The following is a 57,494-nucleotide window of genomic DNA, read 5'->3' as shown; positions in this document are numbered from 1 at the left end:
AGCTCGTCGGGCGTGATGTGGAACTGCTGGATGAAGGTCTCGATGCTTTGCATCGCGGCGGCGCGGTCGTCGCGGCGCTTCTGCGCGTGGGCGACGATGTCGCGCAGTTCGTCGGCTTCTTCGGCGGTGATCGTGAAGCTCGACTGCTTCTGCTGGAGTTCGGAAAAACGCTGGAATTCGGAATCGGTCAGAAGTTTGGCCATTGCTCAATCGATGCGCGCGCATGAGCCCGTCATGCGGCGTTATTTTGGAAGGGCCGCCATTCTAAACCATGTGTGCGTGCGCGCCGCTGCGCAACTTACCGCGCAACTTACCGATCACGCCGCCTGCTCGCGGAACATCGACAGCGCCTGCACCGTGTCGCGCAGCAGCGTGGTGGCCGCTTCGAGCGTCGGCGCGACGTATTCGTCGATCCGCCGCAGATACGGGCAGGTCAGCACCGCGCTCGCCTGTCCCGACGGCGCGAGTATCGGGAACGTCACGTCGGTGACGCCGAAGGTCTGCTGGCTGTCCTTCTGCCAGAAGCCCGCCGCGCGGATGCGCTCGCAGGCCTCCTCCAGCGCGTCGAGATCGAGCGTCACTTCGCCCTTCACCTTCGTGTGCTCCGCCAGCATCTGCTGGCGCTGCTCGACGCTCTGGAACGCGAGCATCACGCGCCCCGAACCGGTGTCGATCAGGCCGACCCGCGAACCGAGCCGCACTGACATGCCCCATGTGCCCGGTCCGTCGACTTGCGCAATCACCAGCAGGTTGCCGCGGTCGTAGACGACGAGGTGGCAAGACTGCTCGGCCGCGTCGGCGAAACGCTGCATCAGCGGCAGCGCTTCTGCGATCAGCCGGTTCATTGGCGGATGACGGTGCGCGAGCGCGAACAGCTTCAGGCTCAGCGAGTAGCGGTCGCCAGCCGCCGAGCGCACCACATATTGGCGCGCGACGAGGCGTTCGAGCATCCGGTACATCTCGCTCGCGTTGCGGCCCAACTGCCGCGTGATTTCGGCGCGCGTGAGTCCTTCCTTCTGCTCGGACAGTAGCTCGAGAATGTCGAGGCCTTTATCCAGCGCGGGGGCGCGATAGCGGTCGTCGTCCTTGTCTTCGGCGTCCATCGTGAGGGTCCGGGAATTCCGTGTGGAGTTCTGATTATCTGGTGTGCGCGGGCGAGTGCGTAGCATTTCGCGAACTGGATGGCCTATGTCCAGGGAAAACCCAGGCATCCGCGCCGCGTAGTTTTCTTGACTTGGAAAAATTCGAATATGAATAATACGTTTATTGGTGAATGAATGCACTTCCCAAGCGGTGCGCGGAGTGTGACCGCCGCACCTCGCCGCCGCATGGTAAAAAGACCACCAATCTGGAGACACGCTCATGTCGGCATCGATCGTATCGAAAATCGGGCAGCGGCGCCGTATCGGCCGCGGCTCGTTGCAGGTGAGCGGACTGGGGCTCGGCACGGCGCCGCTCGGCGGCCTGTACCGCGACCTGTCCGACGAGGAGGCCCAAGCGACGATCGCCGCCGCCTGGGACGCGGGTGTGCGCTACTTCGACACCGCGCCGCACTACGGCAACACCAAGGCCGAGCATCGGCTCGGCGCCGCGCTGCGCCACTATCCGCGCGGCGAGTATGTGCTGTCGACCAAGGTCGGCCGCCGCTTCGTGCCGCGCACGTCGCCATTCGACGACCGCGAAGGCTGGCAGAATCCGCTGCCGTTCGAAGCGATCTACGACTACACGCACGACGGCATTCTGCGTTCGTTCGAGGACAGCCAGCAGCGCCTCGGCATCATCGATATCGACGTCCTGCTCGTGCATGACATCGGTCGCGTCACGCACGGCGACCAGCATCCGCACTACTGGCGGCAACTGACCGAAGGGGGCGGCTTCCGTGCGCTCGAGCGCCTGCGCTCGACGGGCGCAATCAAGGCGCTCGGCCTCGGCGTCAACGAGGGCGCGGTGATCCTCGACGCGATGGCCGAGTGCGATATCGATTGCGCGTTGCTCGCGGGCCGTTATACGCTGCTCGAGCAGACCACCCTCGACGACCTGCTGCCCGCCTGCGAGGCGCGCGGCGTCAGCATCCTGCTCGGCGGCGCGTTCAATTCGGGCATTCTGGCGCGGGGCGTCGAAGGCGATCTGAAGTTCAATTACGGCGCCGCGCCGCCCGAGGTGATCGAGCGCGTCGCGCGTCTGGAGGCGGTATGCCGCGCGCATGACGTGCCGCTCGCCGCCGCCGCGTTGCAGTTTCCGTATGCGCACCCGGCGGTCGCCACCGTGCTGACCGGCGCGCGTAGCGCCGACGAATTGCGCGAGAACGTCGCGTCGTTCGAGCTGCCGATCCCCGCGGCCTTGTGGTCCGCATTGCGCGACGCGGGCCTGCTCGACCCCCGTGCGCCCGCGCCCGAGGACTGACCCGACCATGCCGATCGACGCTCACCAGCACTACTGGGACCCCGCGCGGGGTGACTACGAGTGGCTGACGCCGGAGCTGAAAATCCTCTACCGGCCGTTCGGGCCTGATGATCTGAAGCCGTTGCGCGAACAGGCCGGCATCGAGCGGACCATGGTCGTGCAGGCCGCGCCGACGCTCGACGAAACCCGCTACCTGCTCGACATCGCGCGGCACGAGCCGTCGATCGCGGGCGTGGTCGGCTGGGTGCCGCTGTTGTTGCCGAACGCGCCCGATCTGATCGAGGTGCTCGCGCGCGAGCCGAAGTTCAAGGGCGTGCGGCCGATGCTTCAGGATCTGCCCGACGACGGCTGGATCGCCAACCCCGATCTCGCGCCGGCGATCGAGGCGCTGATCGCGCACGATCTCGCGTTCGATGCGCTGATCTACGCGCGTCACGTGCAATACGTCGAGATCTTCGCGCAGCGTTTTCCGGCGCTGCGCATGGTGGTCGATCATGGCGCGAAGCCGCCGATCCGCTACGGCCAGGCGGGCTACAAGGTATGGCGCGACGCGATCACGCGGCTCGCCGCGCTGCCGCAGGTGCATTGCAAGCTGTCGGGTCTCGCGACCGAGGCCTCGCCCGGCTGGACCGAGGACACGCTGCGGCCCTACGTCGAGCATCTGCTGAACACTTTCGGTCCCGCGCGGCTGATGTGGGGCAGCGACTGGCCGGTGCTCGAATTGAACGGCGACTATCTGCTCTGGCATTCGGTGGCGACCACGCTCGTCGCGTCGTTGAGCGACGCCGAGCGCGACGCCGTGTTCGGCGAGAACGCCGCCGCGTTTTATCGGCTTTGATTTCGTTAGCAGCCCATTCAACTGGAGTCGTAGATGACACAAAGACTGGCCGGCAAAACGGCCCTGATCACCGCGGCGGGACAAGGTATCGGTCTCGCCACCGCCGAACTATTCGCGCGCGAAGGCGCGCGCGTGATCGCCACCGATATCCGCATCGACGGACTCGCCGGCAAGCCGCTCGAGGCGCGCCAGCTCGACGTGCTCGATGGCGCGGCGATCAAGGCGCTCGCCGCGGAAGTCGGCACGATCGACGTGCTGTTCAACTGCGCGGGCTTCGTACACTCGGGCAATATCCTCGAATGCAGCGAGGAGGACTGGGATTTCGCGTTCGACCTCAACGCGAAGGCCATGTACCGTATGATTCGCGCGTTCTTGCCGGCCATGCTGGAGAAGGGCGGCGGCTCGATCATCAACATGTCGTCGGCGGCGTCGAGCGTGAAGGGCGTGCCGAATCGCTTCGCGTACGGCGCGTCGAAGGCCGCGGTGGTCGGGCTGACGAAGTCCGTCGCTGCGGATTTCGTCACGCGTGGTGTACGCTGTAACGCGATTTGCCCGGGCACGGTGTCCTCGCCGTCGCTCGAACAGCGAATCGCCGCGCAGGCTCAGGCGCAGGGCGCGTCGCTCGATGCGGTGCAGGCCGCCTTCGTCGCGCGTCAGCCGATGGGCCGCATCGGCAAGCCGGAGGAGATCGCCGCGCTCGCGCTGTATCTCGCGTCCGACGAGTCGTCGTTCACGACGGGCCAACTCCATGTAATCGACGGCGGATGGTCGAACTGATTCTGATTGACTGACGAACCGAACACTACTGAACGTAAAGGGAAGTGCAACGATGAAACTGCTTCGTTATGGGCCGAAAGGCCAGGAAAAGCCGGGCCTGCTCGACGCGCAAGGCAAGATTCGCGATTTGTCGAAGGTGGTGGGCGATATCGACGGCGCTGGGCTCGGCGATGAAAGTCTCGCGAAACTGCGCGCGCTCGATCCGGCAACGCTCCCGGTCGTCGAAGGTAATCCGCGCGTTGGACCGTGCGTCGGCAAGATCGGCAAGTTCATCTGCATCGGCCTGAACTATGCGGATCACGCGGCGGAATCGAATCTGCCGGTAACCGGCGGAACCGGTCATCTTCAACAAGTGGACGAGCGCGATCAGCGGCCCGAACGACGACATCGAAATCCCGCGCGGTTCGAAGAAGACCGACTGGGAAGTGGAACTCGGCGTCGTGATCGGCAAGGCGGCGAAGTATGTCGACGAAGCAAACGCGCTCGAGCATGTGGCCGGCTACTGCGTCGTCAACGACGTGTCGGAGCGCGAATGGCAAATCGAGCGCGGCGGCACGTGGGACAAGGGCAAGGGCTTCGACACGTTCGGCCCGATCGGCCCGTGGGTCGTCACGCGCGACGAAGTCGCCGATCCCCAGAACCTGAGCCTGTGGCTCGAAGTGGACGGCCATCGCTACCAGAACGGCAGCACGAAGACGATGATCTTCAGTGTCGCGAAGCTGGTGTCGTATGTGTCGCAGTGCATGAGCCTGCAGCCGGGCGACGTTATCTCGACCGGCACGCCGCCCGGCGTGGGCATGGGTGTGAAGCCGAACCCGGTGTTTCTGAAGGCGGGGCAGACGGTGCGTCTGGGTATCGAAGGGCTGGGCGAGCAGACGCAGAAGACTTACGCGGCGGAGTAACGCGCTTTCTCTTTCCGTCATATCGCTGTGAAATGAAAGGCCGTTCCTGTTTTGCGCAGGAGCGGCTTTTTTCATGGCGTCCCGGCTTTAAGCCCCCGCCTCTTGCTCCCCGTCCTCTCCAATCCGATTCACGGTCCCCTGCGCAACCGCCACTAGCTTCTCGCGATTCCCCTCCATCACGAACACGCTGCACTGGCAGGTCGCCTGATGCCTGCCCGCATAGACCACACTGGCGCGCGCGATCAGCGTGCCCTTCACTGCCGGGCGCAGATAATTGATCTTGTACTCACCGGTCACGACTCTCGGACCCAGCGACAGCGCGCCAGCGAACGTCAACGCATTGTCGGCGAGATAGCTGATGACGCCGCCATGTACGAAGCCATGCTGCTGCCGCAGTTCATCCCGAATCGGCAGACATAGGGTGAGCTCGTCGCTGCCGGCGTGCATCAGCTCCGCGCCTAGCAGCATGCTGAACGGCTGGGCGTGCAGTGCGCCGCGCGCCCGGTCGAGTAGGTCGGTCATCGTGGTTCCTTCGTGCAGGGGTCTGGGTAGTGCATCGGTGCAACAAAACATCCGCGCGGCGCGTGCCATGCGGTCCCTACCCACTCTAGGAAGTGCCGCTGCGCTGCGCAAGGTGATTCCTCGCGATGAGCGGCGCATTGTTGCGCAAAACAACCGCAATCGCGACGATCGACGATGAAACCTGCACGTAGAGCGCTTTTTGCCGGAATTGGCCTCAAGCCGCCAATCGGCCTGCCGTTAACCCTGGTGTACCTCCGTTATCCTTTGTTCCCAGGTGTCCACGATGTTCAGCAAGATCAAGGTCGCATCCGGCCTGCTATGTGTTCTGGCCGCGTTCTGCGTCTTCCAGCTCGTCACGGTAGGGTTGGGCTTCTGGTCGCTGACACGCACGCACGACGACGTCGGCGATCTGTCGAACATCGCGCTGAAGCAGGTCGACGCGGTCAATCAGACGACGCAGCGCCTGATGGACGCGCGCATCAACCTGTCGCGTGCCGGCACGCGCATGGTGCGCGGGGGCACCGAGCCCACGGACATCGTGCAGCACGCTCGCGAACAGCTCGCCGCCGCCGATCAGTCTTTCGCGGCCTTCATGAGCGCGCAGAAGACCAGCGACGAAAACAGCGCGCGCGCCGCCGCGCTCGCCGAACGCTACAAGACGCTGCATGGCGCGCTCGCGGAGCTCGCGCAGTATCTCGACTCGAACAACATCCAGGCCTTCCTCGATCAGCCGACGCAGTCGTTTCAGGACGCCTATCTGGCGGAAGTGCACAACTTTGGGCAATTCGGCGACGCCGCGAGCCGCGCGTCGCTCGATTCGATCGATGCGCGCGTGGCGGCGTTTCGCATCGTCAGCGTGGCGATTTTGCTCGTGCTCGTCGCCGGCACGCTCGCCGTCTATACGGCGCTGCGCCGCGGCGTCGTGGCACCGCTCGAGGAAGCGGGCCGCCACTTCGAGCGCATCGCCCAAGGCCGTCTCGATCAACCGATCGCCGCACGCGGCAGCAACGAAATCGGCCGTCTGTTCTCGGGCCTCGCGACGATGCAGGCAAGCGTCGCACGCACCGTCAAGAGCGTGCGCGAGTCGGCCGACTCGATCCATCTTGGCGCCAACGAAATCGCGACCGGCAACGCCGATCTGTCGGCGCGCACCGAAAACCAGGCGGCATCGCTCGAGGAAACGGCATCGAGCATGGAGGAACTCACAGCGACCGTGCGCCAGAACGCCGATCATGCGCGCGAAGCCAATGCGCTCGCCGAGACCGCGCTTGACGCGACGTCGCGCGGCAGTGAAGTCGTCAATCAGGTGGTCGACAAGATGCGCGGCATCGCGCAGAGCTCGGACAAGATCGCCGAGATCATCTCGGTGATCGACGGCATCGCATTCCAAACCAACATCCTCGCGCTGAATGCCGCTGTCGAGGCGGCGCGCGCGGGCGAGCAGGGCCGCGGCTTCGCGGTCGTAGCCGGCGAAGTGCGCGGCCTCGCGCAACGCAGCGCGCAGTCGGCGAAGGAAATCAAGACGCTGATCAGCGAATCGGTCGCGGAGATTCAGGGCGGCTCGACGCTCGTCGAGCGCGCCGGCGAAGCGATGAGTCATGTGTCGGCGTCGATCTCGCGCGTCACGCAGATGATGGCCGAAATCAGCGCGTCGTCGCTCGAGCAGAGCACCGGCATCGAGCAGGTGAATCAGGCGGTCGTGCAGATGGACGAGATGACGCAGCAGAACGCGGCGCTCGTCGAGCAGGCCGCGGCGGCGGCGGCTTCGCTACATCAGCAAACCGAGCAATTGAAACAGGCGGTTTCCGTGTTCGAAATTTCTGAAAGTGTGTTGCGTACGCAACAGCGCGGAGCAATGTCCGTCGCAAACGCAGAATTCGCATTAACCGGAATGCATGCGCTTTAAAGCGGCGACGCTTGAAAACGGACGCAGAAATAGAAAATGGCCCGCGTAAAGCGAGCCATTTTGCATTAGACGCAAGCGCCTGTAGAGGCGCCTATCGTGACGTCCAAGTCTGTCTCAAAGTACCGGAAGGAACTTAGACCGGCTGGATGTTTGCAGCCTGCTTGCCCTTCGGGCCTTGCTTGACTTCGAACGACACTTTCTGGTTTTCCTGCAAGGACTTGAAGCCCGAAGACTGGATTTCCGAGAAGTGTGCAAACAGGTCTTCGCCGCCGTCGTCCGGGGTGATGAAGCCAAAGCCCTTTGCATCGTTAAACCACTTAACAGTACCTGTTGCCATTTTTGATCCAAATAAATGTTGTGTATTGCATCGCGACCGCAATCGCTCCAATGCGAGAGCGAGCGCGAGGGGAGAGTTGTATCACGTCTTTATGACAGACGCCAATCAACCTGCGTCCGGGTATTCCCCGGTTTTGATGTTTTTTCGCACTTTGAGAACGTCTGACGAGAACTTTTTTGCGCCAGGGTTTACCAGCAACATCAAATTTCTCTCGCGACCCGGCGGCGGACATTCGTCCGTGCGTGCCGCACTTTATTGAGGCGATCAAGCGTGGAACTTCATCTATCACTGGCCAAATTCGGCTAAGTTCCCGCTCGAAATTCGGCGTCCACAGGCAGCGCCGCGTAGGCGGTGGCCAGATGATAAGGCGTCGTTGACGGCATGTCCGTACGTGCAATTTCGCCGCTCGATGTCTTGCATTCGAACCAGCCGTGTTCATGCAAAAAGCATCGCTGAAAACGTGCGATCTGTTGCGGCAGCGCCGCGCGCACGGCCGGATCGTCGTGACTGGCGAGCGCGCGCAGATATTCCGTCTGCGCCCAGATCCGCTGGGTCGCGTCGCTGACCTTGCCAGCCTCGTCGAGCGATGCGCACACGCCGCCGTTGTCCGGGTTCACGCCATGCTGCTGCGCGAAGGTGAAGGCGCGCGCCAGCGCGTCGGTTAGCCCCGTGCCGTCGAACAGCGCGCCCGCCTGCCTGACCAGCCAGTACCACTCGAACTGATGTCCCGGCTCCAGACGGTTGCCGCTCGCGCCGATCGGCAATTCGGCGATACAGCCGCTCGGCGCATGCACGAAGTGTCGCGCGACCGCGCCAGCGAGGCGGCGCAACGCGGCGCCGAAGACGTTGTCGCGCGTCGCCTCGCAGGCGGCGAGCCACGCTTCGGTCAGGTGCATCAGCGGATTCTGCAACGGCGTGGCGGTGACCTTCGAAAAGTCGACGTTGAGCGCGGCGTTGAACAGATCGCCGTCGGCCGCGAAGTTCGACTGGATCAGCGCGGTCGTGTTGTGCACGAGCTTGAGCGCATCGAGGTTGTCGGAGCGCCGCGCGTATTCCGCGCACGCGAACACGACGAACGCGTGCGTGTAGAGGTCCTTGGTGGTGTCGAGCGGCAGGCCGAGCGCGTCGACGCTGTAGAACCATCCGCCGTGATCGGCGTCCCGAAAGGTGCGGGTCAGCGAATCGAACAGCACGCGCGCGTGTTCCATGTCGCCCGCTTGTGCAAACGTGAACAGCTGCCGCGCGCACGCCATCGCCCGATAGCGTTGCGCGGGTAGCGGCTCGCCTCCGGTGGCGTCGAGCGCTTCGTAGGGCAGCTGCAACGCGTGATTGAAGCCGGGCCCGCGCCACATCGGCAGCACCACGTTCGCGAAGTGCTCGCGCAGCGCGGTCACGGCGGTGGTCGTCGAAGCAGGGGGAGGGGGCATGCTTGGCATCGTCGGTTGGTTCGGGCGCGCAACGTGCGCAGTGTGTCGAGGCAGCGTTCAGGGCGGCGGTTCAGGATTCGGCTCGCCGAGACTGCTGCGGTGTGCGGCCTAGCATAAAGCAAACGCCTCGCGCTGACAGCTTGGGTCAAGCATCCGAAATGCTCGACGCCGACGCGGCGCGACAGACGCATCAGGCGCGACAGATGCACGAGCCGCATGGGATGGGCAACGCGAGGCGCACTGAGCTGCCGCCGCCGCTCATTTCGGATAAGGAGGAACAACGATGCCCGGTAATCTCGAACTCATCTCCCGTCTCGTGCTGGCCGCGATGCTCGGCAGCGTGATCGGCTACGAGCGGGAGCGGTTGTCGTGGGCGGCGGGCTTGCGCACGCACATGTTGGTCTGCGTGGGCTCGGCGCTCATGATGATCGTGTCCGCGTAATTCGTGATGCAGCAAAGCGACGATGTGAACGAGTGCGACGAAGTGATCATCACGCTGCATCGCGTGTCGAATGCGGAATGCGAGTCGACCTGCGCTCGGCTTCGGCAATGGCAGGGCGTGCGGGAATTCCAGGGCGACGACGCGAGGTCGTGAAAGGCGCGAGGCGCGCGAAAGGGCGCAAATCGACGGGGAATGGCTTCGGCACGGGCGGAGCGCCATGCGACAATGCTGGCTCTAAATATTCCAATGGCAATGACAAGCGGCATCCGGCGCCCCGTTCCTGGCGACGACCGCTTTTTCCTCTATGGCAGATTCCGCAGCATCCCCGCAGTCCATGCCTCCGCGCGTCGCTTCGAAGAAGCAGCGCCAGGGCGCCGTCTCCACCGAAACCGAAAACAAGCTGGCGCGCGCGGCGCGCTCGGCGCAACGCCTCGCGCAACTGAGCGGCGTCGCGCGCGACGACAGCACGCTCGACCTGTTCCCCGACGATCCGACCCGCGCGACGCTCGAGGCGATGAACATCGACGTCCGCCAAGGCACGCTGCACGGCTTCGAACTGCCGGACGTGGTGCTGCAGGCGGTCGGCGTATTCGATGAACCCGGGTCGCTCGACAAAACTGCGCGCCGCGCACCGCGTGCGGCGAAGCTGGATGCGCCGATGCCGGTGAACGGGCAGTTGAGCGGGTTTGACGTCGAGCCGGTGATGGCGGTTGCGGATGCGTCTGCAAACAAGCCCGCAAACGAGCCCGCAAACGAGCCCGCGAACGAGCCCGCGAACGGCGCCCCCGACGGCTCAGCGCCGAACGCCGCAGCAAACACCGACGACAAGCCCGCGGCAACGTCGCGTGAGCCATCCGCGCCGCTCAGCTCGGCGATGGCCGCCGCGACCGTCGCGCGCAGCGTGACCGCGTTGCGCCAGGCGGCCGAAGCGGAGTCGGCTGCGACGGCGGGCGCGGGCAAGCCACAGCAGCGTTTCGCCGCGACGTTCGCGAAAGCCGCGACGGCATCGCGCGATGCCGCAGTTGCTACCGCCCCGGCTTCGCTTGCAACGTCCGCTGCGACCGACGGCAGTAGCATGAGCCAGTCCGCCGACGAGCCCGCGACGCGTACGCAATCCGCCTCGCCAGAGGCCGTGACCACGAAACAGGACGACACGCTCTCCGCCACCGCGCAGTTGACGACACCCCGGTCCTCGTCCGCAGACAACCACGCCGGATTCGCCACTTCCTCGCGTGACGCGCGCCGCACCGACGCGGCCGCCGCCGCGCTACGCTCGGAGCCGGAACTCGACCGCGCGCGCGCCACCGCGTTCGCCGATACGGTCGATGCGCTCTATGGCGTGATCGCCGATCAACGCCGCGCCGCGACCGATCATTCGCGGCGCGTGAAATGGATGCTGTCGATCGTGGTCGGTGCGCTGCTGGTGACGGTGGCGATCGGCATCGCGCAGACGCTGCTGCTAATGCGCCTCACGCGCGAGACGACGGCGCAGCAACACCGCATCGAACAGATGATGCAGAACCAGCAAGCGGCGATGGTGAGCCTGCTCGACGCGCATGCGGCGACAGCGAACGCCGCATCGGCGCCCGCCGCCACGACCCCCACCGCAGCGCCCCTACAGCCCAGCGCGACGCCGACGCGCGCGAGGCACGCTCGCGCTTCGCACCGGCGGCCGCCGAGTCACTAAATCGGGGACGTTGTCGCGATGCAACGCTTCCCGGCCCAATGACATCGCGGCAACCCGCCGCAGCGAAAATTTGCTGCAGTGCACTAGCTTTTCTCTAGGGAAAACCCCTATAATCACAACTAAGGGAAAACCCTAGCAACGCAGTCACTAACCGGGAGTCGCCATGAGCTACATCTTTGCACTGTTCCAAAAGGTCAGCGACCTCTTTGCGTCGCCCCATCTGCCGCTGGATTCGGACTACTCGTACGCAGCGCGTGCCCGTGAAGCAGAGCGTCTGCGCCGCGCGCAGGCCACGCTGTTCGGCATCAAGCTGACGGACTAAAAACCAGCCGCACCTCCCGAGCGCGCGACAACGCGCCGGGGCGCGCACCTCGAGTGCGCTTCTCATTGAGCCACTATTCGCGAAATGCGGATCGTGGCTTTTTGTTTTTCGGGGCTCTCTTGTCGCGATGCACCATTGCGCGACGAGACAGACGTATCAGCGCCAGGCCTCCAGTGTCTGTCCGACTCCTTGCAAATTATTTCGGGGCCGAAATGAATGTAACCAGCTTTCACGCTGATTCAGCGAGTCGAATGAAAGCATTGCCCGTAAACCCTCGTTGAATGAAGCGCGAAAGCGACACCGCGCTTCCATCAACAGGCCACATCTATGAAATGCTCGCTTACAAGTGCTAACGTCTTCACGCGATTCGGGCCGCTAAAGTGAGTCTCAAGCGTACGGCGTCTGGTTCGGCTCACAAGCGAAGCGAACGAAGCGAATCGCACGATCCGAGCAAACACGGACGCTGGCCTGGAATAAAACTTTGACGGGAGGTCATTATGAAAAACTTTGGCAAGGCATCGCGCTCGCTGATCGCAACGCTGCTCGCGGGCGGCGCACTCGTCGCGGCTGGTAGCGCATTCGCGCAAGACCGCGTGATCGTCGAACACGGTCCGGCACCAGTCGTGTACGGCCAACCGCATATGATGCCGGTGGGCGTGTCGATCAACATCGGCTGGCACGGCGATCGTTACTGGGACGGCCACCGCTACTGGGAGCACGACGAGTGGATGCGCCATCATCCGCACGACTACGATCCGCACCACCGCGGCGACGATCACCGCACCCCGCCCCCGCGCTACTAAAGCGCGCCTGATCGCGTCGCAACAGGCGGCGTGAGTCCACGAAGCCGGTCTTCCCTCGAGGGGAAGGCCGGCTTCGTCGCATTTGGGCGTGCGAGTCCGACCGTGGTATTGCGCGTGCTGCGCTATGCTTCGGGGCTTTCATCGACGGCAGCGGGAGCGCGTGTGGACAAGACGACACAGGATGTAGCGATAGGGGTGGTGGGCACGGGACTGATGGGCGTCGGCATTGCGACGCAGGCCGCGTTGCATGGATACCGGACGATCGTTCACGACGTTGATCCGGCGCGACTCGCGAGCGTCGCGCCGAAAGCGCAAGCCGTGCTCGACGAACTGATCGACGCGGGCCGTATCGACGATGCTGCCAAACAGGCGGCGCTCGCGCGCATCGAAACCAATGCGCAACTCGATGCGATCGGGCAAGCGCGCTTCGTGATCGAGGCGATTCCCGAAGTGCTCGAACTCAAACACCGCCTCTACGCGACGCTGACCAGCCTGCTCGCCGATGATGCGATCCTCGCGAGCAACACCAGCGGCTTCCCGCCCGACCAGCTTGCCACCCCGCTGCGCGCGAAAGAACGCTTCGTGATCGCGCATTTCTGGAACCCGCCGCACATGATTCCGCTCGTCGAGGTCGTGCCGGGCACCGAGACCGCGCCCAAAGTCGTGCGGCAAACCGCCGGACTGATGAGCGCGATCGGCATGGAGCCGGTCGTTCTCGCGAAGGCGATTCCGGGCTTCGTCGGTAATCGGCTGCAGTTCGCGGTACTGCGCGAGGCGTTGCATATCGTGCGTTCGGGGGCAGCGACGCCCGAGGTCGTCGATCGCGTGATGAAAGCTTCGCTGGGACGTCGCTGGGGCATCGTCGGACCATTCGAGGGCGCGGACATGGGCGGACTCGACACGTTCGTCGACATCGCGTCGCATCTGATGCCGCAACTCGCGAAAGACGAGGACGTGATCGATCTGCTGCGCGCGCAGGTCGACGCGGGGCGTGTCGGCGTGCGCAGCGGCGCGGGGTTTCATGACTGGGATGAAGCGCGCATCGCGCGGGTAAAGGAAGGGCGCAAGCGCGTGATCGGGCGCGGCTAGTGCGGTATAAATAGCCGTTCCGTGCCTGGTACTCCGCCGCTTTTCGCGCTAACTGCCACACGCGTCGCAAGCGAACCTAAATCAACTCCAAGCCAACCCCAAGCCACTTCATGTCTCACTACTTCTACGACCCCGCCGCCGGTCACGGCCTCCCGCACGATCCTTTCAAGGCGATCGTCGCGCCGCGGCTGATCGGCTGGATTTCGTCGCGCGATGCCGAAGGCACGCTCAATCTCGCGCCATACAGCTTTTTCGGCGCGTTCGCGACCTTTCCGCCGATCATCGGTTTTAGCAGCGAGGGCCGCAAGGACAGCCTCGCCAACATCGAGGCGACCGGCGAATTCGTTTGGAATCTCGCCACCCGGCCGCTCGCGGAGCAGATGAACCGCTCGTCGGCGCCGGTCGCGCCGCACGTCGACGAGTTCGCATTGGCCGGGCTCACGCCGGCGCCGGGCCGCAACGTGGCGGTGCCACACGTAGCCGAATCGCCGGCGGCGCTCGAATGCAAGCTGCTGCAGATCGTGCGTCTGCATGATGTCGACGGCAAGCCGATGGACAACTATCTGTCGCTCGGCCAGGTGGTCGGCGTGCATATCGACGACGCGTATCTGAAGGACGGCTTGTTCGACACGCACGCCGCGCAGCCGATCATGCGCGCGGGTTATCGCGCCGACTATGCGCAGATCGGCGAGATGTTCCAGATGATCCGGCCAACGGCCTGAACTCGCCCTCAGCAGCTTCCACTGATTAGCGGATCGCTCAGGGTGTCACCGGCGGCGGCTTGCGTGGGGACTGCGCGGACGTTTTTGCCGCGGAGTCACTGTTGCCGCTCCCGCTCCCGCCCACGGGCGCATCCACTTCAACCTCGACGACCGCAGCCGCGACCGGCGCGGCCGCCGTGACTTCCGCCGCAATCGCCGCGGGCACCGGCTGGATCGGGCGCGCACGCGAGCTGACGAGCACCGCGCGCGGTTCATTGTCGTAAATCACGGCCCGCACGCGCGGATAAATCTCCCGCTCCCAGCGACGTCCGCTGAACACGCCGTAGTGGCCGACGCCCGTTTGCACGTGATGCGTCTTCAGATACGGCCGCAGACGATCGCACATGTCCTGCGCGGCGAGCGTCTGACCGACTGCGCAGATATCGTCCTTTTCACCTTCCACGGTCAGCAATGCGGTGCGGCGAATCTTCGACGGCTCCACCAGCCGCCCCTCGACTTCGAGCGCGCGTAACGGCAGCGCATGCTGCTGGAACACGGTGTCGACGGTCTCCAGATAGAAGTCGGCGGTCAGATCCATCGTCGCGAAGTACTCTTCGTAGAACGTGCGAATCGTGTCGGCTTTCTGCGGATCGCCCTTGCCGCGCTCGTAGTACATCGTTTCGAACGAGTCGGCGTGGCGGCTCGGATTCATCGCCATGAACGCGGCCAGCTGCACGAAACCCGGATACACGCGACGCTGCGCGCCGGCAAACCCGAACGGCACCGCGCTGATCAGATTACGCTCGAACCACTCGATCGGCCGGCTCCTGGCCAGTTCGTTGACGCGCGTCGGATTGATGCGCGTGTCGATTGGGCCGGCCATCAGCGTCATGCTGGCCGGCTGCGCGGGATGGTCCTCGGCGGCCATCAGCGCGACGGCGGCGAGCGCCGCGACGGTCGGTTGACAGACCGCGAGCAGATGCGTGCCGGACCCGATCGTCGCGGTGAAGTCGATCACGTGGCGCACGAATTCGTCGAAGCCGAAGCGGCCTTCGCCGAGCGGCACGTCGCGCGGGTTGTGCCAGTCGGTGATATAGACGTCGTGCTCGGTCAGCATCGTGCGCACGGTTGCGCGCAGCAGCGTCGCGAAGTGGCCCGACATTGGCGCGATCATCAGCACGCGCGGCTGCGGCGTTGAAAGCACGGCGTCCTTGCGAAAATGCAGCAGCGAGCAGAACGGCGTGCGCGCGACGACTTCCTCGACCACCGCGACCGGCTCGCCTTCGGTGACGACGCTATCGATGCCGAACGGCGGCCGTTTCGGCGTGAGTCCGCCGAGCATCAGAAGTTCGCACGTCGCGCGCAGCGAGCGTCCGTGCGGCGTAGCGGCGAATGCGGACCATGCATCGAGCGAACGGTTCGCCAGCGCCGCGCCGTGCCGCAGCGGTAGCAGCAGGTCGGCGCAGGCCTGATAGGCAGGATAGGCGAACAGATTCATACTTTCACTCGAATGCGCCAGAAAGACAGGAACTCGAATAAAAGCAAGTGGTGCGCCAGGCGCTGGCGCGCGTTGCCCCTGTGTCGCGTCATATCTGCGTGGGTCGGCATATCACTTGCGTGCATAGGCGAAATGGGCCGGCCTTGCCGCGCTTTGGTGCGCGCGCGCACCGCGGCGTGCATGGGTGCAGGCACGCGCGGCGCGATGCCCGATCTGGAGGACACACGTATGGGAAATACTACGCTCACGATAAGCAGCAGGAATTATTCGTCGTGGTCGCTGCGCGGCTGGCTGCTGACAAAGTTCAGCGGCTTGCCGTTCGAAGAAATCGTGGTGCCGATCGACGACCCCGCGACGCGCGCCGAACTACTGCTGCTGTCGCCGTCGATTCTGGTGCCATGCCTCGTGCACGACGGCGTCAAGGTCTGGGACACGCTGGCGATCGCCGAATATCTGCACGAGCTGAAGCCGCAAGCCGCGCTGTTGCCGCACGAGATCCGCGCCCGCGCGCATTGCCGCGCTATCTGCGGCGAGATGCATTCGGGGTTTGCGTCGTTGCGCTCGGCGCTGCCGATGAACCTGAAGGCGCATTTCCCGGGCTTCAAGGTATGGGCGCGCGCGCAATCGGATATCGAGCGGATCGTGACGATCTGGCGTGAATGTCTGAAGGAGTACGGCGGCCCGTTCCTGTTCGGCGAGCGGAGCGCCGCGGACGCGATGTACGCACCGGTGGTTACGCGTTTCGTGACCTATGACGTGCAACTCGATCCGGATATGGTCGAATACGGGCAGCGCATCATGGCGCTGCCCGAAATGCGCGAGTGGATCGCGCTCGCGCGTCAGGAGGTCGAGGAGATCGATGAACTGGACGTCGAGTTCTGAGCGCGGCGGCCGCCGTCCGCCGCCGTCCACATTAAGCAGATCCGTCAGCCGCGCTCGCCTTCGAGCTTGAACACGCTGACCAGCTGCGCGAGCCGCGCAGCCTGCTCGCGCAACTCGGCCGCCGCGGCTTCCGCATCGACGACGATCGTCGCATTCTGCTGCGTCGCCTCGCCGATCTGCGTGACCGCCAGGTTGACCTGCTCGATGCCGCCCGACTGCTCGCGCGACGCGACATTGATCTCGCTCATGATCGCGCGGACCTGACCGACCTGAGTGACGATTCCCTGCATCGTCGCGCTCGCTTCTTCGGCGATGCGAAAACCGCTGTCGACGTTCGCGCTCGACGCCGCGATCACCCCCTCGATCTCCTTCACCGCCGCCGCGCTGCGCTGCGCGAGCGCGCGCACTTCCGACGCGACGACCGCGAAGCCCTTGCCGTGCTCGCCCGCGCGCGCCGCCTCGACGGCCGCGTTCAACGCGAGGATGTTGGTCTGGAAGGCGATGCCCTCGATCACCGTCGTGATCTCGGCGATCTTCTGCGACGAGCGGCCGATCGCGTCCATCGTCGACACCACGCGCTCGACCGCGCGGCCGCCTTCGAGCGCGGCGTCGGCGGCGTGGGTGACGAGGGTGTTCGCTTCGGTCGCGTGATCGGCATTCTGCTGCACGGTCGACGTGATCTGCTCCATGCTCGCCGCGGTCTCTTCGAGGCTGCTCGCCTGGGTCGCGATGCGCATCGCGATGTTGCCGCTGCCGGTGGCGATCTTCTCGGTGCCCGCCGACATGTCGGCCGACGCGTTGCGCACCTGCGCGACGATGCGCGCGAGGCCTTCGCCGATGCCGTCGATCGCCAGCATCAGGCGGCCGATCTCGTCGGCGCGCGCGCGGCCGTGCTGCGCGACGCGCACGCTCAGATCGCCCGCGGCGAGACGCTCCGACGCACGCGCGGCTTCGTCGAGCGGACGGCTGACGAGCCGCCGCACCGCGACGAGGAACACGATCGCGAACAGGCCGACCAGCGCGAGGCCGAGCAGCAGGAAGGCGTTGCGGGTGCGCACGACCTCGGCCATCACTTCGTCGCGCGGCGCGACGCCGCCGACGAGCCACTGCCACTCCGGCACCGTGACGAACGACACGAACTTGTCGCCCGCGTCGCTCTCGCCGAGCGTCGCGTCGGCCGAGCGGTAGTCGAGCTCGCCCTGCTTCATGTCGAGCATGCGCTGATACGGCGCGTTGGCGTCGTCGGCTTTCTGGCCCGCGGCAGCCGGATGCACGAGCAGCTTGCCGCGCTCCGCGCCGCTCGACGCGTCGAGCACGAAGTAATAGCCGCTCGCGCCGATCTTCAGCGCGTGGATGCCGTCCTGGACCGACTGGATCTCCTTGTCCACGTCGACGCCGACGAACAGCGCGCCGATCGCGCGGCCGCTCGCGTCGGCGATCGGCCGGTACTGCGTGATCATGCGCTTGCCGAACAGCATGGCGAGGCCGGTGTACGAGCGGTTCGCGAGCAGCGGCGCATACGCTGGCCCGTTGCGGTCGAGCAGCGTGCCGACCGCTCGGGTGCCGTCCTGCTTCTTCAGCGAGGTGGTCACGCGCACGAAGTCGTCGCCGCTGCGCGCAAACACGGTCGCGACCGCGCCGCTGCGTTCGAGGAACTGGTCGGGAATCGTGAAGTCGAGATTCAGCACCTTGCCGCCGGCCTTGAAAGTCGGCGTCGCGGTGCTCCCGATATCGACTTTTTGCGTGTCGTCGAGCGAGAAGTCGGTGGGCAGGAAGCTCGCGAACAGCGCCATCGACCGATCGACTTCGGCCGACAGCGCCTTGTCGAACAGCTCGATCATCGCGGCGATCGAGCGGTCTTTTTCGGCGATGCGGGCGAGCACCTGGTCGCGTACCTGGTCGCCGACGGCGCGTGCGAGCGCCCACGCGAACGTGCTGAAAATCAACGCGACCAGCACGCACGAGAGCACGGCAAGCCGCGCGCCGACGCTGGCGCGGCGCAAGAAGAGAGAGTTCATGGGCAGGCGCGAAAAGGGGACAGGCGACGCGCGCGTCGGGCATGGCCGCGAACGGCATCGATTTACTGGTTTACGGCTCGGGAGACGGCGGCTTTAGGGCGACTGAAAGCCGCCCGTATGGGATGAAAGGGGCCACGACGGGCCCCGAAAGAAGGACGAGGCGGAATGCGGAAGGTGTTGCTGCGTTGCTCAGCGCACCCGATCGACGGTTCGGCCGGGCGCGCTTCGCCACGTCCGCAACAACAACGCATTGGTGACGACGCTGACGCTCGAAAACGCCATCGCCGCGCCCGCGAGCATCGGATTCAGCAAGCCGAACGCGGCCAGCGGAATGCCGATCAGGTTGTAGACGAATGCCCAGAACAGGTTCTGCTGGATCTTGCGCCAGGTTCTGCGGGAGATGTCGATCGCGTCGGCGACGAGCGCCGGGTCGCCGCGCATCAGCGTGATGCCGGCGGCGTGCATGGCGACGTCGGTGCCGCTCGCCATCGCGATGCCGATGTCGGCGGCGGCGAGCGCGGGCGCGTCGTTGATGCCGTCGCCCGCCATCGCGACGATGCCGGCGTGGCGCATCTTCAGGTCGCGGATCACGCGGGCCTTGTCGTCGGGCAGCACCTCGGCGTGGAATTCGTCGATGCCGAGCGCCCGCGCGACGCTCGCCGCACTGCCGCGGTTGTCGCCAGTCACGAGCACGCTGCGGATGCCCATCTGTGCGAGCCGCGCGACGGCCGCGCGCGCGGTCGGCTTCACCGTGTCGCCGAACGCGATCAGCGCGAGCGCTTCGGGGGCGTGAGGCGCGCGCGTCATCAGCCACGACACCGTGTTGCCGGCCGCTTCGAGTTCCCGCGCGCGCGCGGCAAGCGCGCTCGGCAGCGCGATGTCGAGCTCGCGCAGCCAGCGCGTGCTGCCGAGGGCGAGCGTGCGGCCGTCGACGTCGGCTTCGACGCCCCGGCCGGCGACGGCGCGAGCGGCGGTGGCGCTTGGCCCGCCCTCGTGTTCGCCGGCCATTTGCCCGAGTTGAGCCTCGTGCGCGCGCATCACCGCCCGCGCGAGCGGATGATCGCTATGCCGCTGCACCGCCGCCGCGAGCGCGAGCGCTTGGTCGCGGCTCAAGCCGCCGATCGGCTCGAACGCCGTTACCGATGGTTGGCCGAGCGTCAGCGTGCCGGTTTTGTCGAACGCGACAATCGACACGCGATGCGCGATTTCCAGCGCTTCCGCGTCCTTGATCAGCACGCCGTGGCGCGCGGCGATGCCGGTGCCGGCCATGATCGCGGCGGGCGTCGCGAGGCCGAGCGCGCACGGGCAGGCGATCACCAACACCGCGACCGCGTTCAGGATCGCGGTTTCCGCGCCCGCGGCGGCGAGCAGCCAGCCGATCAGCGTCAGCGCCGCGAGCGCGAGAATCGTCGGCACGAAGACTTCGCTGACGCGGTCGACGAGCCGCTGGATCGGCGCCTTCTCGGCCTGCGCGCTTTCGACGAGCCGGATGATGCGCGCCAGTGTCGTCTCCGCGCCGATCGCGGTGGTCGTCACCACGAGCGCGCCTTCGCCGTTGATCGAGCCGGCCGTGACGGCGTCGCCGGTCTGTTTCGGCACCGGCAGGCTTTCGCCGGTGATCAGCGCTTCGTCGATATGCGTGCGGCCTTCGAGCACCGCGCCGTCGACCGGTACGCGCTCGCCCGGCCGCACGATCACGACGGTGCCGACCCGCACCTGCGCGAGCGGCACCTCGCGTTCGCCGGCGCCGTCGCGGAGGCGCGCGCGCTCGGGGCGCAGCGCGTTGAGCGCGCGGATCGCGTCGGTGGTCTGGCGCTTGGCGCGCGCCTCGAGCCACTTGCCGAAGCGCACCAGCGTGATCACGACTGCCGATGCCTCGAAGTACAGATGCATCGTGTCGGCCGGATGCATCGCGAGTTCGTAGACGCTGATGCCGTACGCCGCCGATGTGCCGAGCGCGACCAGCAGGTCCATGTTGCCCGCGCCGGCGCGCACCGCGCGCCAGGCTGCGCGATAGAAGCGCGCGCCGAATACGACCTGCACGATCGACGCGAGCACGAATTGCAGCCAGGCTGGCAGCATCGCGTGGAGGCCGAACCATTCGCCGAACATCGGTGCGACGAGCGGCAGCGTCAGCAGCGCGGACGCAACGACGCTCGCGAGGTCGCGGCGGGTTTGAATCCGCTTGCGGTCGACGCCGGGGGCGTGGGTCGTGTCGAGGATGTCGCTTTCGTCGCCGGACGCGGCGATAGTGGCCGTTGTCTCGGCTGGAGCGGCAGCAGCGGGCGGCGCGCTCAGCGTCGCTTCGTAGCCAGCTTTCCTCACAGCGGCGATCAGCGCGCCGGTATCGGCGGATGCGGTGCCTTGCGGATGAGCGGTGGCGGTTTCGGTCGCCAGATTGACCGACGCGCGCGCAACCCCAGGCACCTTCGCGAGCGCTTTTTCGACGCGCAACGCGCAGGCTGCGCAGGTCATGCCGCCAATCTCCAGTTCAATGGTTCCCGGCGTCGCGGCGGCTGTCGCGGTTTGCGTCGCGCTTGGCGCGGCAAGCTCGGCGTTCGCGACCGGCGTCGCTTCGTATCCGGCCTTGCGCACGGCATCGGCCAGTTGCTGAGGCCCGAGCGTCGCGTCGCTTTCCACGCGGGCGCGCTCGGTCGCGAGATTCACCGACGCGCGCGCCACTCCCGGCAGCCTGGTCAGTGCTTTCTCGACGCGGCTCGCGCACGACGCGCAAGTCATCCCGCCGATATCGAGTTCGACGACGCGCGTGGGCGAAGAAGAAGCGGCAGCGTCGGCGGGGCGCTGCGGGTTGGCAAGTGCGGTCATGGCAGGCGAGGCTCGTGGCGGCATTGGGCCGCATCGTGAATCCAGTATCGACCTTCCCATGACGGGAAGGTCAAGGCCGGATTATGCGGCCGCCGTCAGAACGCCGGCGGCGCATCGAGCATCGCCTGTCCCACCGCCTTCTGTTGATCGCCGTCGCGCGCGAGCAGCGTTTGCGCGGCGCCGCGCCGGTCTTCGGCCGCCTTGTTCTGCCCGAGCTTCCATTTGCCGACGAGCCGCGTTACCTCGATCTCCATACCGACGATCGCGCCGAGCATCTGCGCGATGTAGTCGGCGGGCGCGTCGCCCATCTTCCATGGCACCGGCTCGCCGGCTTCCATCTCGCGCGTGAGTCGCGCGACGAGACCGCGCACGAACGATTCATCGTCATGCACCACGATCCTGCCATGTGCATGCACGACCATATAGTTGTAGGTCGGCACCTGCTTGTGCGTTTCGTGTTTGCTCGGATACCAACTCGGGGAAATATAGGCGGTCGGCCCCTGGAAGATCACGAGCGCTTCGGGATGGGTCGCGGCTTCCTGCCAGACGGGGTTCGCCCGCGCGACGTGCGCGCGCAGCACCAGACGTGACGAATCCGCCGCATCCGCCTGCGCCTCGAACGGCAGATGATTCGCATCGAGCCCGTTGGGGCCGTGCGTAATCAGCGCGCCGAACGGGTGCTCGGCGATCAGGCGATGAAGAACCCCTGGACGGTTCTCTTCGAAATGGGCGGGCATGTACATTGAAGTATTCCGAATGCAGGACGACGAACGAGTGGAGGCGAACGGCCAAGCTGGCGGATCGACGAATGCGCGAATCCAAAAAGCATGGCGCGGGAACATAATGTGACAGCGACGCCGATTGTCACATCGGTGACGCGCCTGCGCGCTGTCAGCCAAAATTCCCTGCTTTGTGCTTGCCTGGCTAGCAAGGATACGATACAACGCGATGTTGTCGGAATCGCAATCCGCGGACTCGCTGCGCAGTGTTTCGGGAGAACCGCGCATGCACCAGGCGCTGCACACCGGCATCCCCCATAGGACTGCACGTTCCGCACTCTGAACGAATGATAAAAAATCTCCGAGAACTGTTTTTGCTTCAACGAACCTGCGCGTCGCTCGCGGGTCTGGCACTGCTGGCCAGCTGTGCGTCGACCCCCACCGCGACACAACAACCCACCGGCTGGATCAAGGACGAAGTCGCCGACTCCTACGTATTCGGCTATCCGCTCGTGCTGATGAGCGCCGCGCGCGATGCGGCGGTCGGCACCGAGCCGGGTCAGGCGCCTTTCAACACGCTGCGTCACGCGCAGGCGCTGCCGCCGATCGGCGCGACCAATCCGCCGCAGCCGAGCCTCGACACGCTCGACTCGACCGGCTGGCTCGACCTTGCCGCCGAGCCGGTGATCCTGGCGCTACCTGATTCGCATGGCCGTTACGTCGATGCGCGCGTGCTCGACATGTGGACCAACGTCGCGTGGTCGACCGGGCCGCAGTTCGCCGCGGGCACGGGCACCGCGAAGGGCTTGCGCGCGCAGACGATCGCGTTCGTCGCACCGGGCTGGAAGGGCGAGCTGCCGAAGGGCGCAAAGCGCGTCGAAGTGCCGACGCGCAACGCATGGATCAGCGTGCGCATCCAGTCGAACGGCGCGCGCGATCTGAACGCGGTGCGCAAGCTGCAGCACGCGATCCGTCTGGAGCCGCTGAGCGTGTTCGTCGGCGACGCGGAGCCGGCGGTGCCGCCGCGCGGTTACGCAAGCGGCGTCGCGGGCCCGAGCGGCACGCCGGCGCAGCAGGTCGCCGCGCTCGACGCGAGCGGCTTCTTCGGCCGTCTCGCCGACGCGTTGCCTGACAATCCGCCGACACCGGCCGATCCGCACGCGCTCAAATTTCTCGCCGACCTCGGCGTGACGCCGGGCGATCCTGTGAAGCTGCCGAAGTCATCCGATGCGCTCGCGGCCGGTCTCGCCGACGGTCGCGATCGCCTCGCGACGCCGCCGTCGAATCTGCTGAGCGCGAACGGCTGGAGCTGGTTCGGCGATGCCGTCGGCAACTACGGTCCCGACTATGGGTTGCGCGCGTATGCGGCAAGCACACAGTTGGGCCTCGGTACGAAGGACGACGAAGTACGCGCGTTCGTCACGCAGGACAGCGACGGCAACACGCTGAACGGCGCGAATCGCTATGTGATCCACTTCACGGCGAACCAGCTGCCGCCGGTGCGCGGTTTCTGGACGATCACCGCGTATACGAAGGATGGCGCGCTGAGCGAGAACGCGCCGGCGCGGCTCGCGGTTGGCGATCGCAATGGCGCGCGCCGCAATCGCGATGGTTCGCTCGACGTGGTCGTGTCGTCGACGCGCAGCCGGACCGGTAACTGGCTGCCCGCACCGCGCGCGGACATGCAACTGGTGCTACGCCTGTATGCGCCGAAGCCGCAAGCCACCGACGGCAGCTGGCAGCCGCCGCCGGTCGTGCGGCAATGACGTGAACGGCGCGCGGGCAAACCGCGCGCCGTCCGGTTTCGTTATCGAACGCTCGCGAAAATCTCGTTCGCGGGAAAGCCAGTCAGTCAGCAGCACGAATCGTCAAGGCGGGCCTGACATTCCTGTCTAACCATTGATTCACGCCTTATACTGCCGCTTGCGGGATCTCTGTTTTTCGCGGCGGGCTTGCCGCCGCATTCCTCCACATCGAGCATGGCAAGCCTCAATAAAGCATCGTTAGCCTCGTCCATACAGACCGTGCGCGCAGTCGCGCAGTCGCGCCGCACGCGACGGATTCTCGTCGGTCTGCTGATCTTCGTCGTCGTGTTCGGCCTGCTCGGCTTTTTCGCGGCGCCGCCGCTGATTCGCCACATCGCCAGCCAGCAACTGAGCAAGCAGCTCGACCGGCCGGCGTCGATCGGCCGCATCGCGCTCAATCCGTACACACTGCGTTTCGAGGCCGACAACGTGCATATCGGCGAGCGCGGCGGCGCGGGCGACTTCGTCGATATTTCGCGGCTCATCGTGAAGCCGTCGTGGAGTTCGCTGTTTCGCGGCGCGCCCATCGTCGATGAAGTGCAGGTCGATTCGCCGCGCTTTCATATCGTTCGCCTCGATGCGCAGCACTTCAATTTCAGCGACCTGATCGAGAAATTCGCGAATCAGCCGGCAAAACCGAACAGCAAGCCGACGCAGTTCTCCGTTTCCAACATTCGTGTCGAAAACGGCCAGATCAGGTTCGACGACCGGCTGCTCGGCACGAGCCACGTGATCGATCAATGGAAGCTCGGCATTCCGTTCATCGCGACGCTGCCGTCGAAGACCGATATCTTCGTCGAGCCGCTGCTGCGCGCGCGCATCGACGGCGACAGTCAGCTCGCGATCGACGGCAGGACCAAGCCGTTCGCGGCGTCGCGCGAGTCGGAAGTGTCGCTGCGCTTCGACGAGCTCGACGTGCCGAAGCTGGTGTCTTACGCGCCGTCGAAGCTGCCGGTGATCGTGCAGTCGGGCAAGCTGTCCACCGACCTGAAGCTGAACTTCGAGATGTCGAACGACACGCCGTCGCTGCGCGTCGCCGGCACCGTCGATCTGAACGACGTCAACGTGCAGGATCAGGGCAAGGCGCCGTTTTTCGCGGCGCGCGCCGTGCATGTGGCGGCGGCATCGCTCGAACCGTTGAAGAACATCTATCACTTCGACGATATCCGCATCGACGCGCCGAGCGCGAGCCTCGCGCGCGACAAGGACGGCGTATTGAGCGTCGAGCATATGTTCGCGCCCGCGCCGGAAAAAACCACGGCAAAGGAAACCGCGGACGCGAATGCCAACGCCAAAACCGCCGCCGCCGAAAAGGCGGCCCCGCCGTTCGACGTCGCGATCAAACGTTTCACCCTCAACGACGGCACCGTGAACGTACACGACGAAGCCGTGTCGCATCCGGTAGAAGCCGGGCTGCAAAACCTCGCGGTTACGCTGACCGATTTCTCGACGCTCGCGTCGGCGCCAGCGCACTACACGCTGAACACGAACCTGAAGAACATTGGCGGTTCGCTCGCCGCCGATGGCACGGTCGGCCTCGCGGCGAAGACGGCGAGCGCGAAGCTCGTTCTGAAGTCGCTGAAGCTGCCGCCGTTGCAGCCGTATCTGGATACCGCGACGTCCGCGCAGGTGCTCGACGGCGCGTTGTCCGCGACGACGAATATCGACGCGAACTGGTCGAAGTCGCCGATGGCGCTGACGGTCGCGGACACGCAGCTGGACATGCAGGCGGTGAAGCTCGCGGCGCGCGGCGGCAAGACGCCGGTGATCTCGCTCGGGCAGGGCAACGTGGTAGTCAAACAGGTCGACGTCGCGGCGCGCACGGCCGACGTGACGAGCGTAGACGTAACCGGTCTCGCGGTCGACGCGCAGCGCCTGAAGGACGGCACCATCAATCTGGATGCGCTCGCGAGGGCGCATCAACAGGCGACGGAGCGCACGGCGATCCACGCGGCGAAACAAGCGCAGGCCGAAGGCCCCGCATGGCGCTACAAGATCGCCGAATTGACGCTCAAAGACGCGACCGCCGATTTCACCGACAACACGACGCCGCAGCCGGTCAAGCTGAGCTTTACGCCAGTGCAGCTGAAGGTGCGGCAGATCAGCGACGACTTGGGCCGTCCGCTGCCGGTCGACCTGCAAGCGACGTTGAACAAGAAGGGCACGCTCGCGGTGAAGGGCGACGTGACCGCGACGCCGCTAAAGCTGGCCGTCAAGATCAACGCGAACCAGCTCGACGCGGCCGCGTTCGAGCCGTACTTCGGCAGCAGCCTGAACGCGACGCTCGCAAGCGCGCTGCTGAACGCGAACGGCGATCTCGCGGTCACCCAGGCTAAGTCGCTGAAAGCGAACTTTCGCGGCGACATGGCGCTCGTCGCCGTGCGCATGCTCGACAAGGTGACGTCGGACCCGTTCGCGGGCTGGGGCTCGCTCGCGCTGTCGAACCTGAAGGCCGATTACGACGAGCACGGCACCGTCGTCGACGCGGGCCGCGTGACGTTCTCGAAGTTCTATGGGCGTGTGCTGCTCGACGCGCAAGGCAAGCTGAATCTGAAGGATGTGGTCGCGCACGAGGGCGGTACGACGCAGTCGCTGACGCGCGACAAGAGCGGCTCGCACCCGATTCCGCTGACACCCGAGGCGGTGTCTGAGGCAGTCGCGGCGTCGGCGCCGGTCGCGGCATCTGCTGCAACGCCCGGCAAGCCTGCCGCCACGGCCGTCGCCAGCGCCATGGCCGCGAGGCCGCCAGCAAACCCGGTCAAGATGCACGTCGGGCAACTGGTGTTGCAGCAGGGCCGCGTGACCTATACCGACAACTTCGTCAAGCCGAACTACACGGCGAACCTTGTCGCCATTCAGGGCACGATCGGCGCGTTCGGTACGGAATCGACGACGCCCGCGCCGGTCGACGTGGCCGCGAAGCTCGCGGCCAACGGTCCGCTGACGATCCGCGGCACCATCAATCCGCTGATCGCGAAACCGGCGCTCGATCTGACCGCGAGCGCGCACGACATCGAGCTGACCAACCTGACGCCGTATTCGGCGAAATACGCGGGCTATCCGATCACGAAGGGCAAGCTCAACGTCGATCTGCATTACAAGCTCGAGAACGACCAACTGAACGCGAACAACCACCTGTTCATCGATCAACTGACGTTCGGCGATCACATCGACAACGACACCGCGACCAAACTGCCGGTGCGTTTCGCGATCTCGCTGCTGAAGAACTCGCGCGGCGAGATCGACGTGAACCTGCCAGTGTCGGGCTCGTTGTCGAACCCCGAGTTCAGCATCGGCGGGCTGATCTGGCATGCGGTGCTCAATCTGCTCGAAAAGGCGGTGACCGCGCCGTTCACGCTGATCGCGCACGCGTTCGGCGGCAATGGTGAGGACCTCGGTTACGTCGAATTCGAGGCCGGCTCGGCGACGCTCACCGATGCCGACAAGCAGAAACTCGACACGATCGTGAAGGCACTCACCGACAAGCCGTCGATCCGCATGGACCTGATCGGACGCGTCGATCCGAAGGTCGACGAGCCGGCGCTGCGCACGCAGTACGTCGATCAGATGGTCAAGCGGCAGAAGATCAAGGACACGGTGGGTAATGGTGAGAGCGTCGATCCGTCGACGGTCACGGTCGATCAGAAAGAGTACGACAAATATCTGACCAAGGCCTACAAGTCCTCCGACTTCAAGAAGCCGCACAACTTCATCGGCATGACGAAGACGCTGCCCGACGACGACATGAAGAGCGCGCTCGCGGCCAACGCGCCGATCGACGACGCGAGCTTGCGGCAACTCGCGCAGCGGCGCGCGCAGAGTGTGCAGCAGTACCTGCAAGGCAAGATCGACAGCAGCCGCGTGTTTATCGTCGCGCCGAAGATGAATGCCGACGACATCAAGGACAAGGGTGCGACGACGCGGGTCGATTTCGGCTTGAAGTGATGGAGGAGTCGCGGCGCGGCGCGCGAGCCGTGGCGTTCGGCGAGCCGATAAAAAAAAGCCCGACCTGAGGTCGGGCTTCAAAGTCGGCTGCGCCCTCCACAGGACGCAGCCCCTGCAAAACAGCGAGGCTGTATGCGTTGCCGCGAGGCTTAAGCAGCCAGCAGCGAGCGCAGCACGAACGGCAGAATCCCGCCGTGCTTGTAGTAGTCGACTTCGATCGGCGTGTCGATACGCAGCAGCACCGGAACGCGCTTGTCGCCGTCCTTGCCGTGGATCACGAGCGTGACTTCCTGTTGCGGCTTGAAGTCGTCGCCGAGGTCTTCGATGTCGTAGGTTTCTTCGCCGGTGATGCCGAGCGACTGCACGCTATCCGAGCCCTTGAACTGCAGCGGCAGAACGCCCATGCCGACCAGGTTCGAACGATGGATCCGCTCGAAGCTGCGTGCGACCACAGCCTTCACGCCCAGCAGTTGCGTGCCCTTGGCCGCCCAGTCGCGCGACGAGCCCGTGCCGTACTCTTCGCCCGCGAACACGACGGTCGGCGTATCGGCGTCGATGTACTTCATCGCTGCGTCATAGATGGACAGCTGTTCGCCGCTCGGCTGGTGAATCGTCAGGCCGCCTTCGACGCGCGAGCCGTCCGCCTTCGCCGGGATCATCAGGTTCTTGATACGGACGTTCGCGAACGTGCCGCGCATCATCACGTCGTGGTTACCGCGCCGCGAGCCGTAGCTGTTGAAGTCGGCCTTTTGCACGCCGTTTTCCTTCAACCAGCGGCCTGCCGGCGAGTCTTCCTTGATCGAGCCTGCCGGGCTGATGTGGTCGGTCGTGACCGAGTCACCGAAGATGCCCAACGCGCGTGCGCCCTTGACCGGCGCGATGCTGGAAGCCGGCGTCATCGAGAAGTCCTTGCCGAAGAACGGCGGCTCGGCGATGTAGGTCGACTTCGGCCAGTCGTAGACCTGACCTTCTTCGCCCTCGATCTTGCTCCACAGGTCGCCCTTCTTCGTGAGCTGCGAGTAGTTCTTGCGGAACGCGTCGGCATCCATCGCGTACTTCAGCAGCGCGTTGACTTCTTCGCTGGTCGGCCAGATGTCGCCGAGGTAGACGTCCTTGCCGCCCTTGCCCTTGCCGACCGGCTCGGTCATCAGATCGCGCGTGATGTTGCCGGCGATCGCGTATGCGACTACGAGCGGCGGCGACGCGAGGAAGTTCGCGCGGATGTTCGGGTGGATACGCGCTTCGAAGTTACGGTTGCCCGACAGCACCGCTGCCGCGACGATGTCGTGCTTCGTGATCGCGTCGTTCAGTTCCGGCGTCAGGTCGCCCGCGTTGCCGATACAGGTCGTGCAGCCGTAAGCGGCCAGCGTGAAGCCGAGCTTGTCGAGGTACTTCAGCAGGTCGGTCTTCGTCAGGTACTCGGTGACGATACGCGATCCCGGCGCCAGCGACGTCTTGATGTGCGGAGCGACCGTCAGGCCAGCTTCGACAGCCTTCTTCGCAAGCAGTCCGGCGGCCAGCAGCACGCTCGGGTTCGACGTGTTCGTGCACGACGTGATCGCGGCGATCAGCACGTCGCCGTTCTTGACGTCGACGCCGTTGCTCGTCGTGTATTGCGCGTCGAGATCGGCGGCCTTCTTCGCAAAGCCGTTTTCGGCGACCGGCTTCGAGAACAGGTCGGTGAAGGTCGACTTCACGTGGCCGATCTCGATGCGGTCCTGCGGACGCTTCGGGCCTGCCAGCGACGGCGCGACCGTCGCGAGATCCAGCGTGACGACCTTCGTGTAATCGATATCGCCTTCGCCCGGAATGCCGAACAGCTCCTGCGCCTTGAAGTAGTTTTCGAACGCGGAGATCTCCGCGTCCGTGCGGCCCGTGCCGTGGAAGAAGTCGATGGTCTTTTCGTCGACCGGGAAGAAGCCCATCGTTGCGCCGTATTCCGGCGCCATGTTGCCGATCGTCGCACGGTCCGGCACCGACAGCGAGCGCGTGCCTTCGCCGAAGAACTCGACGAACTTGCCGACGACCTTCTCCTTACGCAGCAGTTCGGTGATCGTCAGCACGAGATCGGTCGCAGTCACGCCTTCGATCAGCTTGCCCTTCAGGTGCACACCGACGACGTCCGGCGTCAGGAAGTACACCGGCTGGCCGAGCATGCCTGCTTCGGCTTCGATACCGCCCACGCCCCAGCCGACCACGCCGATGCCGTTGATCATCGTCGTGTGGCTGTCCGTGCCGACCAGTGAATCCGGGTAGTACACGGTGTCCGCGCCGTCGGCCTTCTTGTGCACGCCCCGCGCGAGGTACTCGAGGTTCACCTGGTGAACGATGCCGACGCCCGGCGGCACGACCTTGAACGTGTCGAACGCCTGCATGCCCCACTTCATGAACTGATAGCGCTCGTTGTTGCGCTGGAATTCCAGCTTCATGTTCAGGTCGAGCGCGTTCTTCTCGCGGAAGTGGTCGATCTGCACCGAGTGGTCGACGACCAGATCGACCGGCACCAGCGGCTCGATCGACTTCGGGTTCTTGCCGATGGCCTTCGCGACGCCGCGCATCGCGGCGATGTCGGCGAGCAGCGGCACGCCGGTGAAGTCCTGCAGCACGACGCGCGACACGACGAACGGAATTTCGTCGACGCGCGCCGCGGTCGGCTTCCAGTTCGCGAGTTGCGTGACATGTTCTTCGGCGACTTTCTTGCCGTCGTAGTTGCGCAGCACCGATTCCAGCACGATACGGATCGAGACCGGCAGGCGGTCGATCTTGAGGTTCAGAGCCTTGCCGAGTTGCGGCAGGGAGTAGAACTTGCCTTTGCCGGAACCGCTGTCGAATTCCTTGAGCGTTTTGTGGAGGTTGTGGGCCATGGTGTTTTCCTTGGTTTGGATCGCGGAACTACAGTACTCAACCTAGATGACGTACAGATCGACGTATTCATTGACCGGCGTCGCTTCGAGCTTGGCCTGGTCGAGCGATACGTCGAGAATCGCCAGTTGTTGCTTGACCGGAAAGCGCCGCGCGAGGTTGGTCTTGAACTTCTCGACCAGCAACGGAATACCGTCTTCACGACGGCGCTTATGACCGATCGGGTATTCGACTACGACTTCACCGAACTTCGACCCGTCGTTGAATTCGATCGTCAGTGCGTTGGCGATCGAACGCTTCTCCGGGTCGTGATAGTCCTTCGTGAACTGTGGGTCTTCGACGCATTCCATCTTCGCGCGCAATGCATCGATACGCGAGTCCTGCGCGACTGAATCTTCGTAATCGGCAGCCGTCAGACGGCCGAAAATCAGCGGCACCGCGATCATGTACTGGATGCAATGATCACGGTCAGCCGGATTGTTTAGCGGACCCTTTTTATCGATGATGCGAATCGCCGCTTCGTGGGTGCGGATCGTGATGCGGCGAATGTCTTCGACGCGCCGGCTCTGCGCGGCGAGCTGCACATGCAGCGCGAGCGCGGCTTCCACGGCGGTTTGCGCGTGGAACTCGGCCGGAAACGAGATTTTGAACAGCACGTTTTCCATCACGTACGAGCCGTACGGACGCTGGAACTGGAACGCGTTGCCGTTGAACAGCACGTCGTAGAAGCCCCACGTTTTCGCGCTGAGCACCGACGGATAGCCCATCTCGCCGGTCTTTGAGATCAGCGCGAGGCGCACGGCGCGCGAGGTCGCGTCGCCGGCGGCCCACGATTTGCGCGAACCGGTGTTCGGCGCATGACGGTAGGTGCGCAGCGCCTGCCCATCGACGAGCGCCTGCGATACCGCGTTGATCAGCTCGTCGCGCGTAAGGCCGATCAGCTGGCCGACCACGGCGGTCGACGCGAGCTTGACGAGCAGCACATGATCGAGCCCGACCTTGTTGAACGAGTTCTCGAGCGCGATGCAGCCTTGAATTTCGTGCGCCTTGATCATGGCGATCAGGACGTCTTTCATCGTCAGCGGCGCTTTGCCGGCTGCGATGGCGGTGCGCGAGAGCCAGTCGGCCGTCGCGAGAATGCCACCGAGGTTATCGGACGGATGGCCCCATTCGGCGGCGAGCCAGGTGTCGTTGAAATCGAGCCAGCGGATCATCGCGCCGATGTTGAAGGCGGCCTGAACCGGGTCCAGCTGGAACGACGTGCCCGGCACCTTCGCGCCGTTGGGGACGATCGTGCCTGCCACGATCGGTCCCATCAGCTTGGTGCAGGCTGGGTAGGTAAGCGCCTCGAGTCCGCAACCGAGCGTGTCGATCAGGCAATGACGCGCGGTTTCCAGCGCGAGCGCGCTGTCGATCCGGTAATCCAGCACGTAGTCGACGATCTCGGCCAGGACGGCGTCCGGGGCGGGTCGTACGTTGGAGATCGGGGCGGACATCGGGGGCTTCCCTGGCGGCGAAAATCAGTTGCCGGTCTTGTTGATCGCGTTCGATTGCGTTGCAGCCGGCGCGCCCTGTTCCATGGCGACCGTCTTGCACTCGTCGGCGAGACGCGAGCTGTCCTTGTCCTGGAACAGCATGGCCTTCGTCGGGATCACGACGAGGTCCATACCGGATGCTGCATCGTGGAAGCGGTCGGCGCCCGTCGTGGTCGCTTCGCGCGGCAGGTTGTAGTTCTTGTTCGCCCAGTGAACCGTGACAATCTGGTCACGCTTCATGTCGCCTTTCATTTCGAAAGCAAGGCCGTCCTTGCACGCCCACTTTTCAGCGCCTTCCGGGATCGGATCGACCTTCGCTTCCTTCGCCGGACTCGGCTTGCGCTTGATCAGGCGGCGCGGCTCCGGGCGCTTCGCGACGGCCTTGGTGGCCGGCTTCTTCGTGGTGGTGGCCGTGTCCGCAGCGGTGGCGTCAGTCGCGACGGTCAGCATCGTCGTGGACAGGGCGCCAATCATGGCGGCGATCATCAGCTTTTTCATGGAGAAAACCTTTCTATCAAAATCAGTTAAACAGTGCGCGGACGACCGGTCCGGCGGCCGCGCGGGTTGAACTGCACGCGCTGTGGAGCGCGCAGCGATCGCTATTTTCTCCTATTTAGCGGCACGTACTTTAAATTCTCGGGTCCGGTGTAATTCGCGCTTGGCCGGATGATCTTGTTGTCGACGCGCTGCTCGATGATGTGCGCGCTCCATCCTGCCGTACGCGAGATCACGAACAGCGGCGTGAACATCGCGGTCGGCACGCCCATCATGTGATACGACACCGCGCTGAACCAGTCGAGGTTCGGGAACATCTTCTTCGCGTCCCACATCACCGATTCGAGCCGTTCGGCGATCGAGAACAGTTTCGTGTTGCCCGCTTCCTTCGACAGCTTCTTCGCGACTTCCTTGATGATCTTGTTGCGCGGGTCCGAGATCGTGTAGACCGGATGGCCAAAGCCGATCACGACTTCCTTGTTCTCGACGCGGCGGCGGATGTCGGCTTCGGCTTCGTCAGGCGTCTGGTAGCGCGACTGGATTTCGAACGCGGCTTCATTGGCGCCGCCGTGTTTCGGGCCGCGCAGCGCGCCGATCGCGCCGGTGACCGCCGAGTACATGTCCGAGCCCGTGCCCGCGATCACGCGGCCGGTGAACGTCGACGCGTTGAACTCGTGCTCCGCGTACAGGTTCAGCGACACGTGCATCGCATCGACCCACGCCTTCGACGGCTCGACGCCGTGCAGCAGATGCAGGAAATGACCGCCGATCGAATCGTCGTCGGTTTCGACCTCGATGCGCTTGCCGTTGTGCGAGTAGTGATACCAGTACAGCAGCATCGAGCCGAGCGAGGCCATCAGCTTGTCGGCGATATCGCGCGCGCCGGGCAGGTTGTGATCGTCTTTCTCGGGCAGTACGGTGCCGAGCACCGACACGCCGGTGCGCATCACGTCCATCGGATGCGCGGCGGCCGGAATCCATTCGAGTGCGGCTTTTACGTTGGCGGGCAGGCCGCGCATCGACTTCAGCTTCGTCTTGTACGCGGTCAGTTCGGCCTGGGTCGGCAGCTTGCCGTGGACCAGCAGATACGCGATCTCCTCGAATTCGCACGCCTCGGCGATGTCGAGAATGTCATAGCCGCGATAGTGCAGATCGTTGCCGGTCTTGCCGACCGTGCACAGCGCGGTGTTGCCCGCAGTCACGCCCGACAGCGCGACGGATTTTTTCGGTTTGAAGCCGCTTTGCGTTTCGTTGCCGCCTGTTGCGCCAGCGGCTTGCGTCGTCTCGCTCATGTTCCGCCTTCTCCTGTGTGCCGGCTCATCGCTGCCGTTTGAAAAACGCGTCGCTTATGTCACCGACTGTCCGTTGGCGCCCACTTGCGCGAAAAGCGGCGCCGCTTCTTGTGGAACAGCGCGGCCGGTGGTTTGCGCGCGGCGCAGCACCGACCAGTAATAGCGGTAGCTCGCACGGTCGTGCAGCGTATCGCCATGACGCGTCGGGCCCCAATGCGCGGACTGCGCGGCCAGCAGGATTTCGGCGGCCGTCGCGATTTCTTCGTCGCGCGGCGCGAACGCGGCGACGATCGCCTCGATCTGCGCGGGGTGGATGCTCCACATGCGCGTGTAGCCGAACTCGTTGCGGGCGCGCTGTGCGTCGTTCGCGACCACGCTCATGTCGCGCACTTCGGTGCTGACGTTGTGCGACGGCACCTTGCCGAACGCATGGCAGGCCGCCGAAATCTCGAGCTTCGCGCGCCGCACGAGGGGATGATCGAATTGGCCCGGCGAGCGCATCGCGGTATCGGGGATCGCGCCGTCGTGCGCGGAGACGAAGTCCATCAGGCCGAAGCTCAGCGCCTCGACGCCCGGCAGCGCGGCGAGTTCGAACACACGCGTAAGCGCGCCGTGGGTTTCGACCAGCAACTGCACCGGCACCGGCTGCGCGAGGCCGAGCTCGCGCCGCGTCGCCTCGATGAACGCGATCATTTCGGCGGCATCGTGAACGTTGCGGATTTTCGGCAGCGTGATGTAAGCGGGTGCTCGCTTTGCGGCGCGCAGAATGAGGCGTACGTCGTCGCGCCAGTGCGCGTGAGCGAAGTCGTGGATGCGCACGCCGACGCGGCCGAAGCGGTCATGCCCGGTGCCCAGTAGCGATGCGACCAGTTCCGCGTGCTCGGCCTCGCGGCCGACCTGCGCGCCGTCTTCGCAATCGAGCGTGATATCGAACACCGGGCCGAGTTGCTGCTGTAACGCGAGCGACTTCAGCATCAGCTTTTCGCTGCCCGCGTAGTGATCGCAGGCAGGCAGCACAGCGGGCGGCGCTTCGCCCTCAAACAGCACTTCGGCGGGTGTGAGAACGCGCATCTTCGGCGTGTGGGGCGTGGTGAAAATTAAGGATGTCGGATTCGGGCGTGCTCTGCGCGAGTGCCGTCGGGCAACGGCAAAGCACGTTCGAATGAGGCGAATGGCGATGATCGCACGGCCATTCACACGAAAAAAACCGGAACCCGCCGCGCTGACGCTTCGGAGTTCCGGTTCATCGGCATCAGATGCTTAGCCGAGCAGGTGCTGAACGCCGTCGCGCTCTTCCAGCAGCTCCTGCAGCGTGCCGTCCATCTTTTCGCGCGAGAACGCGTCGATTGCCAGACCTTCGACGCGCTTGTACTCGCCGTTTTCGCAGGTCACGGGCACGCCGTAGATGATGTCTTCAGGGATGCCGTACGAGCCGTCCGACGGGATGCCCATCGTGACCCACTTGCCGTTCGTGCCGAGCACCCAGTCACGCACGTGGTCGATCGCAGCGTTAGCCGCCGATGCCGCCGACGACAGGCCGCGCGCTTCGATGATCGCCGCGCCGCGCTTGCCGACGGTCGGGATGAACGTGTTGCGGTTCCATTCTTCGTCGTTGATCAGCTTGGTCAGGTCCTGACCTTCAGCCGTTGCAACGCGGAAGTCGGGGTACATGGTCGGCGAATGGTTGCCCCACACTGCGAGCTTTTCGATCGACGCGACCGGCTTGCCCGACTTGGCGGCCAGTTGCGACAGCGCGCGGTTGTGGTCCAGACGGAGCATCGCGGTGAAGTTCTTCTTCGGCAGATCCGGCGCCGACTTCATGGCGATGTATGCGTTCGTGTTGGCCGGGTTGCCGACCACCAGAACCTTCACGTCGCGGCTGGCGACGTCGTTCAGCGCCTTGCCCTGAACCGTGAAGATTTCGGCGTTGGCCGACAGCAGATCCTTGCGCTCCATACCCTTCGAACGCGGACGTGCGCCGACCAGCAGTGCAATGTCGGCGTCCTTGAACGCGACCTTCGGGTCGTCCGTGATCACGACGCCCGACAGCAGCGGGAATGCGCAATCATCCAGTTCCATCACGACGCCTTTGACGGCGGCTTGCGCTTGCGGCAGATCGAGCAGTTGCAGGATCACCGGCTGGTCCTTGCCGAGCAGGTCGCCATTGGCGATGCGGAATAGCAGGGAGTAAGCGATTTGACCTGCGGCGCCGGTGACGGCAACGCGCTTTGCGGGCTTAGCCATTGAGAAATCTCCAGGACGATGCGTTAGACGCTAGGGAAAACGCCATTCTATATGCGCGTTCAGCGTAGCGTGATGAAACACGGCGGAATTCACTGTTCGCGTGCGGGCTCGGAATTGGCGAGACCGGGCGGCGCGTTACGGCAAGACCGCCGTGCCGGAAAGCTGTACTGCGGTGCGGGACGGGATGGCCCAGGGCTTACGCCGGGCCGGGGCCGCAACTGCACGGTGCGGGCTCCTGCAAACAGCGCGTTTCGGCAAGCGTCGGGCCAGCGGGTGCAACACGGAGACAGCGCGCGAATGCAACGGATGGCGGCGAATCGAAACCTGGACTGCGTAGGGGACGGCATGGTGCAGAGGGGCTGCCGGAGCGTCGCGGCGCTGCATCAAACAGGCGCCGCAAAATCCCGCAAACCCTTGCTCGACAAGGAGTGTAGGAGTCGAAACAGATAAAGTCAACAGTATCTTATGTCTTATATAAGACACATCTATCGCGGGGAAAACCCTAGACGTGTCCCAGCCCTTTATGATGAAATGCGCGCATGAATTCGAACCCGGCGAATCCTGTGAGACCCGAATGGCCAAGGGGCCGCCGGCGAAGGCGTATCCGCTGTTTCCGCTGCCGCGTCGCCTACCTTCAGCCCCTTATATCAGCAGATCAAGGGCTTGATTACGCAGAGCCTCGAAAGCGGCGAATGGAAGCCGGGCGAGATCATTCCTAGTGAAGTCGAACTGGCCGCGCGTTTCAAGGTGAGTCAGGGTACGGTGCGCAAGGCGATCGACGAACTCGCCGCCGACAACCTGCTGGTGCGCCGCCAGGGCAAGGGCACATTCGTTGCAACGCACAACGAAGAGCGCGCGCAGTTCCGTTTCCTGAGATTGCTCGCCGACGACGGCGCCGAGCATCCGCACGTGAGCCGTCTGCTGGAATGCCGGCGGCTGCGCGCATCGGCGGAAATCGCGCGGCAGCTCGATCTGAAGCCGGCCGATCCGGTCGTGCTGATCAAGCGCTTGCTGCAGTTCGACGGCGAAGTCACCGTGCTCGACGAAATCTGGCTGCCCGGCGTCGTGTTCCGTGGGCTCACGCTCGAGCGGCTGTCGGAGTACAAGGGTCCCCTCTACGCGATGTTCGAGACGGAATTCGGGACCCGCATGATTCGCGCGACGGAAAAAATCCGCGCGGTCGCGGCGGAGCCTTCCGTGGCGGACCTGCTGCATGTGCCGGCGGGTTTTCCGTTGCTGTCGGTCGAGCGCGTGTCCTATACCTATGGGGACCGGCCGGTCGAAGTCCGGCGAGGTTGGTATGTCACAACCGGGTATTACTATCAGAACGATCTGAGCTGAATCGGGCTGAAACGAGGCGCGGCGTCCCACACGCGTGCCAATCGGAAGGCGCTTTTAATGCGCGCGCCGCAAAGGACCCAGCGTGGTTTTCGCTGCAGCGCGATATAAAAAGGCGCTAAAATTGCGGATTAGTGTGACTACATAGTAGGGGTCTAGCATGGCAGAAGCCGTAAAAAAACCGAGGCCGGAATTCCGGAACATCGGTATTGGGCAAATACTGACGGCATACCGTCTCCCGCTGGCGGGGCGCGTGTCGATTCTGCATCGCGTGAGCGGTGCCTTGTTGTTTCTCTTCCTTCCGTTCCTGCTGTTCCTCTTCGATCAGAGCCTGACTTCCGAACTGAGCTTCGAAGTATTCAAAGGCTTCCTCTCCAACATCATCGTCAAGCTGATCACGCTGGTTCTCGCGTGGGCCTTCCTGTTCCACTTCTGCGCCGGCATCCGTCACCTCGTGATGGATACGAATCATGATGCCGTGTCGAAAGAGAAGGGCAAATCGACCTCCATCGTGGTGATCGTCGTGTCGTCGCTGCTTACCATCGCATTCGCGGCAAAACTGTTCGGAGCATTCTAAAAAATGTCAGCCAATAACCGAATCGGTTCGAAGCGTCTCGTCGTCGGCGCGCATTACGGTCTGCGCGACTGGCTCGCGCAACGCGTCACCGCCTGCGTGATGGCGGTGTACACGGTGATTCTGCTCGCGTGGTTCTTCCTCGCGCGCGACTTTTCGTACGACGGCTGGGCGTCGATCTTCGCGACGCAGTGGATGAAGCTCGCCACGTTCGTCACGCTTCTCTCGCTGTTCTACCACGCGTGGGTTGGTATCCGTGACATCTGGATGGATTACGTGAAGCCCGTTGGCACGCGTCTCGTCCTCCAGGTGCTGACGATCCTCTGGCTGCTCGCATGTGCGGGCTACGCTGCGCAGATTCTCTGGAGAGTATAAAAGCATGGTTGCAATCAAGAATTCTCTGCCGCGTCGCCGCTTCGACGTCGTCATCGTCGGCGCGGGCGGCTCGGGGATGCGCGCGTCGCTGCAACTCGCGCGTGCCGGTCTGTCGGTCTGCGTGCTGTCCAAGGTGTTCCCGACGCGTTCGCACACGGTCGCGGCGCAGGGCGGCATCGGCGCTTCGCTCGGCAACATGAGCGAAGACAACTGGCACTACCACTTCTACGACACGATCAAGGGCTCCGACTGGCTCGGCGACCAGGACGCGATCGAGTTCATGTGCCGTGAAGCACCGAACGCCGTCTACGAACTCGAACACTTCGGCATGCCGTTCGACCGTAACGCGGACGGCACGATCTATCAGCGCCCGTTCGGCGGCCACACCGCGAATTACGGCGAAAAGCCGGTGCAACGCGCCTGCGCGGCGGCTGACCGTACCGGTCACGCGCTGCTGCACACGCTGTACCAGCAGAACGTTGCTGCCAAGACGCAATTCTTCGTCGAATGGATGGCGCTGGACCTGATCCGCGACGCCGACGGCGACGTGCTCGGCGTGACCGCACTGGAAATGGAAACCGGCGACGTCTACATCCTCGAAGGCAAGACCACGCTGTTCGCCACGGGCGGCGCGGGCCGGATCTTCGCGGCATCGACCAACGCGTTCATCAACACCGGTGACGGCCTCGGCATGGCGGCCCGTTCGGGCATCGCGCTGCAGGACATGGAATTCTGGCAATTCCACCCGACCGGCGTGGCCGGCGCGGGCGTGCTGATCACCGAAGGCGTGCGCGGCGAAGGCGGTATTCTGCGTAACTCGAACGGCGAGCGTTTCATGGAACGCTACGCGCCGACGCTGAAGGACCTGGCGCCGCGCGACTTCGTCTCGCGTTCGATGGACCAGGAAATCAAGGAAGGCCGCGGCGTCGGTCCGAACAAGGATCACGTGCTGCTCGACCTGTCGCACATCGGCGCCGAGACGATCATGAAGCGTCTGCCGTCGATCCGCGAAATCGCGCTGAAGTTCGCGAACGTCGACTGCATTAAAGAGCCGATTCCGGTCGTGCCGACCATCCACTACCAGATGGGCGGTATCCCGACGAACATCAACGGTCAGGTGGTCGGGACGCCGCGCGGCCCCGAAGAAGTCGTCAACGGTTTCTACGCAGTGGGCGAATGCTCGTGCGTGTCGGTGCACGGCGCGAACCGTCTCGGCACGAACTCGCTGCTCGACCTCGTGGTGTTCGGCCGCGCTGCCGGCAACCACATCGTCAAGCACGTGAAGGAACTGAAGGAACACAAGCCGCTGCCGGCCGATGCAGCCGACTTCGCGCTGTCGCGTCTGGCGAAGCTGGACAACTCGTCGTCGGGCGAGTACGCACAGTCGGTCGCGAACGACATCCGCGGCACGATGCAGAAGCACGCTGGTGTGTTCCGTACCTCGGCTCTGCTGTCCGAAGGCGTCGAGGCCATCCGTGAAGTGGCGGCACGCGTCGACAACATCCATCTGAAGGACAAGTCGAAGGTGTTCAACACGGCTCGCATCGAAGCGCTCGAAGTGGCGAACCTGATCGAAGTGGCACGCGCCACGATGGTCTCCGCCGAAGCGCGCAAGGAAAGCCGTGGCGCGCACGCGCAGAACGACTTCGAACATCGCGACGACGAAAACTGGCTGCGCCATACGTTGTGGTTCAGCGAAGGCGATCGCCTCGACTACAAGCCGGTTCACATGAAGCCGCTGACCGTCGAATCGGTTCCGCCGAAAGCGCGTACCTTCTAAGGCACAAGTCAAAGGAATTCAGAGAAATGGCCAAGCGTACATTTGAAATTTACCGCTACGATCCGGACAAGGACGCCGCTCCGCGCATGCAGACGTACGAGATCGAAATCGACTCGCACGAACGCATGCTGCTCGACGCGCTCATCAAGCTGAAGGCGCTCGACGAAACCCTGTCGTTCCGTCGCTCGTGCCGCGAAGGCGTGTGCGGTTCGGACGCAATGAACATCAACGGCAAGAACGGCCTCGCGTGCCTGACGAACCTGAACGACCTGCCGCAGAAGATCGTGCTGCGTCCGCTGCCGGGCCTGCCCGTCGTGCGCGACCTGATCTGCGACTTCACGCAGTTCTTCAACCAGTATCACTCGATCAAGCCGTACCTGATCAACGATACGCCGCCGCCGGAAAAGGAACGTCTGCAGTCGCCGGAAGAACGCGACGAGCTCGACGGCCTGTACGAATGTATTCTGTGCGCGAGCTGCTCGACGTCGTGCCCGAGCTTCTGGTGGAATCCGGACAAGTTCGTCGGCCCGGCTGGTCTGCTGCAAGCCTACCGCTTCATCGCGGATAGCCGCGACGAGGCAACCGGCGAGCGCCTCGACAACCTGGAAGATCCGTATCGTCTGTTCCGTTGCCACACCATCATGAACTGCGTCGACGTTTGTCCGAAGGGCCTTAACCCGACCAAGGCAATCGGCAAGATCAAGGAATTGATGGTTCGCCGCGCTGTCTAGTATCAATGAGCTCCGCGCTCCCTGGCGCGCGCTGCCCCCGAGAGGGCGGTCAGTGCGCCCGGGCGCGGCGCGGGGTGTACCGACATGACCGAAACATCGCATCAGTCCGACCCTCTCCGCCGCGCGCGTCTTCGCTGGCGCGCACGGCGGGGCCTGCTGGAAAACGACCTGATTTTCGAGCGTTTTTTCAGCCGATATGAGCATGACCTCAGCGATGCCGACGTGGGCGCACTTACGCGCCTGCTCGAGCTGAGCGATAACGACCTGATGGACTTGCTGCTCGCGCGCAAGGAACCAGAAGGCGATCTGGCCGACCCGGACGTGGTCCGGGTTCTGGAGTTGCTGCGCAACGCTTGAGCGCCGCCAGTCCGTTGTTCCAGGCGTGCAATTATCGAAACCCTGTATCCATACTTCGATTGAGGATGTGCTATGACCCCGTCAGATGTTAAAGCCACGCTATCGTTCAGCGACAATTCGCCGAGCGTCGAAATGCCGATTTACAAGGGCACGATTGGCCCGGATGTGATCGACATTCGCAAACTGTACGGCCAGACCGGCAAGTTCACGTACGACCCGGGCTTCATGTCGACGGCGGCGTGCAATTCGGCGATTACCTACATCGACGGCGACAAGGGCGAACTGCTCTACCGCGGCTACCCGATCGACAACCTCGCGCAAAACGCCGACTTCCTCGAAACTTGCTACCTGCTGCTGAACGGCGAGCTGCCGAACCAGAAGCAGAAGGTCGAATTCGTCGGCACCGTCACGAAGCACACGATGGTGCACGAGCAGATGCAGTTCTTCTTCCGCGGCTTCCGCCGCGACGCGCATCCGATGGCGATTCTGGTCGCAGCGGTCGGCGCGCTGTCGGCGTTCTATCACGACTCGCTCGACATCAATAACCCGCGTCACCGCGAAGTGTCGGCGATCCGTATGATCGCGAAGCTGCCCACGCTGGTCGCGATGGCGTACAAGTACAGCATCGGCCAGCCGTTCGTGTATCCGAAGAACGACCTGTCGTACAGCGCGAACTTCATGCGCATGATGTTCTCGAACCCGTGCGAAGAGTATGAGGTCAACGACGTGCTGGTGCGCGCGCTCGACCGTATCCTGATCCTGCACGCTGACCACGAGCAGAACGCGTCGACGTCGACCGTGCGGCTCGCCGGTTCGTCGGGCGCGAATCCGTTCGCGTGTATCGCGGCGGGTATCGCGTGTCTGTGGGGCCCGGCGCACGGCGGCGCGAACGAAGCCGCGCTGACCATGCTGGAAGAAATCGGCTCGGTCGACAACATTCCTGAGTTCATCAAGCAGGTGAAGGACAAGAACTCGGGCGTGAAGCTGATGGGCTTCGGCCACCGCGTGTACAAGAACTACGACCCGCGCGCGAAGCTGATGCGCGAGACCTGCTACGAAGTGCTCGAAGAGCTGGGCCTGCACGACGATCCGCTGTTCAAGCTCGCGATGGAACTCGAAAAGATCGCGCTCGAAGACGAATACTTCGTGTCGCGCAAGCTGTACCCGAACGTCGACTTCTACTCGGGTATCGTGCAGCGCGCGCTGGGCATTCCGACGTCGATGTTCACGTGTATCTTCGCGATGGCACGCACGGTCGGCTGGATCGCGCAGTGGAACGAAATGATCGCCGATCCTGAGCAGAAGATCGGCCGTCCGCGTCAGCTGTTCATCGGCGAGACGCTGCGTGAAGCGAAGCCGATCGCACAGCGCTGATCGCTGATCGACCTCGATACGCGCGCTTCGCAGCGGCATTCGTGCCGTGCACAAGCGCGAATTGGGGGTGAATGAAACGCCTCAACGGGTCTACCGTTGGGGCGTTTTCCGTTTCGGCGGCAGCTAGGCGTCGCGCATGCGGCGCATTGGCGTCGCTGGGGCCAACACTTGCCGGGTAACGACGATACAGGTATTGCCACTACCAGCCAACTCCATGTTTTTTATCGGTTTTTTCGTCGGCTGAGCAGCCCACCGCGGTGCGCAGCGTGGCATAATCAATCGACACAGTCAGCCCGCAGTCACTACTACTCCGCATACCATGGCACAGACTCTCTACGACAAATTGTGGAACACGCACGTGGTCCACACGGAAGACGACGGCACCACGATTCTCTACATCGACCGTCACCTGCTGCATGAAGTGACCAGCCCGCAGGCGTTCGAAGGCCTGAAAATCGCCCAGCGTCCGGTGTGGCGCATCAGCGCGAACCTGGCTGTGTCCGACCACAACGTGCCGACCACGGACCGCAGCCACGGCATCGCCGATCCGGTGTCGAAGCTGCAGGTCGACACGCTCGACGCCAACTGCGACGCCTTCGGCATCACACAGTTCAAGATGAACGACCTGCGTCAGGGCATCGTTCACATCATCGGGCCTGAACAGGGCGCCACGCTGCCGGGTATGACGATCGTCTGCGGCGACTCGCACACGTCCACGCACGGCGCGTTCGGCGCGCTCGCGCACGGCATCGGCACGTCGGAAGTCGAGCACGTGCTGGCCACGCAAACGCTGCTGCAGAAGAAGAGCAAGAACATGCTCGTGAAGGTCGAGGGCCAATTGCCGCGCGGCTGTACCGCGAAGGACATCGTGCTCGCGATCATCGGCAAGATCGGCACCGCGGGCGGCACCGGCTACGCGATCGAATTCGGCGGCTCGACGATCCGTTCGCTGACAATGGAAGGCCGCATGACGGTCTGCAACATGGCGATCGAAGCGGGCGCGCGCGCCGGCATGGTCGCCGTCGACGACACCACGGTCGAATACCTGAAAGGCCGTCCGTTCTCGCCGCAAGGCGTCGAGTGGGATCACGCGGTCGAGTACTGGAAGCAGTTCAAGTCGGACGACGGAGCGCATTTCGATCGCGTGGTCGAGTTGAACGCCGCCGAAATCGTGCCGCAGGTCACCTGGGGCACGTCGCCGGAAATGGTCACGCCGATCGACGGCCGCGTGCCGGATCCGGAGCGCGAAAAGGACCCGGTCAAGCGCGACGCGATGGAGCGCGCGCTCAAGTACATGGCGCTCGAGCCGAACGCGCCGATCGAGTCGATCAAGCCGGATAAAATCTTCATCGGGTCGTGCACCAACGCGCGCATCGAAGACATTCGCGCCGCGGCTTACGTCGTGAAGAAGCTCGGCCGTCGCGTCGCGCCGAACATCCGTCTGGCGATGGTCGTGCCGGGTTCGGGTCTCGTGAAGGCGCAGGCGGAGCGTGAAGGCCTCGACAAGGTCTTTACCGAGGCCGGTTTCGAATGGCGCGAGCCGGGCTGCTCGATGTGTCTGGCAATGAACGCCGACCGGCTCGAGCCGGGCGAGCGTTGCGCGTCCACGTCGAACCGCAATTTCGAAGGTCGTCAGGGCGCTGGTGGCCGCACGCACCTGGTGAGCCCCGCAATGGCCGCGGCTGCGGCCATCGAAGGGCATTTCGTCGACATTCGCAAGCTCGGATAAATCGCATGATGAAGAACATGGATCGCATCACTCTATTGCGCCGCTTCGCACTCGGCACGTTCGCCGGGCTCCTGCTCGGTCTTGCCGGCTGCAACACGGTGCACGGATTCGGCCAGGACATGTCGCACCTCGGCAATTCGATCAGCAATCACGCTGAGAAATAAGCGGTTTTTGATTTTTGCCGGCGATACGGCGCGGGGGTTCCAGCCGCCAGTCGCATCGCCCGGTCCTGAACAGGCGCAAGCGTCATGGATAAATTCATCGTACACACCGGCGTCGTGGCGCCGCTCGATCGCGAGAACGTCGACACGGACGCGATCATTCCGAAGCAGTTCCTGAAGTCGATCAAGCGCACGGGTTTCGGTCCGAATGCGTTCGACGAATGGCGCTACCTCGACCACGGCGAACCGGGTCAAGACAACTCGAAGCGTCCGCTGAACCCGGATTTCGTGCTGAACCAGCCGCGCTACCAGGGCGCCTCGGTGCTGCTCGCGCGCAAGAACTTTGGCTGCGGCAGCTCGCGCGAACACGCGCCCTGGGCGTTGCAGCAATACGGCTTTCGCGCGCTGATCGCGCCGAGCTTCGCGGACATCTTCTACAACAACTGCTTCAAGAACGGCGTGCTGCCGATCGTGTTGACCGAACAGCAGGTCGATCATCTGTTCAACGAGACGTATGCGTTCAACGGCTTCGAGCTGACGATCGACCTCGAAGCGCAAGTCGTGCGCACGGCCGACGGCGGCACCGAATATCCGTTCGAAGTCGCGGCGTTCCGCAAGTATTGCCTGCTGAACGGTTTCGACGACATCGGCCTCACGCTGCGTCACGCGGACAAGATCCGCCAATTCGAAGCGGAGCGTCTCGCGAAGCAACCGTGGCTGAACAATCGCCTCGTCCGCTAAGCGAAACCGTGAGGGCGTTAGGGGCGTGAAGTCCGCGCGCCAATGTCGGTTTGCGCCAGAAAGATCCGAAAAAATCATCAAGGAATTCGCATGAAGATCGCAGTGTTGCCGGGCGACGGCATCGGTCCCGAAATCGTCAAGGAGGCCGTCAAGGTCCTGAACGTGCTCGGCGAGAAGTTCGAACTCGAAGAAGCGCCGGTCGGCGGCGCGGGCTACGAAGCGAAGGGCCACCCGCTGCCGGACTCGACGCTCGCGCTCGCGAAGGAAGCCGACGCGATCCTGTTCGGCGCGGTCGGCGACTGGAAGTACGACAAGCTCGAACGCGCGCTGCGCCCTGAGCAGGCGATTCTCGGTCTGCGCAAGCACCTGGAACTTTTCGCGAACTTCCGTCCGGCGATCTGCTACCCGCAACTGACGGGCGCGTCGTCGCTGAAGGAAGAGATCGTTTCGGGTCTCGACATCCTGATCGTGCGCGAACTGAACGGCGACATCTACTTCGGCGCGCCGCGCGGCGTGCGTACGTCGCCGGACGGCCTGTTCGCCGGCGCGAAGGAAGGCTTCGACACGATGCGCTATTCGGAACCCGAAGTGCGCCGCATCGCGCACGTCGCATTCCAGGCGGCGCAAAAGCGCGGCAAGAAGCTCACCTCGGTCGATAAAGCCAACGTGCTCGAAACGTCGCAGTTCTGGAAGGACGTGATGATCGACGTGTCGAAGGAATACGCGGACGTCGAACTGTCGCACATGTACGTCGACAACGCCGCGATGCAGCTCGTGAAGGCGCCGAAGTCGTTCGACGTGATCGTGACCGGCAACATGTTCGGCGACATCCTGTCCGACGAGGCGGCCATGCTGACCGGCTCGATCGGCATGCTGCCGTCGGCATCGCTCGACAAGAACAACAAGGGCTTGTACGAGCCGTCGCACGGCTCCGCGCCGGATATCGCCGGCAAGGGCGTTGCCAATCCGCTCGCCACGATCCTGTCGGCCGCGATGATGCTGCGCTATTCGCTGAACAAGGCGGAGCAGGCCGATCGCATCGAAACTGCGGTGAAGAAGGTGCTCGAGCAGGGCTATCGCACCGGCGACATTCTCACGCCGGGTTGCAAGCAGGTCGGCACCGCCGCGATGGGCGATGCCGTCGTGGCCGCGCTGTAAAACGCGTGCACCGCATGCGCTCGCAGAGCGAGGGCATGCGGTGGTCAGGTCAACGATACTGGCCTTTTTAAAAACGCGAATCGGGCCTTGAAACAGGCCGATTTGCGCGTCATACGGCGAAGAACGCCGCCAGTTTTCCGTTTTCGTGTATATTGTTTTGATGGCTCAGATCTCCCAAATCTCCTCGATCTCCAAAATGCACGGCACAACGGCCCGTGCGATCGAGTTCGCCATTACCATCAAAACCATTACCCCGAAAACGATCACGAAGCGCTGATCGTCCGTCGTGCCCGCCCATCTTCCCCGCGCGGTCACTGCGGGCAAAGACGCGGGGAAGTTTCCATTCGAAGGGTATGAAGTCATGAACGTAGGTCTCGTAGGTTGGCGCGGCATGGTCGGCAGCGTCCTGATGCAACGTATGCAGCAGGAAGGCGATTTCGACTTGATCGAACCGGTGTTTTTCAGCACCAGCAACGCGGGCGGCAACGCGCCTTCGTTCGCCAAAAACGAGACCAGGCTCAAAGATGCGACAAGCATCGACGACCTGAAGAGGTGCGACGCGATCATTTCCTGCCAGGGCGGTGACTACACGAACGAAGTGTTCCCGAAGCTGCGCGCGGCGGGCTGGAACGGCTACTGGATCGACGCGGCATCGTCGCTGCGCATGAAGGACGACGCGGTCATCATTCTCGATCCGGTCAACCTCGACGTGATCAAGAACGCGCTCGTCAAAGGCCAGAAGAATTTCATCGGCGGTAACTGCACGGTCAGCCTGATGCTGATGGCATTGGGCGGCCTGTTCCGCGAAAACCTCGTCGACTGGATGACGGCCATGACTTACCAGGCCGCATCCGGCGCGGGCGCGCAGAACATGCGCGAATTGCTGTCGCAAATGGGCACGCTCCACGGCGCGGTGAAGAACGAACTGGCAGACCCGGCTTCGGCGATTCTCGACATCGACCGCCGCGTGCTCGAAGCGATGAACAGCGACAGCATGCCGACCGACCACTTCGGCGTACCGCTCGCGGGCTCGCTGATTCCGTGGATCGACAAGGATCTCGGCAACGGCATGTCGAAGGAAGAGTGGAAGGGCGGCGCGGAAACCAACAAGATCCTCGGCAGGCCGGCCATGGGCACGCCGGGTTCGATTCCCGTCGATGGTCTGTGCGTGCGGATCGGCGCAATGCGCTGCCATTCGCAAGCGCTCACGATCAAGCTGAACAAGGACGTGCCGCTCGACGAAGTGAACAGCATCCTCGCGTCGGGCAACGACTGGGTCAAGGTTGTGCCGAACGAACGCGAAGCGTCGATGCGCGATCTGTCCCCGGCGGTTGTCACCGGTACGCTGACGGTGCCGGTCGGCCGCGTGCGCAAGCTCGCGATGGGCGGCGAGTATCTGTCGGCCTTCACGGTCGGCGATCAGCTGCTGTGGGGCGCGGCTGAACCGCTGCGTCGTATGCTTCGCATTGTGCTCGACAAGTAAAGTAAACTACGCGCTCACGACGCGTAGACAACTCAAGAAGCGTCGCGCTTGCGCGGCGCTTTTTCATTGTGTGCTCCGATCATCTTGTCTCTTTCCACTCGCAAAAAAGGCTGCGCGCTGACGCGCCCAGGAGTCCCGATGAACTTTCGACGCTCCGCTCTTCGGGCTATGTCCATTCGTCACGAGAAGGTGCGATTCAGCAGCCGTCCGGCGGCGATGGCCGCTTGTGCCACTTTCGCCCTTGCGCTGCTCGGCGGTGGCGCGGGCAATGCGCTTGCCGCGCCGGCTAGTGCCACGAGCGCGCCGGATGCCGCTTCCGCTGTCAGTTCCACTACCGCTGTCGTTGCTGTCGCTGCGGGCTCTCAGTACACCGTACACGCAGGGCAGTCGCTGAACGATGTCGCGATCGCTATTACGCAGTCGCATGACCGGGCGGTACTCGCGCGCGCTACGCACGCATTGTTCGACACGAATCCGGCCGCGTTCATGAATCACGATCCGAGCCGGATGCGTGTAGGAGCGGTGTTGATCGTGCCGGCGCTCGATGCGTCGGGGGCCTTGGCGGTTTCGTCGACTGGGGCCGCGGCAGGGGCGTCGGAGTCCACGGCGGCCGCGCCCGCTTCCGCGCCGACTGCCGCGCCGGCCGCGGCGGCTGCCGCCAGCACGGCGAGTGCAGTCGCGCAGGTCAACGCCGCCGCCGCGAGTGCGGCCAGCGCGGCGGCTCAAGCGACGACGCCAGCCGCATCCACGGTTTCCGGCGCGGCCAGCGCGGCGGTATCGACCGGCGCGGCGGCGGGCGGTGCGGTTTCGTCCGCGCCAGTGGCCGGTTCGGCGCCGGTGGCGACGAGTGGCACGCGGGAATGGGCCGGATCGATTCAACCGGCGGCGAGCGCGCCCGCGGGACAAGCGCCGTCGGCAGCGACCGCGACCGCGCAGGCGGCTTCGCAGCCGCATCCGCAGGTGTCGAGTCTGCAGCAATTGCTGGCGCTGAAAAACCGCGTGCTGATGGAGTTGCAGAAGCACGGTATCGGCGGGGCGCCCGTCGCTTCAGGCCTCACACCGACGAGCGCTGCGCAGCCGGCACCGGCAGGTTCCGAGGCGACCGTGGCCGTGGCGCCGGAGCACGCGAATGTGACGACGTCGCCGTCGAATGAGGGCGGCATCTCTCAGCGCGATTTGAGCATCGCGGCGGCCGTGGGCGCGGCACTGATCGTTCTGCTCGCTGCTCTGCGCATGGGTCGCCGCAAGCGCGATAAAGAGGCCGCGGCACGGGCTGCCCAGGCAACTGATGCAGAAATGGCGAGATCCGCGCGTGAGGCCGATTCGCGCAATGGCAGCGCGACGGCGGGGCAGGCGGCGGTCACGGAAGGATCGGACGCGCAAGATCAAGAGGTTGCACGGCAGGCCGCAGCAGCAGAGCATGCGGCTGCGGAACGTGCGGCAGCCGAACAGGCAGCGGCAGAAAGCGCGGCTGCGGAGCGGGTAGCAGCGGAGCGCGCGGTGGCCGAGGAGGCGGCGGCCAAGCGCGCCGCAGCGGAACGTGCGGCTGCGGAACGTGCAGCAGCCGAGCAAGCAGCAGCGGAAGGTGCAGCAGCCGAACAGACGGCAGCGGAGCGAGCCGCAGCAGAGCGAGCAGCGGCCGGAGAACACGCCGCGGCGGAACGCGCAGCAGCGGAACGCGCGGCAGCCGAACAAGCCGCAGCCGAACAAGCAGCAGCACGCGTCGCCGCCGAACATGCGGAAGCGGAACGCATCGCAGCAGAACGCAGCGCATCCGAGCGCGCCGCAGAAGAACAGGCGGCACAACAAGCAGACACGCCCGAACCTACTGCACTAACGGCGCCACTCGCCAGCATCCCGCTACCCAGCCAAAGCGAACTGTCCAGCGAACCACCGGCGGTCGCACCCGCCCATGACGAGACGCTGCGCTCCGCCGCGACGGCCGCCAATCTCGCCGCCGCGGCAGAACTCGGCGCCGACGCGTTGCCGCTGGGACCGCTCGAACCGGTTGGCGCCGCGACGCAGGACGAGAACGCGCATCGCCTGCAATGGGACGAGGAACCCACAGAAAGTCCGACCGCAGAGAAAACGACAGGCACGACGACAACCCCGAGCCCAAGCGCCGCGGAACCGCCCTCGGCAGCGTCGCACACCGCGACGGCCGAACCGCAGTCCCCCTTGAACGTTCCACCCCCAGTGATCGATTTCACGCAACATCAGATCGAACCGCGCGCCACTACGTCGTTCGGTCAGCCGTTCAGCGACATCCCCGTGCCGACGGAACCCGCGCTGTCCGCACCGACCGAGTTCCCGCGCGAGGCCGTCGACGCGTTCGGCAGCCTCAACATGCCGCTGCCACCGCGCATCGACGTGCCCACCGTCGGCGAAGCGGAGCCTTCCACGTCGCTTTCGACGCAACCGGTCGCATCGCCCGACACGACCGCGCAGCAGGCCTTCGGCGTCCATGGCGCGGACGACGACGCCCCGCACATCGCCGACCAGATCGCCGCCGGCACAGCCGGCCACGGCGCCGTCGCGGGCCTCGGCGCGGCCGGCTTCGGCGCGCTGAAGCTCGACTTCGACCTCGAGTTGCCGCCGAGCCCGGCTCAGCCATTGCCGGCCTTCACACCGGCCGATCTCGGCCGCATCGCGCGCAACAAGCTGGAGTTGGCCTCCGAGTACATCGAGCTCGGCGATCTGGCGGGCGCCCGCGCGCTCATCAACGAAGTGATCGAAGCAAACGATCCAGCCACGCGCACCGAAGCCCGCGCGTTGCTTTCGACTCTCGCACCGCTGTCGTGAAGCGCATCGCATTAGGCGTGCAATACGACGGCTCCGCGTTCACTGGATGGCAGTCGCAGCCGCATGGCAACACGGTACAGGACGAGCTCGAACGGGCGCTGCGCGAATTCATGCGCACGCCCGTGCAGACGGTGGTCGCCGGCCGCACCGACCGCGGCGTGCATGGCTTGGGTCAGGTCGTGCATTTTGACACCGACCTCGATCGCCTCGAGATCTCCTGGGTGCGCGGCCCGAACGCGTTTCTGCCGAAGACGATCGGCGTGCAATGGGCCAAGCCGATGCCCGACGATTTTCACGCGCGGTTTTCGGCATTCGAGCGGACCTATTACTACGTGCTGTACGTAAGTCCGGTTCGCTCGCCGATGCTCACGACGCGCGCCGGCTGGGTGCACACGCCACTCGACGTCGACGCGATGCGCTCGGCCGCCGAGCACCTGATCGGCGAGCATGACTTTTCGGCGTTTCGTTCGTCGCAATGCCAGTCGAAGACGCCGTTCAAGCACCTGTACCAGATCGACGTCAAACGACAGGGTAACTTCGTGCATTTCCGCCTCCGCGCGAACGCGTTCCTGCATCACATGGTGCGCAACGTGATGGGCTGTCTGATCGAAATCGGCAGCGGCCGCCGCCCGGCCGCGTGGATGGCCGACGTGCTCGCGAGCCGTAGCCGCGATTGCGCGGCGCCGACCTTCATGCCCGACGGCTTGTACCTCGCGCAAGTGGGCTATCCTGAGCAATTCGGCGTGCCCGATCCGGCGACGGGCAGCGTGCCGTGGAGCAGCGTATGGACCGAACAACCGGAAACATGAAAGCAGCAGAGAACCCCGCCATTCAGACCGACGCCACCGCCTTGCAAGGCGTGCCACATCGCACGCGCATCAAGCTGTGCGGACTGTCGAAACCCGTTGACATTGCACACGCGATCGACCTCGGCGCCGACGCGATCGGCCTCGTGTTCTATCCGCCGAGCCCGCGCTCGGTGAGCGTCGCGCAAGCGGTCGAACTCGTGCACGAGGTGCCGCCGTTCGTGTCGGTCGTCGGTCTGTTCGTCAACGCGACGCCGGAATGGGTTCACGAAGTCGCGAGCAACGTGAACCTGACGCTGTTGCAGTTCCACGGCGACGAGACGCCTGAGCAGTGCGAGGCGCTCGCCGGCGTTGCGGGTTTGCCTTGGTTGCGCGCGTTGCGAGTTGCGGCGGATACTCGAGCGGCCGATTTGGTAAAATCGGCATTCAACTATTCAGCAGCCAGTGGTCTTCTGTTCGACACCCATGTCGAAGGCTACGGCGGCGGTGGGAAGGTTTTCGATTGGTCACTTATTCCAGCAGAGCTCGCGCGTCGGGCCGTTTTGAGTGGTGGGTTGAACGCGCAAAACGTCAGTGATGCGATCCATCGCGTGCGCCCGTACGCGGTCGATGTCTCGAGCGGCATCGAAGTAGCGGGCGCCCGGGGCGTGAAGGATCACGCCCGGATGGCGGCGTTCGTACGCGCGGTGCGCGCTGCGGACGCTGAATGATTCAGGCTCGCGGGCGCTTTCCGATGAAAGCCGCGAGCCATCCTGAGAAAAGTGATCACCATGTACAACTTGCCTGACGAAAGAGGCCACTTCGGCCAATTTGGTGGTGTGTTCGTCGCCGAAACGCTGTTTTCCGCACTCAACGAGTTGCGTGAAGCGTACGAGAAATATCAGAAAGACCCGGAATTCGTCGCCGAGTACGAGCGCGAACTGAAGTATTTCGTGGGTCGCCCGTCCCCGATTTATCACGCCCAGCGCTGGAGCGAATTGCTCGGCGGCGCGCAGATTTATCTGAAGCGTGAAGACCTGAATCACACGGGGGCGCACAAGATCAACAACGTGATCGGCCAGGCTCTGCTCGCCAAGCGCATGGGCAAGCCGCGCGTGATCGCGGAAACCGGCGCCGGTCAGCACGGCGTGGCCACGGCGACAATCTGCGCGCGCTTCGGTATGGAGTGCGTGGTGTACATGGGCGCCGAGGACGTGCGCCGCCAGGCCGCGAACGTTTATCGCATGAAACTGCTCGGTGCGACGGTCGTGCCGGTCGAATCGGGGTCGCGCACGCTGAAGGACGCGCTGAACGAAGCGATGCGCGACTGGGTCACCAACGTCGAAAACACGTTCTACATCATCGGCACGGTTGCGGGTCCGCATCCGTACCCGATGATGGTGCGCGACTTCCAGCGAGTGATCGGCGACGAATGCCGCGTGCAGATGCCAGAACTCGCTGGCCGCCAGCCAGACGCCGTCATCGCGTGTGTTGGCGGCGGTTCGAATGCGATGGGGATCTTTTACCCGTATATCGACGATAGTTCCGTGCAGTTGATCGGCGTCGAAGCGGCCGGCGACGGCCTCGAAACGGGTCGTCACGCGGCATCGCTGATCGGCGGTAGTCCCGGCGTGTTGCACGGTAACCGCACGTATCTGCTGCAAGACGAAGACGGCCAGATCATCGAGACGCATTCGGTGTCGGCAGGCCTCGACTACCCGGGCGTCGGCCCCGAGCATGCGTGGCTAAAAGAGAGCAATCGCGCTCAGTACGTAGGCATCACCGACGAAGAAGCCCTGAAGGCGTTCCACGATTGCTGCCGCATCGAGGGCATTATTCCTGCGCTGGAGTCGAGCCACGCGCTCGCTTACGCTACGAAACTCGCGCCGACCTTGTCGAAAGACAAGATTCTGCTGGTCAACCTGTCGGGCCGCGGCGACAAGGACATGCACACGGTCGCTGAGCGATCGGGTATCCAGTTCTGAGCCGCGACGATGCGCGACGAGTTCGACGAGCCGCAGCCGGCGATTGAATCCACGAATCCGGCGGCCGAAGTCCCGGCGGCCGCGGCATCCGCACCGCTGCTGGCGCAGGTGCCGGCCGGCGTTCAGCTGTTGAACCGCGATTTTCTAACCGATGTAGCGAACATTCCCGATGAGTCGATCGACCTGATCGTCTGTGATCCGCCTTATGGGTTGGGGAAGGACTATGGCAACGACTCGGACATGCGCACGGGCGAGGAATTTCTTGTCTGGACGCGCGGCTGGCTCGAGCTCGCTGTACCGAAGCTCAAGCCAACAGGGTCGCTCTATATCTTCTGCACCTGGCAATACGCGCCGGAAATCTTCAGTTTCCTGAAGACGAAACTCACGATGGTCAACGAAATCATCTGGGACCGGCGCGTGCCAAGTATGGGCGGCACCACGCGCCGCTTCACGTCAGTGCATGACAACATCGGTTTTTTCGCGGTGTCGAAGGACTACTTCTTCGATCTCGATCCTGTCCGCATCCCGTACGATCCAGTCACGAAGAAGGCGCGTTCGCGAAAGTTGTTCGAAGGAAGCAAGTGGTTGGAGCTTGGCTATAATCCGAAGGATGTCTGGTCGGTATCGCGTCTGCATCGGCAGCATGCCGAGCGCGTTGCGCATCCAACCCAGAAACCTCTGGAAATCGTCGAGCGGATGGTACTGTCCAGCTGCCCGAAGGGCGGCCGCGTGCTCGACCCATTCATGGGCAGCGGCACCACCGCAGTCGCTTGCGTCCGTCATCAGCGCGAATTCGTCGGCTATGAGATCAACGAGAGCTATTGTGCGATAGCGCGCGAGCGCGTCAGCGCCGCCGCTACGCCTGCTGCGCCCCGTCGGACCCGAGCCAGGCCAAAAGTGCAGCCGTCGACCGAAGTGCAGTGAAAAGCGCGAGATGCGCCGCTAAGTTCGCTGAAAAGCGCGCGGCAATGGGCGCGCAATAGCCCTAATTCGAGAGTACTTCCATGTCCCGTATCAAGAACACGTTTGCCGCGCTGTCCGCCCAAGGTAAGAAAGGCCTGATCCCGTTCATGACCGCTGGCGACCCGGACCCGGCTCGCACGGTCGAGTTCATGCACGCCCTCGCCGCCGGCGGCGCGGATGTGATCGAACTAGGCGTGCCGTTTTCCGACCCAATGGCAGACGGTCCTGTCATTCAGCAGTCGTCTGAACGCGCGCTCGCGAAGGGCGTGTCGCTACGCCATGTGCTGGCCGACGTCAAACGCTTCCGCGAAGCCGACGACAAAACCCCGGTCGTGCTGATGGGCTATGCGAATCCGATCGAGCGAATGGGCGCCGAGGCCTTCGCGAAAGCCGCGAAGGAAGCCGGTGTCGATGGCGTGCTGGTGGTCGACTATCCGCCTGAAGAGTGCGCAAACTTCGCGGAACAGATGCAATCTGCCGGGATCGATCCGATCTTTTTGCTCGCGCCGACTTCAACCGACGAACGTATCGCCGAAGTCGGCCGCATCGCCAGCGGCTACGTCTACTATGTGTCGCTGAAAGGGGTCACCGGCGCCGCAAATCTGGACGTTTCCAGCATCGCGAGTAAAATCCCGGCCATCAAGTCGCGCGTCCCCCTGCCGGTGGGCGTCGGTTTCGGCATTCGCGACGCGCAAACGGCGCGTGCGGTGGGCGAGGTGGCCGATGCCGTCGTGATCGGCAGCCGTATCGTTCAATTGCTCGAACAGGCAGCGCCCGACGCCGCTGCCGAGACGCTCACGCGTTTCGTTGCCGAGGTGCGCGAGGCGCTCGATAGCGTTGCAACTGCCCGATAACAGTTATTTTTTGTCGCGGTAACGTGAGCGGCGGGCTCGTCCCGCCGTTCGCGCGACTGCTGACCCAGAAGGATTCCCTATGAGCTGGCTCGATAAGCTGCTGCCGCCGAAAATCAAACAAACCGACCCGAAAAACCGCAAGGGAATTCCGGAAGGCCTGTGGATCAAGTGCCCGTCGTGCGAAGCCGTGCTGTATCGCAACGACGTCGAGGCCAATCTGCATGTTTGCCCCAAGTGCGACCATCACATGCGCATCGGCGCACGTGAGCGGCTCGACAGCCTGCTCGATCCGGAAGGCCGCTACGAAATCGGCCAGGAAATCGTTCCGGTCGACGCGCTGAAGTTCAAAGATAGCCGCAAGTACCCTGAGCGCATTAAAGAGGCGATGGACGAAACCGACGAGACCGACGCAATGGTCGTGATGGGCGGCGCGATTCACACGCTGCCGGTCGTCGTGGCGAACTTCGAGTTCTCGTTTATGGGCGGCTCGATGGGTTCGGTGGTCGGCGAGCGTTTCGCGCGCGGCGCGCAGAACGCGCTCGAACAGAAAGTGCCGTTCATCTGCTTCACCGCTTCGGGCGGCGCGCGGATGCAGGAAAGCTTGCTGTCGTTGATGCAGATGGCAAAGACCACCGCGATGCTCACGAAGCTGGCGGAAGCCAGGCTGCCATTCATCTCGGTGCTGACCGACCCGACGATGGGCGGCGTGTCAGCGAGTTTCGCATTCCTCGGCGACGTCGTGATCGCCGAACCGAAGGCGCTGATCGGCTTTGCTGGTCCGCGCGTGATCGAACAGACCGTGCGCGAGAAACTGCCGGAAGGCTTCCAACGCGCCGAGTTTCTGCTACAAAAGGGCGCGATCGACATGATCGTCGATCGTCGCAAGCTGCGCGAAGAGATCGCGCAATTGCTGGCGCTGTTGAGCCATCAGCCGGCGGACGCGGTCGCGTAAAAGCCGGGCAGCACCGCATTTGCCGCTCTTTCGCCGCGCTGTCGAAAACGCGGCGGAGCCAGAGAAGCAATCAAAAAAATAGCGCGCCGCGTGAGCAATCAAGCGGCGCGCTGTCATTTCCAGGATAATGACCGTCGCCTGCGATGCGGCAGCGGTCGAAGCCGAAGCTGGCGCGGCTCAAGGCGCGGGTTTGTGCGCATAAACCGCGCAACGGCCTACGCCCATGACCGGCGACCCGCGACCCTCGACCGCAACCGCCTGACCAGCACCCTTCGCAGCACTGCAGAACCGAACTACCGCGACTCACTCAAGATTCACCCGATGACGACATTCCCCACTCTCGACGCGTGGCTCACGCACCTTGAATCCGCGCATCCGGTCGGCATCGACATGGGTTTGGGCCGCATCTCCCAGGTACGCGATGCGATGCAGCTATCGTTTGCGTGCCCGATCATCACGGTCGGCGGCACGAACGGCAAAGGCTCGACCTGCGCGATTCTCGAAGCGATCCTGCTGCGCGCGGGCTATACGGTCGGCTGCCACACCTCGCCGCATCTGCTGTCGTTCAACGAGCGCGCGCGCATCAATGGGGCAATGGCAAGCGACGCAGATCTGCTGCCGCACTTCGAAGCCGTCGAGGCCGCGCGCCGGAGCCTCGCCAAACCGGTCACGCTGACCTACTTCGAATTCACGACGCTCGCGATCATGAGCCTGTTCGCGTCGCGCGGCCTCGACGCGGTGATTTTCGAAGTTGGCCTCGGTGGCCGTCTCGACGCGGTCAATATCCTCGATACCGACTGCGCGATCATCACGAGCATCGATATTGACCACACCGACTATCTCGGCGACACGCGCGAAAAAATCGCGTTCGAAAAAGCCGGTATCTTCCGTCCCGGCAAGCCCGCGATTTGCGCGGACCCGGTGCCGCCGCAATCGTTGATCGATCACGCGGAAAAGATCGGGGCGCGATTGTGGTTGTTCGGCCGCGATTTCCGTTACGAAGGCCAGGCCGGCAGCGAGCGACAGCAGTGGAGCTATGTCGGCCCGACGCTGCGGCGCTCGGCGCTCGCGTATC

General features: G+C 64.2%; 47 protein-coding genes and 3 pseudogenes (2 of these 50 cut by a window edge). 35 read left to right on the top strand and 15 right to left on the bottom strand.

Annotation, left to right across the window (positions count from 1 at the left end; all coding sequences use genetic code 11):
* Positions 1-203, bottom strand: the start of a protein-coding gene (locus tag OKW35_RS19080; protein ID WP_429403855.1) for a hypothetical protein. Its footprint begins 343 nt before the window's first position; the window shows 203 of its 546 coding nt (coding positions 1-203); the start codon lies at positions 201-203; its stop codon lies off the left edge, out of view.
* Positions 204-317: 114 nt separating this feature from the next.
* Positions 318-1,103: an IclR family transcriptional regulator gene (locus tag OKW35_RS19075; protein WP_090808230.1), complete on the bottom strand. Its 786-nt coding sequence runs from the start codon at positions 1,101-1,103 to the stop codon at positions 318-320.
* Positions 1,104-1,362: 259 nt separating this feature from the next.
* Between OKW35_RS19075 and OKW35_RS19070 the strand changes: the two genes are divergently transcribed.
* The 4 genes and pseudogenes from OKW35_RS19070 (at position 1,363) to OKW35_RS19055 (ending at position 4,920) form a co-directional block, all read left to right on the top strand.
* Positions 1,363-2,403, top strand: a complete 1,041-nt coding sequence (locus OKW35_RS19070) for an aldo/keto reductase (RefSeq protein ID WP_429333105.1) — start codon at positions 1,363-1,365, stop codon at positions 2,401-2,403.
* Positions 2,404-2,410: 7 nt separating this feature from the next.
* Positions 2,411-3,241 carry an amidohydrolase family protein gene (locus OKW35_RS19065; RefSeq protein ID WP_429552865.1) on the top strand — a complete coding sequence of 277 codons (831 nt, stop codon included), beginning with the start codon at positions 2,411-2,413 and terminating at the stop codon, positions 3,239-3,241.
* A 33-nt stretch (positions 3,242-3,274) separates the two neighbouring features.
* Positions 3,275-4,018: an SDR family oxidoreductase gene (locus tag OKW35_RS19060; RefSeq protein ID WP_429552864.1), complete on the top strand. Its 744-nt coding sequence runs from the start codon at positions 3,275-3,277 to the stop codon at positions 4,016-4,018.
* Positions 4,019-4,070: 52 nt separating this feature from the next.
* Positions 4,071-4,920: pseudogene (locus OKW35_RS19055) on the top strand (ureidoglycolate lyase).
* An 87-nt stretch (positions 4,921-5,007) separates the two neighbouring features.
* On the opposite strand, the gene OKW35_RS19050 reads toward OKW35_RS19055, so the two are convergent.
* Positions 5,008-5,442 (bottom strand): PaaI family thioesterase, encoded by a 435-nt coding sequence (locus tag OKW35_RS19050; RefSeq protein WP_184037950.1) that lies wholly within the window; start codon positions 5,440-5,442, stop codon positions 5,008-5,010.
* Positions 5,443-5,725: 283 nt separating this feature from the next.
* Between OKW35_RS19050 and OKW35_RS19045 the strand changes: the two genes are divergently transcribed.
* Positions 5,726-7,348, top strand: coding sequence for a methyl-accepting chemotaxis protein (locus OKW35_RS19045; protein ID WP_184057594.1), 1,623 nt, complete (start codon positions 5,726-5,728; stop codon positions 7,346-7,348).
* 133 nt (positions 7,349-7,481) lie between these two features.
* Here OKW35_RS19045 and OKW35_RS19040 read toward each other — a convergent pair whose 3' ends face one another.
* Together OKW35_RS19040 and OKW35_RS19035 are read right to left on the bottom strand one after the other, a co-directional pair.
* Positions 7,482-7,685, bottom strand: coding sequence for a cold-shock protein (locus OKW35_RS19040; RefSeq protein WP_018424088.1), 204 nt, complete (start codon positions 7,683-7,685; stop codon positions 7,482-7,484).
* Between the two features lie 302 nt (positions 7,686-7,987).
* Positions 7,988-9,121, bottom strand: a complete 1,134-nt coding sequence (locus OKW35_RS19035; protein ID WP_429552863.1) for an AGE family epimerase/isomerase — start codon at positions 9,119-9,121, stop codon at positions 7,988-7,990.
* 274 nt (positions 9,122-9,395) lie between these two features.
* Here OKW35_RS19035 and OKW35_RS19030 point away from each other — a divergent pair.
* The 7 genes and pseudogenes from OKW35_RS19030 to OKW35_RS19000 form a co-directional block, all read left to right on the top strand.
* Positions 9,396-9,551, top strand: a pseudogene (locus tag OKW35_RS19030) (MgtC/SapB family protein); the annotation flags it as partial.
* 6 nt (positions 9,552-9,557) lie between these two features.
* Entirely contained in the window at positions 9,558-9,707 is a 150-nt protein-coding gene (locus tag OKW35_RS19025) for a hypothetical protein (protein WP_429493230.1), read from the top strand.
* A gap of 151 nt (positions 9,708-9,858) precedes the next feature.
* Positions 9,859-11,241, top strand: a complete 1,383-nt coding sequence (locus tag OKW35_RS19020; protein WP_429552862.1) for a hypothetical protein — start codon at positions 9,859-9,861, stop codon at positions 11,239-11,241.
* Between the two features lie 163 nt (positions 11,242-11,404).
* The gene (locus tag OKW35_RS19015; RefSeq protein ID WP_018424094.1) at positions 11,405-11,563 is read left to right on the top strand and encodes a hypothetical protein; all 159 of its coding nucleotides are present in this window, start codon (positions 11,405-11,407) and stop codon (positions 11,561-11,563) included.
* Positions 11,564-12,060: 497 nt separating this feature from the next.
* The gene (locus OKW35_RS19010) at positions 12,061-12,366 is read left to right on the top strand and encodes a hypothetical protein (protein ID WP_090808246.1); all 306 of its coding nucleotides are present in this window, start codon (positions 12,061-12,063) and stop codon (positions 12,364-12,366) included.
* 213 nt (positions 12,367-12,579) lie between these two features.
* Entirely contained in the window at positions 12,580-13,455 is an 876-nt protein-coding gene (locus OKW35_RS19005) for a 3-hydroxyacyl-CoA dehydrogenase family protein (RefSeq protein WP_429553807.1), read from the top strand.
* A 110-nt stretch (positions 13,456-13,565) separates the two neighbouring features.
* Positions 13,566-14,177 carry a flavin reductase family protein gene (locus tag OKW35_RS19000; RefSeq protein ID WP_184037964.1) on the top strand — a complete coding sequence of 204 codons (612 nt, stop codon included), beginning with the start codon at positions 13,566-13,568 and terminating at the stop codon, positions 14,175-14,177.
* A gap of 37 nt (positions 14,178-14,214) precedes the next feature.
* On the opposite strand, the gene OKW35_RS18995 is transcribed toward OKW35_RS19000, so the two are convergent.
* Positions 14,215-15,654, bottom strand: a complete 1,440-nt coding sequence (locus tag OKW35_RS18995; protein ID WP_429552861.1) for a polyhydroxyalkanoate depolymerase — start codon at positions 15,652-15,654, stop codon at positions 14,215-14,217.
* Positions 15,655-15,882: 228 nt separating this feature from the next.
* Between OKW35_RS18995 and OKW35_RS18990 the strand changes: the two genes are divergently transcribed.
* Entirely contained in the window at positions 15,883-16,536 is a 654-nt protein-coding gene (locus OKW35_RS18990; protein WP_429552860.1) for a glutathione S-transferase family protein, read from the top strand.
* Between the two features lie 44 nt (positions 16,537-16,580).
* Here OKW35_RS18990 and OKW35_RS18985 read toward each other — a convergent pair whose 3' ends face one another.
* From OKW35_RS18985 to OKW35_RS18975, 3 genes are all read right to left on the bottom strand, one after another.
* Positions 16,581-18,554 carry a methyl-accepting chemotaxis protein gene (locus tag OKW35_RS18985; RefSeq protein WP_429552859.1) on the bottom strand — a complete coding sequence of 658 codons (1,974 nt, stop codon included), beginning with the start codon at positions 18,552-18,554 and terminating at the stop codon, positions 16,581-16,583.
* Between the two features lie 189 nt (positions 18,555-18,743).
* Positions 18,744-21,380, bottom strand: a complete 2,637-nt coding sequence (locus OKW35_RS18980; RefSeq protein WP_429552858.1) for a heavy metal translocating P-type ATPase — start codon at positions 21,378-21,380, stop codon at positions 18,744-18,746.
* 95 nt (positions 21,381-21,475) lie between these two features.
* Positions 21,476-22,123 (bottom strand): FMN-binding negative transcriptional regulator, encoded by a 648-nt coding sequence (locus OKW35_RS18975; RefSeq protein WP_090808258.1) that lies wholly within the window; start codon positions 22,121-22,123, stop codon positions 21,476-21,478.
* 323 nt (positions 22,124-22,446) lie between these two features.
* On the opposite strand from OKW35_RS18975, the gene OKW35_RS18970 reads away from it, so the two are divergent.
* On the top strand, positions 22,447-23,865 hold the full coding sequence (locus OKW35_RS18970; protein ID WP_429552857.1) for a DUF1254 domain-containing protein: 1,419 nt from the start codon (positions 22,447-22,449) through the stop codon (positions 23,863-23,865).
* Between the two features lie 213 nt (positions 23,866-24,078).
* On the top strand, positions 24,079-27,849 hold the full coding sequence (locus tag OKW35_RS18965; RefSeq protein WP_429552856.1) for a DUF748 domain-containing protein: 3,771 nt from the start codon (positions 24,079-24,081) through the stop codon (positions 27,847-27,849).
* 149 nt (positions 27,850-27,998) lie between these two features.
* On the opposite strand, the gene acnA is transcribed toward OKW35_RS18965, so the two are convergent.
* The 6 genes from acnA to OKW35_RS18935 all read right to left on the bottom strand — a co-directional run bounded on the left by acnA (position 27,999) and on the right by OKW35_RS18935 (position 36,277).
* Positions 27,999-30,713: an aconitate hydratase AcnA gene (gene acnA / locus OKW35_RS18960; protein ID WP_429352673.1), complete on the bottom strand. Its 2,715-nt coding sequence runs from the start codon at positions 30,711-30,713 to the stop codon at positions 27,999-28,001.
* A gap of 42 nt (positions 30,714-30,755) precedes the next feature.
* Positions 30,756-32,207 (bottom strand): bifunctional 2-methylcitrate dehydratase/aconitate hydratase, encoded by a 1,452-nt coding sequence (locus tag OKW35_RS18955; RefSeq protein ID WP_429552855.1) that lies wholly within the window; start codon positions 32,205-32,207, stop codon positions 30,756-30,758.
* A gap of 24 nt (positions 32,208-32,231) precedes the next feature.
* Complete coding sequence (locus tag OKW35_RS18950) at positions 32,232-32,744, bottom strand: hypothetical protein (RefSeq protein ID WP_184057569.1); 513 nt, start codon at positions 32,742-32,744, stop codon at positions 32,232-32,234.
* A 101-nt stretch (positions 32,745-32,845) separates the two neighbouring features.
* Positions 32,846-34,033, bottom strand: a complete 1,188-nt coding sequence (gene prpC / locus OKW35_RS18945; protein ID WP_090808268.1) for a bifunctional 2-methylcitrate synthase/citrate synthase — start codon at positions 34,031-34,033, stop codon at positions 32,846-32,848.
* 54 nt (positions 34,034-34,087) lie between these two features.
* Positions 34,088-35,104, bottom strand: coding sequence for an HpcH/HpaI aldolase/citrate lyase family protein (locus tag OKW35_RS18940; RefSeq protein WP_429352670.1), 1,017 nt, complete (start codon positions 35,102-35,104; stop codon positions 34,088-34,090).
* Between the two features lie 189 nt (positions 35,105-35,293).
* Entirely contained in the window at positions 35,294-36,277 is a 984-nt protein-coding gene (locus tag OKW35_RS18935) for a malate dehydrogenase (protein WP_090808272.1), read from the bottom strand.
* Between the two features lie 382 nt (positions 36,278-36,659).
* Here OKW35_RS18935 and OKW35_RS18930 point away from each other — a divergent pair.
* The 20 genes and pseudogenes from OKW35_RS18930 to folC form a co-directional block, all read left to right on the top strand.
* Positions 36,660-37,618, top strand: a pseudogene (locus tag OKW35_RS18930) (GntR family transcriptional regulator).
* Positions 37,619-37,775: 157 nt separating this feature from the next.
* Complete coding sequence (gene sdhC / locus OKW35_RS18925; RefSeq protein ID WP_090808277.1) at positions 37,776-38,192, top strand: succinate dehydrogenase, cytochrome b556 subunit; 417 nt, start codon at positions 37,776-37,778, stop codon at positions 38,190-38,192.
* 3 nt (positions 38,193-38,195) lie between these two features.
* Entirely contained in the window at positions 38,196-38,564 is a 369-nt protein-coding gene (sdhD, locus tag OKW35_RS18920) for a succinate dehydrogenase, hydrophobic membrane anchor protein (RefSeq protein ID WP_184038008.1), read from the top strand.
* 4 nt (positions 38,565-38,568) lie between these two features.
* Entirely contained in the window at positions 38,569-40,344 is a 1,776-nt protein-coding gene (sdhA, locus tag OKW35_RS18915; protein WP_184057561.1) for a succinate dehydrogenase flavoprotein subunit, read from the top strand.
* Positions 40,345-40,370: 26 nt separating this feature from the next.
* Positions 40,371-41,075: a succinate dehydrogenase iron-sulfur subunit gene (locus OKW35_RS18910; protein ID WP_090808286.1), complete on the top strand. Its 705-nt coding sequence runs from the start codon at positions 40,371-40,373 to the stop codon at positions 41,073-41,075.
* A gap of 84 nt (positions 41,076-41,159) precedes the next feature.
* Positions 41,160-41,432, top strand: a complete 273-nt coding sequence (locus OKW35_RS18905) for a succinate dehydrogenase assembly factor 2 (RefSeq protein WP_018424116.1) — start codon at positions 41,160-41,162, stop codon at positions 41,430-41,432.
* Between the two features lie 72 nt (positions 41,433-41,504).
* Positions 41,505-42,806 carry a citrate synthase gene (gene gltA, locus OKW35_RS18900; RefSeq protein ID WP_184057557.1) on the top strand — a complete coding sequence of 434 codons (1,302 nt, stop codon included), beginning with the start codon at positions 41,505-41,507 and terminating at the stop codon, positions 42,804-42,806.
* 319 nt (positions 42,807-43,125) lie between these two features.
* The gene (leuC, locus tag OKW35_RS18895) at positions 43,126-44,535 is read left to right on the top strand and encodes a 3-isopropylmalate dehydratase large subunit (RefSeq protein ID WP_090808290.1); all 1,410 of its coding nucleotides are present in this window, start codon (positions 43,126-43,128) and stop codon (positions 44,533-44,535) included.
* 5 nt (positions 44,536-44,540) lie between these two features.
* Complete coding sequence (locus OKW35_RS18890; RefSeq protein ID WP_184057555.1) at positions 44,541-44,699, top strand: entericidin A/B family lipoprotein; 159 nt, start codon at positions 44,541-44,543, stop codon at positions 44,697-44,699.
* Between the two features lie 84 nt (positions 44,700-44,783).
* On the top strand, positions 44,784-45,437 hold the full coding sequence (gene leuD / locus OKW35_RS18885; RefSeq protein WP_018424120.1) for a 3-isopropylmalate dehydratase small subunit: 654 nt from the start codon (positions 44,784-44,786) through the stop codon (positions 45,435-45,437).
* Between the two features lie 90 nt (positions 45,438-45,527).
* A complete protein-coding gene (gene leuB, locus OKW35_RS18880) occupies positions 45,528-46,595 on the top strand; it encodes a 3-isopropylmalate dehydrogenase (protein ID WP_018433950.1) in 1,068 nt (355 codons plus the stop codon).
* 361 nt (positions 46,596-46,956) lie between these two features.
* On the top strand, positions 46,957-48,078 hold the full coding sequence (gene asd, locus OKW35_RS18875; RefSeq protein ID WP_429552854.1) for an aspartate-semialdehyde dehydrogenase: 1,122 nt from the start codon (positions 46,957-46,959) through the stop codon (positions 48,076-48,078).
* A gap of 138 nt (positions 48,079-48,216) precedes the next feature.
* Positions 48,217-50,880 (top strand): FimV/HubP family polar landmark protein, encoded by a 2,664-nt coding sequence (locus OKW35_RS18870; protein WP_429552853.1) that lies wholly within the window; start codon positions 48,217-48,219, stop codon positions 50,878-50,880.
* Positions 50,877-51,689 (top strand): tRNA pseudouridine(38-40) synthase TruA, encoded by an 813-nt coding sequence (truA, locus tag OKW35_RS18865; RefSeq protein WP_429552852.1) that lies wholly within the window; start codon positions 50,877-50,879, stop codon positions 51,687-51,689. The genes OKW35_RS18870 and truA overlap by 4 nt, the downstream gene beginning before the upstream one ends.
* Positions 51,686-52,396: a phosphoribosylanthranilate isomerase gene (locus OKW35_RS18860; protein WP_090808304.1), complete on the top strand. Its 711-nt coding sequence runs from the start codon at positions 51,686-51,688 to the stop codon at positions 52,394-52,396. The genes truA and OKW35_RS18860 overlap by 4 nt, the downstream gene beginning before the upstream one ends.
* 60 nt (positions 52,397-52,456) lie before the next feature.
* Positions 52,457-53,650, top strand: coding sequence for a tryptophan synthase subunit beta (trpB, locus tag OKW35_RS18855; RefSeq protein ID WP_429493242.1), 1,194 nt, complete (start codon positions 52,457-52,459; stop codon positions 53,648-53,650).
* A 9-nt stretch (positions 53,651-53,659) separates the two neighbouring features.
* Positions 53,660-54,574, top strand: coding sequence for a DNA-methyltransferase (locus OKW35_RS18850; protein ID WP_184057547.1), 915 nt, complete (start codon positions 53,660-53,662; stop codon positions 54,572-54,574).
* 80 nt (positions 54,575-54,654) lie between these two features.
* On the top strand, positions 54,655-55,467 hold the full coding sequence (gene trpA / locus OKW35_RS18845; RefSeq protein ID WP_184036040.1) for a tryptophan synthase subunit alpha: 813 nt from the start codon (positions 54,655-54,657) through the stop codon (positions 55,465-55,467).
* Positions 55,468-55,546: 79 nt separating this feature from the next.
* Positions 55,547-56,419: an acetyl-CoA carboxylase, carboxyltransferase subunit beta gene (gene accD / locus OKW35_RS18840; RefSeq protein ID WP_090808311.1), complete on the top strand. Its 873-nt coding sequence runs from the start codon at positions 55,547-55,549 to the stop codon at positions 56,417-56,419.
* A 321-nt stretch (positions 56,420-56,740) separates the two neighbouring features.
* A protein-coding gene (gene folC / locus OKW35_RS18835) for a bifunctional tetrahydrofolate synthase/dihydrofolate synthase (RefSeq protein ID WP_429552851.1) crosses the window boundary here: on the top strand, positions 56,741-57,494 show its 5' portion. Its footprint extends 557 nt past the window's final position; only the first 754 of its 1,311 coding nucleotides appear in the window; the start codon lies at positions 56,741-56,743; its stop codon lies beyond the right edge, outside the window.

It is taken from the genome of Paraburkholderia sp. MM5477-R1 (assembly GCF_050436385.1).
In the GTDB taxonomy this organism is placed as follows: domain Bacteria; phylum Pseudomonadota; class Gammaproteobacteria; order Burkholderiales; family Burkholderiaceae; genus Paraburkholderia; species Paraburkholderia tuberum.
The sequence above is the reverse complement of the archived record's forward strand: the minus strand, read 5'-3'. Positions and strand labels throughout refer to the sequence as shown.

What these genes read in the sequence shown, in the direction of transcription:
- OKW35_RS19075 (WP_090808230.1), bottom strand. Translation starts at nt 1,103, where the DNA reads ATGGACGCCGAAGACAAGGACGACGACCGCTATCGCGCCCCCGCGCTG.
- OKW35_RS19070 (WP_429333105.1), top strand. Translation starts at nt 1,363, where the DNA reads ATGTCGGCATCGATCGTATCGAAAATCGGGCAGCGGCGCCGTATCGGC.
- OKW35_RS19065 (WP_429552865.1), top strand. Translation starts at nt 2,411, where the DNA reads ATGCCGATCGACGCTCACCAGCACTACTGGGACCCCGCGCGGGGTGAC.
- OKW35_RS19060 (WP_429552864.1), top strand. Translation starts at nt 3,275, where the DNA reads ATGACACAAAGACTGGCCGGCAAAACGGCCCTGATCACCGCGGCGGGA.
- OKW35_RS19050 (WP_184037950.1), bottom strand. Translation starts at nt 5,442, where the DNA reads ATGACCGACCTACTCGACCGGGCGCGCGGCGCACTGCACGCCCAGCCG.
- OKW35_RS19045 (WP_184057594.1), top strand. Translation starts at nt 5,726, where the DNA reads ATGTTCAGCAAGATCAAGGTCGCATCCGGCCTGCTATGTGTTCTGGCC.
- OKW35_RS19040 (WP_018424088.1), bottom strand. Translation starts at nt 7,685, where the DNA reads ATGGCAACAGGTACTGTTAAGTGGTTTAACGATGCAAAGGGCTTTGGC.
- OKW35_RS19035 (WP_429552863.1), bottom strand. Translation starts at nt 9,121, where the DNA reads ATGCCAAGCATGCCCCCTCCCCCTGCTTCGACGACCACCGCCGTGACC.
- OKW35_RS19020 (WP_429552862.1), top strand. Translation starts at nt 9,859, where the DNA reads ATGGCAGATTCCGCAGCATCCCCGCAGTCCATGCCTCCGCGCGTCGCT.
- OKW35_RS19015 (WP_018424094.1), top strand. Translation starts at nt 11,405, where the DNA reads ATGAGCTACATCTTTGCACTGTTCCAAAAGGTCAGCGACCTCTTTGCG.
- OKW35_RS19010 (WP_090808246.1), top strand. Translation starts at nt 12,061, where the DNA reads ATGAAAAACTTTGGCAAGGCATCGCGCTCGCTGATCGCAACGCTGCTC.
- OKW35_RS19005 (WP_429553807.1), top strand. Translation starts at nt 12,580, where the DNA reads ATGGGCGTCGGCATTGCGACGCAGGCCGCGTTGCATGGATACCGGACG.
- OKW35_RS19000 (WP_184037964.1), top strand. Translation starts at nt 13,566, where the DNA reads ATGTCTCACTACTTCTACGACCCCGCCGCCGGTCACGGCCTCCCGCAC.
- OKW35_RS18995 (WP_429552861.1), bottom strand. Translation starts at nt 15,654, where the DNA reads ATGAATCTGTTCGCCTATCCTGCCTATCAGGCCTGCGCCGACCTGCTG.
- OKW35_RS18990 (WP_429552860.1), top strand. Translation starts at nt 15,883, where the DNA reads ATGGGAAATACTACGCTCACGATAAGCAGCAGGAATTATTCGTCGTGG.
- OKW35_RS18985 (WP_429552859.1), bottom strand. Translation starts at nt 18,554, where the DNA reads ATGAACTCTCTCTTCTTGCGCCGCGCCAGCGTCGGCGCGCGGCTTGCC.
- OKW35_RS18980 (WP_429552858.1), bottom strand. Translation starts at nt 21,380, where the DNA reads ATGACCGCACTTGCCAACCCGCAGCGCCCCGCCGACGCTGCCGCTTCT.
- OKW35_RS18975 (WP_090808258.1), bottom strand. Translation starts at nt 22,123, where the DNA reads ATGTACATGCCCGCCCATTTCGAAGAGAACCGTCCAGGGGTTCTTCAT.
- OKW35_RS18970 (WP_429552857.1), top strand. Translation starts at nt 22,447, where the DNA reads ATGATAAAAAATCTCCGAGAACTGTTTTTGCTTCAACGAACCTGCGCG.
- OKW35_RS18965 (WP_429552856.1), top strand. Translation starts at nt 24,079, where the DNA reads ATGGCAAGCCTCAATAAAGCATCGTTAGCCTCGTCCATACAGACCGTG.
- acnA (WP_429352673.1), bottom strand. Translation starts at nt 30,713, where the DNA reads ATGGCCCACAACCTCCACAAAACGCTCAAGGAATTCGACAGCGGTTCC.
- OKW35_RS18955 (WP_429552855.1), bottom strand. Translation starts at nt 32,207, where the DNA reads ATGTCCGCCCCGATCTCCAACGTACGACCCGCCCCGGACGCCGTCCTG.
- OKW35_RS18950 (WP_184057569.1), bottom strand. Translation starts at nt 32,744, where the DNA reads ATGAAAAAGCTGATGATCGCCGCCATGATTGGCGCCCTGTCCACGACG.
- prpC (WP_090808268.1), bottom strand. Translation starts at nt 34,033, where the DNA reads ATGAGCGAGACGACGCAAGCCGCTGGCGCAACAGGCGGCAACGAAACG.
- OKW35_RS18940 (WP_429352670.1), bottom strand. Translation starts at nt 35,104, where the DNA reads ATGCGCGTTCTCACACCCGCCGAAGTGCTGTTTGAGGGCGAAGCGCCG.
- OKW35_RS18935 (WP_090808272.1), bottom strand. Translation starts at nt 36,277, where the DNA reads ATGGCTAAGCCCGCAAAGCGCGTTGCCGTCACCGGCGCCGCAGGTCAA.
- sdhC (WP_090808277.1), top strand. Translation starts at nt 37,776, where the DNA reads ATGGCAGAAGCCGTAAAAAAACCGAGGCCGGAATTCCGGAACATCGGT.
- sdhD (WP_184038008.1), top strand. Translation starts at nt 38,196, where the DNA reads ATGTCAGCCAATAACCGAATCGGTTCGAAGCGTCTCGTCGTCGGCGCG.
- sdhA (WP_184057561.1), top strand. Translation starts at nt 38,569, where the DNA reads ATGGTTGCAATCAAGAATTCTCTGCCGCGTCGCCGCTTCGACGTCGTC.
- OKW35_RS18910 (WP_090808286.1), top strand. Translation starts at nt 40,371, where the DNA reads ATGGCCAAGCGTACATTTGAAATTTACCGCTACGATCCGGACAAGGAC.
- OKW35_RS18905 (WP_018424116.1), top strand. Translation starts at nt 41,160, where the DNA reads ATGACCGAAACATCGCATCAGTCCGACCCTCTCCGCCGCGCGCGTCTT.
- gltA (WP_184057557.1), top strand. Translation starts at nt 41,505, where the DNA reads ATGACCCCGTCAGATGTTAAAGCCACGCTATCGTTCAGCGACAATTCG.
- leuC (WP_090808290.1), top strand. Translation starts at nt 43,126, where the DNA reads ATGGCACAGACTCTCTACGACAAATTGTGGAACACGCACGTGGTCCAC.
- OKW35_RS18890 (WP_184057555.1), top strand. Translation starts at nt 44,541, where the DNA reads ATGATGAAGAACATGGATCGCATCACTCTATTGCGCCGCTTCGCACTC.
- leuD (WP_018424120.1), top strand. Translation starts at nt 44,784, where the DNA reads ATGGATAAATTCATCGTACACACCGGCGTCGTGGCGCCGCTCGATCGC.
- leuB (WP_018433950.1), top strand. Translation starts at nt 45,528, where the DNA reads ATGAAGATCGCAGTGTTGCCGGGCGACGGCATCGGTCCCGAAATCGTC.
- asd (WP_429552854.1), top strand. Translation starts at nt 46,957, where the DNA reads ATGAACGTAGGTCTCGTAGGTTGGCGCGGCATGGTCGGCAGCGTCCTG.
- OKW35_RS18870 (WP_429552853.1), top strand. Translation starts at nt 48,217, where the DNA reads ATGAACTTTCGACGCTCCGCTCTTCGGGCTATGTCCATTCGTCACGAG.
- OKW35_RS18860 (WP_090808304.1), top strand. Translation starts at nt 51,686, where the DNA reads ATGAAAGCAGCAGAGAACCCCGCCATTCAGACCGACGCCACCGCCTTG.
- trpB (WP_429493242.1), top strand. Translation starts at nt 52,457, where the DNA reads ATGTACAACTTGCCTGACGAAAGAGGCCACTTCGGCCAATTTGGTGGT.
- OKW35_RS18850 (WP_184057547.1), top strand. Translation starts at nt 53,660, where the DNA reads ATGCGCGACGAGTTCGACGAGCCGCAGCCGGCGATTGAATCCACGAAT.
- trpA (WP_184036040.1), top strand. Translation starts at nt 54,655, where the DNA reads ATGTCCCGTATCAAGAACACGTTTGCCGCGCTGTCCGCCCAAGGTAAG.
- accD (WP_090808311.1), top strand. Translation starts at nt 55,547, where the DNA reads ATGAGCTGGCTCGATAAGCTGCTGCCGCCGAAAATCAAACAAACCGAC.